This is a genomic window from Zarconia sp. (genome assembly GCF_057467645.1).
Genome location: NZ_JBRJXU010000133.1, coordinates 1 through 43,961 on the forward strand (window position 1 = coordinate 1; position 43,961 = coordinate 43,961).

Genomic DNA, 43,961 nt, shown 5'->3' on the forward strand with positions numbered 1-43,961 from the left:
AGATGGGGAGGACGCGGGGACGCCGGGACAAGGGGACGCCGGGACAAGGGGACAAGGGGACAAGGGGACAAGGGGACAAGGGGACAAGGGGACAAGGGGACAAGGAGACAAGGGAGAGGGGGAAGACGAAGAAGTAGCGTCACAACTAGCCCATTTTCAATTGTCAATTGTCCATTGCCCCAGTCCCAAAGCGCTCGTTGCCCCCAAAGCTACGAGAGGGTCGATCGAAGTTGGAAATCTTCTCGCACGCAGGCATCTCCTAGGGTAATCTGAAGGCTGAAGCGCTCTCCAAAACGACACTTGAACCGGGGCAGTTGAATGAAATTGTCCAGGGCGCGAGAGGGCACTTCCCGCAGGGTTTCCCCCGACCCCGAGAGCAACGCCAGCACGGCATTGTGGGGTAAGTAGGTCTTTGCGGAAGTGGGATAGAGTTGAGCGCGAATGCCCAGGCGCTCGTCATCGACGGGTTCGACGGCTAAGATGAGCATCAAATCTCGATCGGTTTGCCCGGACTCGGATCGATCGCCGATTTGGATAAGTTTTCCCATTTTCAAGGTATCGTCTCGCCCGCCTCCACTGCGTAACCCCATAGCAAAAGCCGGTGATTCTGGGGAGAAGAGAGCATTGAGAGGCTGCCAACCCGCTTCCCAAATCTTCTCGAACCACTCCTCGAGAGTGACGGTGGGTTCTGTCTGCGAGGACTGTTGGGATTGTTGCGCTGGCTGGGTTTGATGTTGTTGATGCTCCTCAAGGTATTGGGGCAAATTGTCTAATGGTTCTAAAGCATCCAGAGGTAGCGTCGAGGTGCTCGTCGAGGTGCTGACTTCGCGGGCGAAACCGAGAACTGTGGCTTCTCTGAGGGAAGCATCGAGATAGACGGCAACATATGCGATGCGATCGCCCCAAACTTGGGGGGGAACTTCCCAGGCAGAAGCATTGGGTAAGACGGGACGGCACTCGATTTTGCCGTAGTTTTTCACCACCAAATCCGCCGTATCGAGCAGTGCTTGCAATGCCGGGTTGCTGCTGTCGCCTTCGGCAATCTCGTATCCTTGGCACTCTAAGTAAAAGCCGACGGCATAGACTGCGAGGGTATTGAGATAAACCTGTTTTCCTTTGCTCGGATTGCCGCAGCGATCGCGACATCGTCTCGCCAGATCGTGAGCGGTCAGGGATAAGTTAACGGCAAACTGTTCGGGTTCGATGGCGTATGTCACGATTAGAGTTCTCCAGTTCGAGTGTGTGTATGCGGTCGCGAAAGCTTTAGGGACAGGGGCAATGGATAATTGACAATTGACAATGGGTCAGTGGCGACGCTCTTCCCACACCCCACACCCCACACCCCATTCCCCATTCCCCATTCCCCAAATCAAGAGGATAAGTACTCGTGAAATTTGGGGGCAAACTTCTGACAGCTTCGGCGAAAGAAACTACTCAGGGTGGGAATTTTGATTTGAAATTGGGCGGAAATATCTTCCCAACTTTGACCGGCGAGGGTCGCTAGGGCGATCGCTTGAAAATTGGCATCGGGTCGATTGCGAATGTGTTCTCGTCGGAAAATGCGATCGGTATCCGTGGCAATCCACTCTCGCATTGTTAAGGAAACATCCGGTGCATCCGGTTGGGGCAGATTCTCCAAATCCGCGAGGGACGGGATTTCCTGATGCTGCGGGGGGCTAAATTCGCGGCGAGCTTCCAAAACCAGTTTATCGAGCCGAAAATTCACCCAAGTCATAAACTTGGCACCCCGATTGGGATCGTACTTGTGAATATTTTGACAAACGTAAACTAACGTTTGGTTGACGGCTTCTTCGTACAACAGTTCGTAGAATCCGGGGGAAAATTTATACCGATGGGGACGGCACAACCGATCGCCCAAACGAATGGCGGTGACTAACTCCTTGAGGGCATATCGCCGCCGTTCGGGGTTGTCTGCCTGTTGAGCATCCAAAGCCAAGCCTCGAAGTCGCGCGTCCGTGAGGACTTTCTTCAGGGCTAAGTTGCGCGCGCTAACGGCCCATTCTCGAATCTGCACCCGATTGCGATCGTATCGATCGATAATTTGCCCCAGCTCGGACTGTAACTGCTCGTGCCATGCCCGATCGATTTCTTGATAAACGCCCCACAGGGGTTGGCCGCGCCAAGGACGGCACATGGGACGCGATCGCAAAATCTCTGCGGCTAAGCGTTCGATGGCCAACTCCCGTTGTTGCGAGTCCGAAGCCTGCGCTTTGGCTTCGATCGCCAGTTGTTCCCATCGCTCGTTCGTGCTTTGCCAAACACCGTTCGTGGCACTTTTTGCAGATAGAGCCGTTGCCATCAATTGTCCCCTTAGCGTCGTACGCGATCTCAGAGCTAAAAACTCGTTCCGTATGGAGTGAGTGTCTCACCCTGATATTTCTCACTCAAGGAATTTCGATCGGAATTATGCGAAGTGTTACATAAGTTTATGTTTGAGAAGAGCGCAGATCGAGAACACACCAAAAATCACTTGGAAGTTCGCTATAAAAAAGGTTTGGGAGGATGAGAACCACGCGGATGCGCGCCTGTGGATGAAAAACGACTCAGGAGGTTTGAACCGGACAGTAATGCGGGACATTTAGTCGGCGCGCCGGAATTGGTCGTAGAAGTGCTATCGCCGGGTCAGAAGAACGAACGGTGCGATCGGGAATCGAAGTTAAAACTATACTCCGTGCAAGGGGTTCTCGAATACTGGATCGTCAATCGCTTCGATCGCACCGTTGCCATTTATCGTCGCGAAAACGCAATTTTAGAACTGGCCGCCACGCTGTACGAGGGTGACGAACTGACCAGTCCGATTTTACCGGGTTTTCGCTGTGTGGTGGGTCAGCTATTTTAAAGGGTGGGGAATGGGGAATGGGGAATGGGGAATGGTTAAGCTTGTATGCTATCTGTCAAGGGGTGTGGGGTGTGGGGTGTGGGGTATCTTACAAGGGAATGCTTTTCACAATTGCCCCGTTCGCGAAGCGTCTCCTTTGGAGAATCTTTGGTCAAGTGTCAACGAGATTTCAAGGGTTTCGCTCCCCCAGCTCCCCCTGCTTCCCCTGCTTCCCCTGCTCAAATCCACCGGAATCTAAAAAACATACACTTGAAAGGTGTGGGGTGTGGGGTGTAGGGAATGGAGCATTGGCAAGAGTTTTGGATGCGCGGGTGTCGCCGGTGTATCCGTCAAGGGTGACGATTGGAGGCTTGACGATACTAAATATGGGGCTTGACAAACAGAGCGCGATTCTCACCTTTCACAAATGGGGAATTGAGATTCCTCGCTCCACCATTCGAGATCGCGAACCCACAGAATAATTAAGAGATCGGCTCATCGGCGCGATCGCCTTTGATGAGTCGTTCCCAATTCACTCACCACTAAATATACTCTTTGATATTGCCCTTCGATCTTGCCAGAGTTTGGGCTTACCAACTCCCACATCCTACAATTACTCAATGTCTGAACCCACAAGACTTGCCAACTCCAGCCTGCTCAACCCATCGCGGACTAACTCCGATAGCAACGACAGCTTAAAAATCACCTTTGCCCCCCTTTCCGTCGAAGAGGTTTACGCCTTAGCCGACGATCCGGGGAACGGGGCGATCGTGTTGATGAGCGGTATGGTTCGCAATAAGACCGACGGTCGAGCCGTTGCTTTTTTAGAGTATCAAGCTTACGAACCGATGGTGGTAGAAGTCTTCAAACAAATTGCCGATCGCATTCGCCAGCAATGGCCCGATGTGAGTCGCATCGCCATTCACCATCGCACGGGTCGCTTGAAAATTGGGGAGATTAGCGTGCTCGTCGCCGTTGGCTGTCCCCATCGGGGCGAAGCCTTTGAAGCCTGCCGCTACGCCATCGATACCCTCAAACACAACGCTCCTATTTGGAAAAAAGAACATTGGGAAGATGGTGCAAGTAGCTGGGTGAGTATTGGTGCGTGTGAGGAAGGACAGTTTTGATGCATTCTCGCGATATTCCACATCAAGATACCCGAGAAATTACAGAAGTTCGAGCGATCGAAACTCAGCTATATTGAGCTTAGCTAGCGACTCTTACTCAATGCCACTTTCTCTCTAAGCCATGGTCGATCGCTCTCCCCCAGACCGAGAACCCCAGCCGCAACCTCTACCAGAGGGGGCAGACTGGCGGGGAAATCTCGATCGAATCTCAAAGGAAATTCCACCGGAATCGACTCTAACGCTGCCACTACAAGTGGCTCGGCAAAAGGCACTGCTCGCAGTGGTCACCAAAATTCGGGAATCCCTCGATTTAGAGAGTATCTTCAAATCCACCGCCACGGAAGTGCGGCACCTACTCGATGCCGATCGGGTTGGGATGTATCGCTTCGATCCCGACTCAGGCTACGAGTACGGACAATTCGTGTCCGAGGATGTGGTGTCGCCATACCGCTCGGCGCTCTCGACCCAAATTCAAGATCGATGTTTCGGTCAAAACCATGCCACCCATTACCAGCACGGTCGAGTTTGGGCGTGCTCGGATATTTACACCCACGGATTGCAAGATTGCCACATCCAACTGCTCGATCGCTTTCAGGTGCGAGCCAATCTCGTTGTCCCGTTATTAGAAGGGAAAGAGCTGTGGGGATTACTTTGCATTCACCAATGTTCCCAACCTCGCCAGTGGTCTGGGAGCGACATCGAGTTCATTCGCCAAATTGCCATTCATCTGGGGGTCGCATTGCAACAAGCGGAATATGTCGTGCAACTCCAAACCCAATCGGACCATCTCGCCCAAGCCGTCGCCCAGGCAGTGGAACGAGAGAAAGCCGTGGCAACCATTATTGACAAAATTCGGCGCTCCCTCGATCTCGATACCATTTTTCGCACCACAACCGATGAAGTTCGGCAACTGGTGAGGGCCGATCGGGTGGCAATCTTCAACTTCAATCCCGATTGGAGCGGTCAGTTTGTCGTCGAATCCGTGGGTGCGGGTTGGAAATCTTTAATCCAAGAGCAGCAGGAAAATCCCCCACTGCGTGACAACATCTCCCAATGCAGTCTCAAAAATTTAGCCAACCCCTTAATTACCGATACCTACTTGCAAGCCACCGAAGGCGGTGAATTGACGCGAGGCTTGGTCTTTCGAGTTTGCCACGATATTTACGCGGGTGGATTTTCCCACTGTTACATCGAAGTGCTCGAACGATTCCAAGCCCGAGCCTATGCGATCGTTGCGATTTACAAAGGCAAAAGCTTATGGGGATTGCTCGCGGCCTATCAAAATACCGGTCCTCGCCATTGGGAAGACACCGAAATCCGCTTTTTGGTGCAGATTAGCGCTCAGCTTGGGGTCGCGATCCAGCAAGCGGAACTCCTAGCGCAGACCCAAAAAGACAAAGCCGAACTGCAAACGGCCCTGACGGCACAATTGGAAAAGCGGGCGGAGGATTCGGCACGGGAAGCTGAACGAGAGCGGGCATTAGCTCAAACGATCGATAAAATTCGCAGATCCCTCGATCTCGATACCATTTTCAAGACAACGACCGATGAAGTGCGGCAAATTCTCAACTGCGATCGGGTGGCGGTCTATCGCTTTTTTGAGGATTGGAGTGGAGAGTTCGTTTTTGAGTCGGTGAAAGAGGGCTGGAGACCGGTCATCGAAGGCCAGATGAAAACTGTCTGGCGAGATACTCACCTGCAAGATACCCAAGGCGGACGCTATCGCGATCGGGAAAACTTTGCCATCAACGATATCTACACCGTCGGTCACTCAGAATGCCATATTGAAATTTTGGAAGCCTTTCAAATCCGGGCTTATGTTATTACCCCCGTATTTGTCGGCGAAACCCTCTGGGGTCTGCTGGCCGCTTACCAAAATACGAACCCCCGCCAATGGGAAAAACGAGAAATCGGTCTGCTCGCTCAGGTGGGGAATCAGTTAGGAGTGGCCGTGCAACAATCGCAACTGTTGGCACAACTCCAAGAAGCCAAAGAACACGCCGATGCGGCAAACCGCGCCAAAAGTGAATTCCTAGCCAACGTCAGCCACGAACTGCGCACGCCGCTCAATGCGATTTTAGGGTTTACCCAACTCCTCGCGCGCGATGACTCCCTACATCAAGGGCATCAGACTTATTTGAGCATTATCGGTCGCAGTGGGGAACATTTGCTGGCCCTGCTCAACGACGTGCTGGAAATGTCGAAAATTGAGGCGGGTCGAGTCGTTCTCAACGAAAATACTTTTCACCTGCATCGTTTCCTCAAAAGTCTCGAAGAAATGCTGCAACTCAAAGCTCAGTCGAAAGGCTTACAGTTGATTTTCGAGATCGACGATCGCGTTCCCGAGTGCGTGCGTGCCGATGAGAGCAAGTTGCGTCAGGTACTCATCAACCTGTTGGGCAATGGAATCAAGTTTACCCGCGTCGGTCGAGTGATATTGCGGGCGATCGCAACTGGCATTCTCCCACCGGGAGCTTCTCCACAAGACGCTCGCCTCAACCCCAAACTCTTTCACATCCGCTTCGAGGTGGAAGACACCGGACCGGGTATCGCCCCCGAAGATTTCGAGACTCTGTTCGAGGCCTTCGTCCAAACGGAAACCGGTCGCAAATCCCAGGAAGGAACGGGGTTGGGTTTGCCCATCAGCCAAAAATTCGTGGAACTGATGGGCGGTAAGATTACCGTTAGCAGTGCGATCGGTCGAGGCTCGATTTTTCAGTTCGAGCTGCCGATGCAGCCGGACCCAAACGGGGAAATTCAAACCGAACCCTCTGCGGGACTTGCGATCGCCATCGTTCCCGACGGAGCGCCCCCTCGGGTGCTGATTGTCGATGATAAGTGGGAAAGTCGACTGATTTTGGTCAATATGCTCTCGTCTCGGGGATTTGAGGTGCGAGAAGCCGAACACGGACGAGAAGCCATCGAAATCTGGCAGAGCTGGAAGCCGGTACTGATTTGGATGGATATGCGAATGCCAGTGATGGATGGTTACGAAGCCACCCGCCAAATTCGAGCCCTCGAAACCGACGAGCAAACGGTCATTATTGCGCTGACGGCCAGTGTTTTAGATAAGCAGCGATCGGTGGTGGCTGCCGCTGGATGCGACGATTTTGTCAGCAAACCCTTTCAAGAATCAGTTATCTTAAACAAAATTGCCGAACATCTCGGCGTGCGTTACATCTATCAGAAACCGATCCCGACACCTGTTGTTGGTTCCCAGACCGAAACCCCGCGCGAAACCATCGAACTTCAAATGAGTCAGATGGGCGATTTATGGATTTCCCAGCTAGAAGCTGCGGCCTTGAGCGCTCGGGAAAAACGTTTGTTCGAGCTCATCGCGCAAATTCCCGAAGACTCCGGGGCACTCGCGAGAGCGTTAACTCAAATGGTGGATTCTCTGGGTTTCGATCGCATCGTCGATTTAACTCAATCCGCGCGCTATGAATGATACTCGCCCCGCCCAGTCGAAAGGAGATCTGTTAGTTGTCGACGATATTCCCCAAAACTTACGCATTCTGTTCGAGATGCTCACCGATCGCGGCTATGAAGTGCGGCGAGTGATTAACGGCAAACAGGCGCTCAATGCCGCGCGAGTCGATCCCCCAGATCTGATTTTGCTCGACATTAAAATGCCGAATATGGACGGATACGAGGTCTGTCGGCGATTGAAGGCTTCTGCGACCACCGCCGATATTCCGGTGATTTTTTTGAGCGCCCTCGACGATACCCTCGATAAGGTCAAAGCGTTTCAGGTCGGGGCAGTTGATTACATTACCAAACCCTTTCAACTCGAAGAAGTCCTCGCCCGCATCGAGACGCAACTGAAGGTGCACCGGATGCAACAGCAGTTGGAAGCCCAAAATGCGGCACTGCGCGCGGCAAAGCAAGCGGCTGAAGTGGCCAACCAAGCCAAAAGCGAATTCTTGGCAACCATGAGTCACGAGATTCGTACCCCCCTCAACGCGACTTTGGGGATGACAGAACTGCTGGCAAGCACTCAATTAGATGCCCAACAGCAAGACTACGTTGCGACGATTCGCAATAGCGGGGAAGCTCTGTTAAGCGTAATTAACGATATCCTCGATCTCTCGAAAATTGAATCGGGTCAACTGACGCTTGAAGAACGTCCGTTTCATCTACGAACTTGCGTGGAGGAAAGCCTCGATCTACTGGCTCCCAAAGCGGCTGGGAAAGGACTGGAGTTAGCGTATGCCATCGATGGCGAAACTCCAGTTTGCATTCTGGGCGATCGCACTCGATTGCGCCAAATTCTGATCAATTTACTCTCTAACGCCGTGAAATTTACGGAAGTTGGAGAGGTGGTGGTTTCGGTGAAGGCGACTCCGGTGGATCGACCGGTGAATGAAAAAGAGAACGAGGAGGGTCCGCTTTGGGAAATTAAATTTGCCGTTCGCGATACGGGAATTGGGATTCCGTCGGAATGTTTCGATCGCTTGTTCCAACGTTTTAGCCAAGTCGATACATCGATGACTCGCCGCTATGGGGGAACGGGACTGGGATTGGTGATTTGTCGGCAATTATGCGAGATGATGGGGGGGAAAATTTGGGTCGAAAGCCAGGTCGAACGAGGGTCGACATTTCACTTTACTCTGGTGGCTCCTGCCGTGGAAGATTCGTCCGCGCCCAATCTTGAGAAAGTTCAACCCCAGTTTGCCAACAAGCGCCTCTTAATTGTGGATGATAACGCCACGCAGCGCCAAACCTTAAGAAAACAACTCCAAACTTGGGGAATCGTCGTCGAGTCAGTCGCGTCGGGCACCGAAGCTTTAGAACAACTTGAGACGACAGCATTATTCGATGCGATCGCCATCGATATGCAGATGCCCCAGATGGATGGTTTGACCTTGATGATGGCTTTGAAGAAGCAACCCCGTTTAGAAAAGTTGCCCGCGATCGTGCTTGTTTCTCGAGACAACTCGGCTGGCCAATGTCAACAGGTTCAGCCTTATGCGAGTGCTTGCTTGACCAAACCCATTCGACAATCTCAACTCTACAGCGTTCTCGATCGCATTTTGACCGGACGCACCTCTTCCGTAGCGTCTCAAGCCAACCCCAATTTTACCGATGTCGCTACCATCGAACATCTACCGTTACGCATCCTACTGGCCGAAGATAATCGGGTCAACCAAAAAGTCGGGTTGCACTTGCTCAAACGCATGGGATATCAAGCAGATGTGGCCAATAACGGATTAGAAGTCCTTGAAGCGTTGCATCGCCAGCCCTACGATTTGATTCTGATGGATGTTCAAATGCCAGAAATGGATGGGTTGAGTGCAACTCGTCAAATTCAAGTAACCACCTGGCAATTTCCCATCCCTCGAATCGTAGCAATGACGGCGAATGCCATGCAAGACGATCGCCAAGCCTGTTTGGCCGCCGGCATGGATGACTTTATCAGCAAACCCATTCGCGTTGACGAATTAGCCCGAGTTTTGAAGAGTTGCTCGATGAGATTAAATCCGGTTGAATAACGATAATTCTGGTGGATGCGAGCATGGGGAGGCAGGGGGAGCAAGGGGAGCAGGGGGAGCAAGGGGAGCAGGGGGAGAATTAGGATATCGTTAAAAAACTCAGCGCTCGTTGCCCTCGAGAGCTACCCACACCCTAAACCCCACACCCTACCCTAACGTCAGTTTTGGATAAGACTATTTCCGGTGAGGGCGGGGAATGGGGAATGGGGAATGGGGAATGGGGATGAAGTACTTTGCTCCCCTGCAACCAGATGTAGCCAGTGCGATCGCTTCGCTCATCAAGAGGCTTGCCAACCGCCCGAATCTCACCCAGAGTCGGCATCCCGTCGACGTCGCGGTCGCAAAACTGACGTTACCCTAGCCAGACACTCTTATCCCAAACTGACGTTAGTTAGAAAAACCGACCGAGTTCGTCGAGCAGGCGGCGCACTTGCGGATCGCCCGGTCGCAAGCGTTGAGCGGCTTCGAGGGATTCGATCGCCTCGGGGTAGCGCTCTAGGGATGCTAAGACCAAACCCCGTAATATCCAAGCAGGGACTAATTCCCCATCGAGTCGTACCGCTTCGTCTAGGGCGCTTAGGGCCGTTTCTGGTTCTCCCAACTCGTAGAGGGCTTTAGCGCGTCCCATCCAGGCCGGGGCAAAATCGGCATTCACCTCTAAAGCGCGATCGTAAGAATCGAGGGCATCCTGGTAGCGGCGCAATTCCTGGGTGAGGAGATTCCCTCGCATGTACCAAATGACGTGGTCGTCGGGCTTGATTTCCAAGGCGCGATCGAAGGAAATTAGCGCCCCTTCAATATCTCCTAAAGTGGAAAGCAGCGCCCCGCGATCGCGCCAAGCCCAGTAAAATTCCGGTTCGATTTGCACGGTGCGATCGAACGCCCCGATCGCACCCCAGGGGTCGTTGAGGGCGTACAATACGTTCCCCCGTTGGTACCAGGCAGGATAAAAATTCCGTTTCAGGCGAATCGCCCGTTCGAATGCCTGCAAAGCCGTGGAAAACTGCCGGGTGCGATAGAGGTGATTGCCCCAGTTCGACCAATCCACCGCATTCTGACTGTCCGGTGGCGGGGCAACGGCTAAAAAGGGTTCGATCGACAGTTGTTCTTCAAATCCGATCGGGCGCGGAGTCGTTGCGGTTACTTGCCAGTTCAGCGCGATGCCCTCCCGATCGACCACTTGCAGCATTTTCGCTGTGGGAATCCCGGCACTAAAGCCCAACTTGACGCGCACCAACCCCCCTAAATCTTCGTCGTAGAGTTCCTGTCCGTCCGCCTGTCCGTGAACGCCGACAACTCGACCCTCTGAGTCGAGTACCGGGCCGCCGCTCATGCCTTTTTCCGTGACATTGGTGTAAAACAGCTTGTAGCCACGATCGACCGGGTTTCGAGTCACCCCCAGAGCAAAATCCCGACCGATAACTTGTCCGGCCGTCAATCGGGTTTGGCGATCGCGGGTCACCCAGCCGTAGGTGAAAACGGGGCGATTGAGTTCGTCTGCCGCGTAGTTCCCCAAGGTGGCGACTCGGTAAGGGCGATCGCTCGTAAATCGCAACAGCGCTAAGTCCACCCCCGGTAACTTCTCGACGGTGCGATAGTCGAGTAAATGCTCGTCGCCGTCTGGGGCAATAATGTAGTACTCGTCTTCGGTGGCAACGACGTGTTTTGCCGTCAGCACCCAGTAAGTATTGCCCTCGCGCGCCACAATAAATCCCGAACCGGGATTTTGTCCGTCGATAGTGACGGAAATTTCTCGGGCGATTTGATGAATTTCTTGGGCGGAATACGCCTGGGCCACTTCAGCTTGAATAACGATCGCTGGTATGCCCAGTAACAGAACCGGAAGTTTGGAAAAAGCGCTCATGGTTCTATGTCTGGTGGGTATTTTGGTTAGGGAGGCAACGAGGGCAACGGGAGCTTGAGAGGCTTGGGAGGCAACGGGAGCTTTGGGGGCTTGAGAGGCAACGGGAGCTAAATTCTCCCTTGTCCCCTTGTCCCCTTGTCTCCCTATCCCTCCTCCCCGCGTCACCGGTTACTCGGCAACGCGAATCGGAAACCCTTAGCGGCTGGCCAATTCCCGAACGTGCTGGTTCAAGTCGATGTAGACCCGAGAACCGCTCTCTTGGAGAGGACCGGCTTGTCCGACGCGCACGTCGAACAATTGCTGGATGGTTTGAGTGGCATCTTGTCCCGGCTTGAGGGTAAACAGCACGTCAGTGCAAGGTCCGCCAATCTCGCCAGAGACGCACACCACGGGCAAGCGATTGACAAACCCAGTGGTAATGTAGTTGAGAATGCCCGCTTCGTAGAACCGATTGAATCGCTCGGTCACCTGCTCGCAACGGGTTTCGGGGTCGTAACCCGAACCGGCGAAGTAGTGGGAAACCCAGCGCACCAACGGCAAAGTTCCCTCTTGCGTGGAAATATAGGTGGTGGGAACGCCGTAGCCATCCGTACCGCAGAAGAAAGAGTCGGGTTCGTTTTGGACGACGGGTTCGACGACGGGATAGGCGGGATACTCCGTAAATTCTTCCGTAAACTCTTCCGTATTTTCGGGTTCGTACGGCACGAATTCTTCGGTCTGGGTTCGCTCGATCTGAACGCAGACGTTTTCGTGGCAATACTCTTCAACGGTGGTTTCCGAGGTGACTCCATCGGTAGAGACGTTAACCTCTTGTGCTAGTGCCGAGCCGGACATTGCCATGGCGGCACCTGTTGCCATAACACCTAAAGTCAAAGCTGAGATCGATCGAGGTAGTTTCATTTGTCTTGATACTCCTTATTAGTTGGCGCTCGAATAATTTTTAGGAGGATTTGTTCCCGGCTTTAAAAAATATATAAATCGGGTATTTATCCTCATTACTATAAGTTTCATTTTTTTATTTTTCAATCCGGAAAAAATCTAAAAAACTTTTTTATATGTTTTACAACAGAACAAAATAAAAATTTTAAAGACAAAATTGTTTATTATCAAATAATTGAAATAATTAATTCGATCGAATCGTTATCGATCGGAGTATTGAAGGTCATATTTTACACGACATCATGTTACACCTCTATTTCTAGGTTTGTTCATGGTTGAGAAACGAGCACTTAGCGATATAAATCAATATATTTCACTGATTTTTTAAGTAAAAATTGCGCTAAATTTTAGTATAATTAATAGTTTTTTGCCAATTAACTTAATTTTGGCTTGAGAAAATAATCGACATTAATTAAATAAGCAAATAGTTCAAAAAAGTATATAAATTCTCGCTCCTGAATTTCAACCAAAAAGACCCCAAAAACAATATATCGAGAACTATCCCGAACGCAGAAAATCGATGTTTGGCGATGACAAAAATCACCTAGAATTATTCGAGTAATCTTTCATCTTTCCTGATTCGTCGGAAATGATGACGAATAGAGAGGTAATGCCTCATCTTCCCTGTAGCCATTCTCACATCTCATTTGAAGAGGCGGGATTCATCAATTGGAAAAATAAAGATTTTATAAAAATTGGACTCAAATTCACTGTTTTAATTTGAACTTACTCCAAACGATAGACTAGATTTTTCCGGGGATATGACTAAATATTTCATGGGACTTTAGCTGCAATTACAGCGGTTTTTATGAAGACAAAAGCTCGGTTTAAATTCCTGAAAATTTTTACATTATTTAGGCTTTTTTTATAAGTTTAATGTTTCTAAAAGCCGTTACAAGTATTACGTACGAGTGTATACATCTCTATCGAGATGTTTGCTATCACGCGCAATCCGAGTTCGCCAATATTTGGAATCAAATAGGCTAAGTAAGGGTTTGAGCCTCTAATTCACATCTAATGTGCGATCGATGCTCAAACCCTTACTTTCCGATCACTTTTTTCAAGCAACACCTGTGTCCGCGCCTAACATGGCGGTTGCTATAATTTTGCGATCGCCGAACTTTTCAAATCGCGTCTTAACCTGGGTCTGCACCCAGTTTAATAACGACGATTCATCGAGAGATAGAATGACACGCAACATCTCGACGTAGGGTTGTTGGGTTGAAGTCCAACGCTCAACCCACACAGCTCGATCGATTATCGATAAGGTTCTCAACGGTATGCTGCTAGTGCCCGGAGGTGGCTTTGAGAGGCATTCATTTGTGACTCAAAACGTTTATCGAAAGATTAGATACAAGACGATTAAATTTGGCAGCCTTAAAATGAGCCGCAAGTCTTGGATCTTGTTTGACATTACGGGTCGTGGGAACCGGTGCGATCGCAACCCAGATTTATATCGTTCCTCCTTCCATTTGCACCATAGGAAGAGTCGATTTTCAGCATCGAGAATGCGTGCAATCGGTCTCCCCAATAGATGCGTACTCGATTAATACGTAAAGTGCGATCGCAACCCGTTATTTTCGTGCAGATGTTGACTTGCGGCCGTTTTCCAACCGGCGAAGGTAGTCCCACCCGCGTTGGGGCCAAACTCGCTTTCGTCCCGTTTTTTGGGCAATCCACTCGGCGACTTTCGGTCCCGACCAGCGACCTCCATCCGGTGCGGGACGTTGCAAGGCCAGGGCCAGTTCCGCTTGTTGTTCCGGTGTCAGCAGAGAGCGAGACGAGGTGCGTCGCGTTTTCGAGCGATTGATCGCCGAATCGGGTCCCTCGTGATTGTAACGCCGGACGATTTGTTTGGCGTAATCGTAATTGAGATCTACCACTTGAGCGGCTTGTTTGATCGTCCAGTCTTGAGCGATCAAATACAAAAGATGCCATCTTCTGGCTTCAGTGGTGTCTTTGACGTGGCGGTAGCGAGATTTGAGCTCGTCAACCGTTAAATGTGGTTTTAAGTGTGCTTTTGGAGGCATACTTCACCCCGAGAATGTGAACGCTTACAACAGGGGAGCGAGAAGAAAACCCACTCCAGGGATGGAAAACTTGGTATTTCCCATCGGTTTCGACCGAACAACTCCTGCTTACCCCAGGAGGTAGTAAGGATTTGCCACACCGTAGTAGGTGTAGTGATGCCTGTCGCCGTAGCCATAGGCACTTCGATAGGAGGCCCGATAGTAAGAGGCCGATTGGTAGCCATAGCTGGGGTAACGGCTACCATGTCCGTATCCCGGGCAGCGAGCGCCATTCACCGTGGCCGCTTCGGCTTCAGATAAATCCGCAAACAGTGATGGATTCGATTGAGGTTCTTGGATCTTGTTCATAATGCCTGTGTGGTAATAAACTAGTCCCAGAGCAATATTTGCTAAAACTAGAGGGTAGCGATTTAGTCGATCGCTTCTCATTCTCTAGAAAGTCGCACCCATAGAAAGTTTGGTTTGTGGACTATGGGTGTGACTCCAGCCCAGGGGCAATCGGGCAGAGCGGTTAGGATGTTACTAGCCCTCTGTCCGAACTGCACCCTTATTGATTGATGGTGACGTCTTCGATCTCTTCTCCAGCAACCACGAGGCGCACGTTCACGTTTTGAGTCACGTTTGTGGTTCCACCGTGGTAGCCGTAGCCGTAGCCGCCACCGTAACCGTGACCGTAACCCACATGGTGAGGACGGTAGTAGTAGTAGTAGCTCGCGCCATTAACGGTGGCAGCTTCCTCGGCGGTCAGTTCGGCAAAGAGATTGCTGTTTTCAGTCATTTGCATGATGTTATTAACTCCATCTAAGTGAGTAGAACGAGTGGCTCTTGCGATTCACTCGCACTTTCACCCATCGATTGGTGAAAGCTATATCCATCTTTCGGGAGAAATGGATAAAATCCGGAGAATTTTCGATCGAAATTTTTAACAGCTTTCTCGATCTAGACTTTATCCCTATAAAGTAAAGCCATTCCCACTTTGTTCGATATATATAAAATTGATTGGTTGAGTCTTTTTTCATACGAACAGCAAATTTTGTTCGCTCTACGAACATAGAACGAACATGTTAAATCGATCGATGTTATCGATTGATTTCGATTGATTAAGATTGAGATAGATGATGCAACCCTTCAGCGTTGGAATTAACCGTTTGGGTTAAGACTCCAAACCACTCAAAGCCAGACACTTGAACTCAGATGTCAGCCTGACCGAGTAGATGACCCTTACAGAAATAATTCTTCTAGTCAATATATCCTATTTCTTCAAAAGAAGTGCTTTCAATTGGGATAAATTTAATAAACGATTGACCATCGAGAGGTCGATGGATACTTGAAGTTTACTTGAAATATTCTACCTCGATCGCACCACTGAGTCCTCTCGACAAAGTAACCGATACAGATTAGTCTGAAGTTGAAATCTATCGATCTCGAGTCGCTTTCCTCAAATATTTTAAATCTTTACACCTGAAAAATCCTTTTCGACTACCCTTCTAAAGTCCTTGCCAAGAGAATAGACTTTTTCTGTTCGCAAGGACTTTCAGGGTTCGTTAAAGATGGTAGTGCACCCGGATCGAGCGAGGAGGATTACGACTGTACCGACTAGCTAACTAAACGCGCGAACCTCATCAAAGGTTCCGAATTAGTAGCAACCGTAGCCGTAGCTGCTGTAGCTGTAGCCGTAGTATACGGGGCGATAGGAACGGCGATAACCACCACCGTAGCCGTAGGAGGAAGGACGGTAGCTGTAACCACCACCGTAGTATCCACCCCAGTAGCCATAGGCCCCGTTGACGCTGGAGGACTCTTCTGCGGTTAATTCGGTAAACAGTTGAGTTTTGTCGTTGGTATTCATCTCAAACTCCTTGTTGGTGAGTGAAATTAGTGAACTAAATGAATCGTGTGATTCGATTGGCTTGGTCCCAATGAATGGGTGCAAGCTCTATCAATTACTTCTTATTTTCTCGCAAAATTCCGGAGATTTTTATAGAAAAAATCACCCAAAAAATTATGTAAAAAAAACAAAAAACACGAATTTACTTCACTGTATAGGTTTGACACACAAAACTTTTTTTTGCTGTTTATTGAGAATATACTTATATCCAATTAGTTTGACTTTAAATATCAAAAACATTTTCTATTTTGTGAAAATATGTATGGAATAAAATTAATTTTTAGGCTGCATTTTTATGCTCAAAAAATTACGTAAACATACAACAAGAAAAATATATTGCTTTGATATTTAATTTCTACTTTATGTATTGCGATTGTTATAGATGGTATTGAAAACGGACATCGGATCGCTTTAAGTTGGGCGAAACCGAGATCGAGCATATTTACATTTTTTCGATGAATCAAAATTAGAAAATATTATCGTTGGGTCTAAACGTAAAACATCATTCAGAGAAGATTAATATCAAATCCGGTTGATTAATCATAATTAAGGGTTGAAGGCAGGGGAGGCTCCAGGAAGCCGGGGGGAAGACTACCCATAAAGTTGGCGTATTATGGTCATTTAACCGGATCTGATATAAGTTCTCATGTTATTTGATATACAGCTCCACATCTCAATCGAAAATTAATTGAGGATTGAAGATGATAGACATTGAGATCTAATATTCAAACGCCGATCCAATATACCGATTCATTTAATTTTTTTTAGTGCGGATATTGTCCGGATAAACGAACTAGAAACGTTTGATAGCGTTTCTCAAATTGATGAGGTACGGAAGATCCTCATCAATCCCCCTTTATAAGGGGAACTTGAGATTTAAAATTAGCCACCCGCAACGAGCTTCAAAATTACTTTAAAAATAACCTCTAAAACCTAGAATACTCTTCAAAAATTAAGGAATACAATAAAACCTCCCTTTTCTTTGTCTGAGAGTCAGATTTAAAAATCTCAGCCTCAGAGTCTAACCGAATCAAAAAAGGGAGGTTATTTCGGATACTCTAGTTAACTAGAATCCGCTTTTAAAGACTAGCAATTTAAACGATTTTGGCAACCATTTTGGGATTAGTAGCAGCCATAGCCGTATCCGCGACGGCGACCGTAGTAAGAACGACGGTAGGGGCGGTAGTAAGACACCGTGCGATAACCGTAGCCGTAGCCATAAGCACCGTTGACGGTTGCAGCTTCTTCTGTGGTTAAATCCGCAAACATTTCGCCCGATCGAGCCGTCGGCATGACCGTTCCTTCGATGGTTGTGGACTTGGGATCTGTAAGTTGCATAGTAGACTCCATATTTGTGTCAAGTAAATCGATCGAATGCGATCGATTTTGAGTCACGAGTTTGAATTGTTTCTAAACCCGTTAATCCATAAATCTTCAATCCCAGAAAAAATCCGGATACTTTAGCAATAAGTTTGTAAAAACGTGATAGCAACACCCATCAAAATTTGCCGTCATGTCGAATCAATTCGGGGCCGATCCCCCCTTCCTTCAGACTGAAGAATTTCTCCCCCCCGTCAATCGCTGGGCAAGCATTGGAGGATTGCTGGTGGTGGGCGTATTGGGGGCTGCGGTGGTTTTATCGGGTCTGATTAAATATGATGTCACTGTCAAAGCCAGCGGCCGCGTTCGTCCCCAATGGGAATCGCAACTCGTCCAAGCCCAAACCGATGGCATCATCAGCAGTATCGAACTGCGAGAACACCAAGAGGTGGAAGCTGGAGACGTTCTCGCCTACCTGGAAACGAGCGCAACGCCCCAGATTCGGACGCTGCAAACCCAGCAGCAGGAACGATTGGCAAATGTCGATATGTATCGCACCCAGTTGGGAGAGGCGGAAGTTCGAGTTGAGAGTTTGCGATCGCAAATTTTGCAAAAATCGGAATGGATCGCGATCGCCGGTTCGACGAGAACCCCCAATGAAGCCAACCCCAACTATACCGTTGCCCTCGCCCTGGAAAAACTCGCGGCATCATCTCCCCAGGAAGCGGAAGATTTGAAAAAACAATGGGAAGATGCCGTCAAAAAACAAACCCAACTCGAACGCCAAGTTCAGTTAGAAGCCACCGCCTTAATCGAAATTGAAAGCCAGATAGAGGCCGGCGCCCTGCCAATTCCCGCCGATGGCACCATCCTCAAACTCAACCTCCAGAGTCCGGGACAGCGAGTTCGCGCCGGGGAAGTGCTTGCCGAAATCGTCCCCGACGAACCCCTCGTGATTCGGGCGCGGGTTGCGGTGAGCGATATTGGCAAGGTGAAGGTGGGGCAATCGGTGCAACTGCGAGTGTCGGCATACCCGTACACCGATTACGGACTTTTGGCCGGAGAAGTGCAAGCCATTGCCCCGGATACCACCGCCCCGAATAACGGCTTGGGTGTTGCGCCCTATTACGAAGTCACCGTCGAACCGGAACGAGCTTATTTGGTGCGAGGGGATGTGGAGTATCCCCTAAAAGCGGGAATGGAGGTGAACGCAGATATCACCACCAATCGGGAAACCGTTTTGCGATCGCTCCTGAGGAGAGCTAGGTTGTGGGTGGATGGGTGAATTTGGAATTCGGAAGGGGAATGGGGAATGGGGTGTGGGGTGTGGAAAACAGAAAATTTTGAGTGGTTCGCCAACATATTCTTTTCCTTGTCTTCCCCCTCTCCCTTGTCTTCCTTGTCCCCCTAGCTCTGTCTCCCATTTCCGAAACTAGGTTCGATCGCGTCGTAGTTTTTTGTAGCAACGAATATTGCCTTAAGAATCCCTATGACAGTACGATCGCTCGGAAATTGGTCGGGGCAGGTTTTGCACGATCGCTATCAGGTTTTGTCCCTGTTGGGCAAGCAAGCCGGACGCATTACGCTGCTTGCCCTGGATTTAGAACATCATCAGCAAGTGGCGATTAAACTCTTGCTCTTCGGTGCCGATGTCAACTGGGAGGATCTCAAACTCTTCGAACGCGAAACCCAAGTCCTGCAAACCCTCTCCCATCCGGCTATTCCCAGGTATCTCGATTCCTTTGAACTGGATTTGCCCCAGGGGAAAGGATTCGCCCTGGTGCAAACCTACATCAACGCCAAATCCCTCGAAGCTCACCTCCAAGCCGGACGCCGTTTCAGCGAAGGGGAAATTCGCCACATCCTCACGGCTATACTCCACATCTTGAGTTACTTGCACCGACGGCAACCTCCAGCCATTCACCGGGATATCAAACCGAGCAATATTCTCCTCGCCGATACCGACGAGAATTCTCCCCCCAACGCTCGAGATGGGGTGTATCTGGTGGATTTCGGTTCCGTCCAAACCCTAGCGAGCAAGCAAGGTCAAACCATTACCGTAGTGGGAACCTACGGCTATATGCCCCCGGAACAGTTTGGTGGCCGGGCGGTTCCGGCTTCGGATATCTATGGGTTGGGAGCAACGGCGATCGCCCTAGCCACGGGAATTCCCCCGGCAGACTTGCCCCAAAACCAGATGAAAATCGATTTTAGCCGCTTCAACCGATTGAGTCCGGGGCTGACGCAATGGATCGAGAAGGCGATCGAACCGAGTCTCGATCGTCGCTTTTCCTCTGCTCAAATGGCGCTTGAAGCCCTGGAAAAGCCCAATTCCCCGATCGAAAAACCCAAAAAATCCCTGACAACTCTGGGGCTGCTGTGGCACGTTGGCTGGCGCAGTTTGGTGATGGGGGGACTCGCCGGAGCTGTTTACGGTGGCATTTATGGTGGCGTAAACGGTCTCGCGCTCGGTGTCTCTAGTAGTTTAATGAATAGCCTTAGTGTTGCGAGCGTCGCGCTCCTCTTTGGGGCAGGATATGGCAGTACGGTGGGTTTATGGGTGGGTGCGGTAAACACCCTCGTGGTGGGATTATTGACTCGTCGGTTCTTCTTTCCCCTCAAAAATGCTCGACGCTATCGACGGGTTTTGAGATTTTCTACGACTGCGGTGGGTACTCTTTCTGGGATTATCGGCTTTTTTGTCCCCACTTTCTTCCTATTATCCGCAAATCGTGCATCGCACATCGCGCTCGGGTTGTTTTTTAATGTCGTTCCTGCGATCGTCCTGGGTTTATCGATGGGTGCGATTAGTAAACCGATCGCTCGGTGGTACGAAGGGAGAACGGGCAATTCAGAAGGGCAAAATTTGCAATTGAAGGGGGAGAGACGATGATGGAAGTCATTGGCGATCGCTACCAAATCCAGAAGCAACTGGGCAAGCAAACGGGACGACAAACCTTTCTGGCAACGGATTTACACACTCAAGAACGGGTGGTTATCAAGGTTTTGTCCATGGGAATCGATTTTGAATGGCAGGAACTGAAGCTGTTCGAGCGGGAAGCCCAAACCCTCAAAACCCTGAATCATCCCTCGATTCCTAAATACTTAGATTATCTAGAATGGGACGATCGATTTGCCCTGGTACAAACCTACGTGGAGGGCAAAACCCTCGAAGAACACCTCAAAGCCGGACGCACCTTTAGCGAAGGGGAGGTTCGGAAACTGGCAAAATCTCTGCTGGAAATTCTCGTTTACTTGCACCAACTCGAACCGGCGACAATTCACCGGGATATCAAACCGAGCAATATTCTCCTGGGCGATCGATCGGGAAACAGCGTCGGACAAGTTCATTTGGTGGATTTCGGCGCGGTGGCTCATTTGGTGGCCCGGGAAGGGGGTACGATGACCGTGGTGGGAACTTACGGCTATATGCCTCCCGAGCAGTTTGGCGGACGGGTGGTTCCGGCTTCGGATTTGTACAGTTTGGGGGCAACGTTAATTTACGTGGCGACGGGATTGCATCCGACGGAACTGCCGCAACGGGATTTGCGTTTGGAATTCGATCGAGTGGTGGATCTCGATCGCCCCTTTGCCGACTGGCTGGCATGGTTGACGGAACCGAGCTTGGAACAGCGCCCCCAATCGGCACGAGAAGCCCTACAAGCTCTGGAAAATCCTCCCCCTCGTCCCCGATGTGAAGAACAAAAACAACTTGCTCCCGTTGCCTCCAAACCCGCCGACAGCGAGGCAATCCTCAACAAAACTCGAGATCGCTTTGAAGTCTGTTTACCTCCGAAAGGGATTGGGTTTGGCGCGATCGCCCTGCTGACGCTATTCTCCCCGGTGGCAATGTATGCCTTTTTTGTCCCCAGTTTGATACTGAAACTGTTGTTGGGGGGACTGGCGGTATGGCTGATGCAGATTTGGATCTTTTATAACTACCGCGAGATGCGATTGTATCTGGACGCGCATCAGGTTGCTCTGACACAGCGGCTGTTTGGGCGAACTCTCAAGCGGTGGCAGCATTTCCGAAAGGGGGAAGGCGATCGTGTTACAACCCAATCGCGATCGTCCCTGAGTCCGGAGGAGATCGGACTCGCATATCGCCACCACGAAGGGCAATCGTACCTCTATCTCCAAATCCGTCGGAGTACCTACAAACTGGCCAATACCCGCCGGTTTAGCAAAGCGGAAATTGAATGGTTGAAGCTCGAGTTGCTCGATTGGCTGCGGCGATCTAGCAGTCGCCATATCAATTAGGATACTCGTGACGGTGGGCTTCGGAGGCAGAGGGAGCAGGGGAGGCTGGGGGAGAAAGACCCTAGCAAAAATGCAGAAGTGTCCTAACGATCTCGCCTGGGGGATAGACTTATGAAATCGCTGTCCTTGGCCACCCTACAAGAGCTTAAGATTTACCGAGCGCGCCATGTGCAACTTCATTCTTCAAAATCCTCTCGCACGGGGAGAAGGGGGAAGGAGAAAAGGGGGATGTTTCGACTCGTTCACCATATTTCGACCCGTTCACCATGTGGCGAGCACTTAAAGTTGCACACCGCGTTGATGCTAAATTATCGCGATCGAACTCAAATATTAACCGAATTAGAAATAACGCGATAGTACATGAAAGCCACACCGTTATCGTAAATTTTAGATTGCATCAGTTCGAGTTTCGTTTGGGCGATCGCGCCTGAAAATAACGGGACTCCCGTCCCCATTAAAAATGGATTGATTTTGAGAATAATTTCATCAATTAAGTTTTCCGAAAACAGCGTTGTGGCTAAATTTGCACCACCGCACAGGTAAATATCTTTTCCCGTTTTTTGCTTCAGATTACGAACGAATTCACCGATATTTTCTGAAACGAGGGTGACGCGGGGGTCGGGACTTTGCGCCATCGTTCTGGAAAAAACGACACTCTCCATCATCGGATACGGATCGGTTTTTCCCTCTTTTAGCCCGACTTCATAGGTTTTACGTCCCATCAAAACGGTATCGAATTGCTGTAGGGATTCCAGGTAATCTCGAACGGGTTCGCCATCGAAGCAAAACCCATCAAACGAGCCATCCTCGTGGGCGATAAAACCATCGACGCTACAGGCAACGTAATATTTCAGTTGACGCATAAAAAAGCTCTCCCGATCGCGTTCCTATGCTAGCAAACGGATAGGGAGATGGGGAGATGATATGGCGCGACGGAAGCGGTGTTAGGTGTAGGGTGTGGGGAAAATTCATCTCCCTTGTCTCCCTTGTCTCCCCCCTCTCCCTTGTCTCCTTCTCCCCCTACTTTCCCTAAGATTCGCGATTCAGCGCTCTTTCCACTTGCTTGAACTCTTGCTCTAAGCGAGTTTTGAGTTTCTTGGAGAGGGGGCGGTTGCCGTAGGAATTGTAGTAGCCGGCGAGGGCATCTAGTGCGGTTTGCATCGTGGTAAACGAAGGCCGTCCGGTGACGTTTTCATCCCGACGATAGCGAGCGATGAATTCGTAAATGGTGTTCTTAGCGGTGGCTTGCGCTTTGGCCTTTTCGGGGGTTCCTTCCGGTAGCTCGATGGCGGTGCGTAAGTTATTAATCACGGTGAGAGAATCTTGGTTGTAGTTGCCCGTAATCGCAGCGGAAGAGGAGGAGCAGCCCCCCAAACCGATGGCAACCACTAAAACTAGAGCCAACACGGAGGACAAAAATCGTTTCATGGATTTGGAATCGCTAAACTGCAAAAATGTTAAGGAATTTTAAAATCCTATCTCGAATTGGGATCGCTCGAATAGAGGGGATCGGGTTAAGGCGTGGCAGATAGGGCGCGATCGTCTTGCAGGCTGGTGAAGAAACCATCCCAGTCCTGACCTGCTTTTCCTGGGGTTGCGGCTTCTTTTACCTCGAAGGTGACGTTGCGCGCCTGGGGATTTTCGATCGCCCGCACGCACAGTTCGGCGATATCTTCCCGCGAACACTTGCCTTTAATCGTATCGCCGCGATCGGCCATTAACGCTTTGCCCCCCGGTTCTTCCGTTAAAGCGCAGGGACGGACGATGGTATAGGGAACGCCACTGGCGCGGACGCTATCTTCCCCTCGCAGCTTCCAGGTGAGGATGCCGCCGAGTTGGTCGTTCATCCGCACTGCTGGGGGTTCTTCGTCTAAGTTCAATCCCGGTTTTCCCGGACGAGTCACGCCAGCGGAACTCACCATCACAAACTGAGGTAGGCTATTTCCGCCGTAAGCGGCGATCGATTCGATTTCCAGCCGGAAAGAACCGGGACTGAAGACGGGGTTGAGTTCGCCGTCGTACTCAAACTTGCTCAGCATCAGTTGGAAGGCTCGAATATTGCTCGTATCCACCGGGGCGTGGTCTTTCAGGGTTTTGGCGCGGAAGGTGGCGATCAGATCGGCGAAGGGAATGCGGATGCTGGTGGAGATGTTGTAGACGGTATCGAAGGAGTAGCAATAGCCGATGCCGTCCCATTTATCGCTATCCCGGAGAATGAATTTGTAGCGGTTGCCATCCCCTTTAATTCGCAGTTCGATCCCTTCGTAGCCCGATAAATTCAGGGGAATATCCAGGTTGCGGGTGCGAACGGAGGCAAACCCCCCGGAGTTGGCAGTGGAGACGTTGCCGCTAAATAATGCCGCGCCGTACACGGGTTGGATGCCGCTTTCGCTGACACCACCCATCACCACATCGTCGATCGCCCCCCAGAGTTCGTCAATGGGGCGATCGGGTTGGGTGAAATCGAAGATAGATCGTTTGTTGGGGGCGTTTTTGAGATATTTCGCTGCCCCCGTCACCAGATTTTCGACGCCGCGATACTCGATATATTCCGGGGTTCCCACCACTTCCGGCATATAGAATTTGATGCCTTGGTAGTATTTCTCGCGAGTGGGGGTGTCCCCTTCCACCGGTTGGACGCGGGTTCCGGTGCAGCAAATCACCGATCGAATATTGTTAAATACTGCCGGGGTGAGGGTTTCGGGGAGGGTAATATCGGCTTCAATTAGTTCGACGTTGTTACCCAAGACTTCTTTACCCCGTTTGGCATCGCGAACGATCGCCCGGACGGTATAGCCCCGTTCTAAAAGGCGGCGTACCACCCGTTTGCCCACGCCTCCCGTCGCCCCGGCAACGAGGACGACACCGGTTTGGGGTTTTTCTTCGATCGAGGTCATCGCACCTCCTCCCAAGAGCTTCTGGAGCCACTTACAGCTTCCCACAAAGGGGATGATGCCGAAATACCCCAGGGTTTTGGCAAATCGGCCGGCATCCCATTTCTCGCGTTGGGTCATCGCTCAAATCCTCAAGTTTTGCAACGGTTTGTAACTAAATTGTAAAAAATATTTGCAATTTGCGGTTTCTTTGTGGCGGTGGCGATCGCCCCTTGACGGCAAAACTGCGAATCAAAATCGCTAACATAGACCTATCGAGCGCCAGCCTGTGAGAGATTCGCCAAAAAATGACCGAACAATTCAAACACGCCCTGCTGCCAGAAACCACCCACGACGAACTTGCCCGTCAGCACTTTGTCATGAGTTTGAAATCCCACATTATGGGGAAGATCGCGCCGGGTAACAAAGCCGTTTACGATCGCGTCGCCAAACCCGAGTTTGAGGCAAAATACCAGCGATCGCCCGAAACCCGCTACGAAGTTCGGGAAGTGATGGCAAAACAGCCCTACTATCGGTGGTGGGGGGCGCTGCAACGGATGCAGCAGGAGATGATGTGGGCATCGGTGGCATCCAGCGTCGATCGTCAGCATACCCAATTGGGCGATCGCACCCAAACCCTCGATAAGTCCGTGGGGTCTTTAACCCTCGACCCCGAATTGCCGATTCCCGCGTACCAAACTGCCGTCGATATTCACTGTATGCCCGGTGGATATGGGGGAGAAGATACCGACGAAGATATGACTGCTGGGGCAATTTACGATCGCGGAACGTACCTCTACGGCCGGGGTTGGCTGGGACCGCTGAACGACGATGTGGGCGCGTCGATGGTGGAAAATTACCTCAAGGCAAACTATCCGGATTTTCAGCCCCGGAAAATTATCGATTTGGGCTGTTCCGTGGGCCACAGTACCCTGCCCTACGCAGATGGATACCCGGATGCAGAAGTGTGGGCGATCGATTTATCGGCCCCCATGTTGCGTTACGCCCACGCTAGGGCACAAGCGTTGGGTAAACCGGTCCATTTTGCCCAAGGCAACGCCGAACGCACCCAATTCCCCGATGCATCCTTCGATTTAGTGGTGTCTCACATCTTCCTGCACGAGATTCCCGTCTGCGCCATTCGCAACGTGCTGCGGGAGTGCTATCGCCTGCTGGCCCCCGGAGGCATCGTCATCCACGCCGAAGCCCTTCTCTACAAGCATTTGGATGTGTTCCGCGAGTTTCTATACGATTGGCAAACTGCGAATAATAACGAACCCTTCTGGAGTGGGATGCGGGATTTGGACTTGCGGCAGGAATTCATCGATGCTGGGTTTGATGCAGAGGGGGCGATCGAAACTTTCGTGCCGAATGGGGTTTGGAAATCGAAAATGACCAATTCCGATCAGAAGGCTGGATTGAATCAGCGGGGAACTTGGTTTGCGGTGTGCGGGAAGAAAATTAAAAATTAAAAATGCAAAATTAAAAAATCTTGGAGTACGAGGAAGAATTGTAGGGTGGGTCGCTAAATCCCCCGATCGTTCGAGCGTTTTCAGACGATAAGCTGCCCACCTTGCCCAACTTCAAAAGAGCATCCGTATCTAAATCCTGATGCGAGATTAAAAATCAAATTGGAATTTTGATTGAATATGGCGAAAAACGTAAAAGGAAAACGACCGATTTACCTCGATGGTTCGCAAACAGATAAATTATTGGAAATTGTGATGGCGTTGGTGGGAGAGGTTTCGGTTTTGCGCGATCGACTCGATACGATCGAGCGGTTGGTTGAAGCAAAAGGTATTCTCTCTCGGGAAGAGATTGAAGCCTATCAACCAGATGATGTTGTTTTTCGAGAACGGGAAGAATGGCGATCGCAGTATTTAGAACGAGTGTTGCAAGCGATTGAAAAACAATGAACAATTAATAATGAACAATGAACAATTAATAATTGACTAATCAATTTTATGACGATTGAAGGAGCAACGGCAGGTAAAATAATTGCTTCACTGGCAGGGAAGGTGACACCTTTTCTTGTTGAGAAAGTTCGCAGTCAAGTTAATCCCAATGAAATTGAGGAGGCGCGAAAAATTGGTGTTGAAACTGCGAACGAACGAGAAGAAGGTTTAGCCGTATCCGAGCAACTATTTCGTCGTTGTTCTCGAGACTACGTTTTGGGAACTTTTTTAGTCAAATTTCTCCAGGAAAATACCGACGAACTTCAGAAGCCGCTAAATAACCAAGGGGAGCCAAATGTCAAGTATTTGGTCGAACGTTTTAAACGCCTTGCAACAGAGGATCGACATATCGATCTCGAAGGATGCGAAAACCGAATCGAACCGTGGCTAAAAGAATTCTTGCGCGGGTATGTTGAAGAAACCAAAGCCGGTTCGCGGATGCGGGTGGCGCGGGAGGATTATTTACAACAACTGGCAAATTACTACGATGATGTGAAATTTGCTGGGATTCGGGTGGCGGGACAGGAAACGGATAAATCGGAAAAGTTAGTCAATATTTTCGTGATGCCGGAGGTGGAGGAAGAGGGGAGAAATGGTGGCAGCGATCGCCTCGATTTTGCCCTAGAAGCGGCAAGAGAATCCACAACCGATCGCCAATCGGAATTACTGCGAGAACAGCGGTTTTTAGCTCAGAGAGAACGCAGCGGTAGGAAATTTTCAGCGGCGCAGTTGTTATCGCAAACTCAAGCCAAAAATGTGGTAGTTTTAGGCGAGCCGGGAGCGGGAAAAACGACGCTGCTGAGTTATTTTGCCGTGGTACTCGCCGAGCCGGATTCGATCGAAACATCGGAAGAAAATACGATCGCATCTCTGCATTCCCAAGATTACTTGCCCATCTTAATTCGGATTCGGGATTGGGCGCGAAACCTCGATCGCAGTTTGCCGGAATACCTGCACCACTTCGCCGAAAACACCCTCCACACCCAAACCCTGCCGGAAGGCTTTTTCGAGCGCTGGCTGGAGGCGGGACGGGCGCTGATTTTGCTCGATGGGTTGGATGAAGTAACCCAAGAAGCCCAGCGATACGAAGTGGTGCGGCGAATCGAGAATTTTTTGGGGCGTTATCCCGAGAATGGCAATCGGGCGATCGTTACATCTCGTCCTGCGGGGTACAAGCGAGACTTTTTCCGCACCGAGGCGTTTCCCCACTACTGGCTGCAACCTTTTGGGGACGATCGCATCGAAACCTTCATCCATGCCTGGTACGAGAATCGCATCGCCGACAGCGCCGAAGCCCAACGCCGCCAGCAGAGTCTCCAGAACGCCCTCAACCGGAACGATCGCATCAAAAACCTGGCGCGCAATCCCCTGCTGCTGACGATTATCGCCCTAATTCACCGCTACGAAGCTCACCTGCCCAAACAGCGCCACAAATTATACGATCGGGCGGTGGAAACCCTGCTGGTGAATTGGGATGCCTACAAATCCTGGGAGGGAGATGGAGATACGAACAACCACCTTTGCCAGCACCTGGAACCCGACGACTGGCGGCGCTTGATGGCGCAGGTTGCTTACTGGATTCATACTTGCGGAAGTACTGAGGATACAGCTGGGGGAACCCTCATCGATAAGGACGAGTTAATCGATTTTTTGGCCGATGCGATTCGCGGGTTAAAGTCGATCGAGCGCTACAAAGCCAAAGCCGAGGCAAAGCGGTTTCTCGATTTCGTGCGCGAACGAACGGGACTGCTGAACGAACAGGGACAGGACTGCTACGCCTTTGTCCACAAGACGTTTCAGGAGTACCTAACGGCGGAGGAAATCGACTATCAAGCTGATAACGAGGGGGAGTTCGACATCGTTCTCAACTGTATCGGCGATCGTCTCCACGATCCTCACTGGCGAGAGGTGCTGCTGTTACTCATCGCCCAGCAAAAGCCGAAGAAAGCAGCGAAGGCAATCCGTCGGATGTTGGAACGGGGAAGCGAATATGAGGAGTGGTTGCATCGGGATTTGCTATTTGCAGGGTGGTGTCTGGCGGAAGATGTTAAGGGATTGAACGGTGCGGATGCTGGGTTATGTGAGGAGGTATTGCAGGGTTTGGTGGGGTTGGAAGTGAGGGATTGGAAGAAACTGGGCGGACAAGTTCAGACCCAGGTATTTGAGGTTCTGTGCAGTTTGGAAGAAACGGCATTCGAGGAAAAGGCACTGGCGTTGCTGAAAGAAGCGAAGATTATGGAAGGGCAATTGCTGAGGTATCGATCGGCTTTAGGAGAACAGGATGCAGTTGTTGAGATATATCTCCAATTTCTCAAGGATGAGGATTCGTCGGTGCGTTTCTCCATTGCCGAGGTACTGGGAGAGTTGGGAGTGGCATCGGATGAGGTGGTGGATGCGCTCGTTCAATCTCTGAAGGATGAGAATTCGTTGGTGCGTGAGAATGCAGCCAGGGTGCTGGGAGAGTTGGGAGTGGCATCGGATGAGGTGGTGGATGCGCTCGTTCAATCTCTGAAGGATGAGGATTGGTGGGTGCGTTTGTATGCAGCCAGGGCGCTGGGAGGGTTGAACGTGGAATTGGAGAAGGTGGTGGATGCGCTTGTTCAATCTCTGAGGGATGAGGATTCGTCGGTGCGTCGGGATGCAGCCAGGGCGCTAGGAGGGTTGAAGGTTGCATCGGAGGAGGTGGTGGATGCGCTTCTCCAATCTCTGAGGGATGAGGATTCGTCGGTGTGTCGGGATGCAGCCAGGGCGCTGGGAGGGTTGAACGTGGCATCGGAGGAGGTGGTGGATGTGCTTCTCCAATCTCTGAAGGATGAGGATTTGTCGGTGCGTTGGAGTGCAGCCTGGGCGCTCGCAAAGTTGAAAGTGGAATCGGAGGAGGTGGTGGATGCGCTTCTCCAATCTCTGAAGGATGAGGATTCGTCGGTGCGTAGTAATGCAGCCGAGGCGCTAGGAAGGTTGAAGGTGGCATCGGATGAGGTGGTGAATGCGCTTCTCCAATCTCTAAGGGATGAGCATTGGTGGGTGCGTTTGTATGCAGCCGAGGTGCTGAGAGGGTTGGAGGTGGCATCGGAGGAGGTGGTGGATGCGCTTGTTCAATCTCTGAAGGATGAGGCTTCGTGGGTGCGTTTCTCCGTTGCCAAGGCGTTGGGTCAGCTAGGCAAGCAATCTGATACTGTCTTCCCTACGGTTGTCGCCTGGATCGAGGAACACCAAGATTGCAAATATCTGGGCAGTGGCATTGATACCCTGTGGTATTTGGTGAAATGAATTCGGAATTCGGAATTCGGAACCACGATATCTTGTAGGGGCAAAGCATTCGGCAAGAAACTTTTTGGTTAAACCTACCCACAAACGCCCGAATGCTATAGCCTGCGGCATGGCTGCGCTAACGCCCTTCTTCCCGTCTGTTAGATACGCAAAGTCCGATTTCGTTCATCCGCGATACTGGTGGGTGGCAGACATCAGGAAGGGCGAAGCATTTGGATATACAAGATTTCATTTGATTCGTTCGATATCGCCCAAATGCTTTGCCCCTACGAGATTGACAATGATTACGATCGGCACTCAGGTGCGATCGTCGGAATTTTCCAAAAACTCTCCTAAGTACAAACGCACGAACTCGTCAGCAGCCGCCCGATTCATCTCTTGCAGCGCTTTAGCAATCTCAGCGATGGTATCCCCGCTGGGATCGGTTCGTTCGTGAAACCAGCGAAATACCACAGAAGGTTTCGCCCCTAATGCAACTGCCAGTTTATTTTGGCTGATGTTGTGATTTTCTAAGACTCGTCTGAGGGCTAATCCTGCTTTTCCCATGCCCTCGATCGTGACAGAGAATCTTGCGGGCGTAAATATTTGCAGATCTGCGAATGTCCGATACACTAAAAGTATTCGCAGATCTGCGAATATTTTTCCTCATCAAATTTCTGTAATCCTATGTTTCAAAGCAATTCCAACGAACCCAACCCCGCGACTCCCGCAGAAGTGCGATCGAGCGGCGATCGAGAAGCCGTCAAAATTATGGTGGTGGGTTCGCCACCCGCCGTCACCAAAATCATCCACACCCTCTATCGCCTCGGGTTTGCGGCAGTCACCGCCTGGAGTCCTCCCATCCCCACAGCCATTCCCGGCGAAGTGATGCGAGTTTTAGTCCGTCGAGTCAGCGTTGATGGCAATTCACAATTGAGTCAGTAGGTCAGAATTGAGCAACACGAGTCAATCGTCGAACCCACCCCCTGCCCCTCCCAAGAGGGGAGTATTAGATAAACATTTTCCAGATTTTTTCCCAATATTAATGCGATCGTTCCCCTCTTGGGAGGGGTTAGGGTTTTACTCAATGAAAACTTGTAGGGGCAATCCCCCTGTGGTAGCCCCCATCCGGTCGGGGTAGGCACGGGGGCACTACCCCTACAAGCAATTATCATCAACGGCTGCCGAAAATTTCGCACAACTCCACCACCTTCGTTTGCAGCGTCATCCTGTCATCCCCACTCCGCTTGAGGCCGAATTCCAGTTCCAGCAACACCGGCAGCGCCTGGGTCAATTGTTCCAAGCGCACGCCACCCACCTCCTGACGCAGAAAATAAATCCGTTTGGGATTCTCCACCCCAGCCATCCGGGCAATATTGCGTTCGTCCGATTCCCCCGATGCGATCGCCAATTTCACCCACAACCAGGTGCGAAACATCCCTACCAACGTCGCCACGATTCTCAACGCCGGTTCGTTGCGATCGAGCAAATCTCCCACCAATCCCAACGCCACCCCCACTTCCCCCCGACGAATCGCCGTCGCCAGTTTCAGACTATTTTGGGTACTCGCCGTCACCAATCGATCCACCGCTTTCCCGTCGATGGGCTGCGAACTTTCCCCTCGATACAGTTGCAGCTTCTGCAATTCCCCATACAGCCTGCGGGTATCGTTACCAATCGCTTCCGCCAGCCGTTCGGTTGCCTCTCCCGTCAGCGCCACCCCCATCTCCCGCGCCATCTGCCGTACCCTCCCCGCCAGTAAATCCGTCTTCCACGGGGGAATCGGGGAAAATTCCTTAAACTCTTGGGCCGCTTTTTTCAGTAACCGGGTGGATTTGAGGCGGCCGTCGGGCTTTTTGCGACTGGTGAGTAGCAATACCGACTCCGGCGGCAGTGCTGTCGCCGTCCGTTCCAACTCCGCGAGTACTTCCGCCGAACATTGCTGGCACAGGGCACTATCCACCAGCCAAACCAGCCGTCCGCCTCCCCCAAACGGCGGTGTCATCGTTTGATTCAATCCATCGATCGCCCCATTTGCCCGATCGGGCCCAATTTTGTCAAAATTAAACGAACCCCACGCCGGATCGAGAATGCGATCGCGCAACGCCGTCACCGCCCGATCCATCGCAAAATCATCTTCTCCCCAGTAGACGTATATCGGCATGGTTTTTTGGTTGGAGTGTGGGGGGTTTGGAGGCAGGGGAGGCAGAGGGGGCACAGAGGGCAAAGAAAATTCATCGTACGCAGTGGGAGCATCTTGCTCCCGTTTCCCCCAATTCTCCCCATTCCCTATTCCCTATTCCCCATTCCCTATTCTGAATTCTGTAACCGTGTATTCTGTTTGCAACAAGCCACCCCAATTACAATAGAGAGATGACTCAATAAAAGGGTGAAACATTGGACGATACCTATCAAGCTTATCTCAAGCGAGTGGCGCGGATGACCCTACCGGAAGCCAATTCCGTGCAGTTGCAGTATATTCAAGACTCCCCGAAATTTGCCGTTGGGTCTGACGGGGTCGCCAAAGCCGTATCGTTTCCCGGCTACAGCGTCATCACTCCCCCCTGGCAAGACGACGGCGGCAACGATGAATTTTATCAAGATATCGCCGCCTGCCAGGAAAAATTGCTCGCCAAACTCGAACCCAATTTGCTTGCCCCCCTGCCGCAGAAGAGTTTTCACTTGACTTTAGCGGATTTAATTTGGGATAGCGCCTATCAGGATGCAGCGGGAAATCCTGAGTTTGAGGCGAAGCTGCGCCATTGCATCGGCAAGACGTTCCAGGAGTGCGAACCCGAACTCATCCACGGTACGCCCATTCGCTGGCAACTGTTGGGACTGATTGTCATGACGCGGGCGATCGCCATTTGTTTGGCCCCCAAAGACGAAGCTTCCTACGATGCGATCGTGCGCTTGCGTCGCGCCATCTATCAAAATGCCGACATCATCGGCTTGGGCATCGAACAACAGTATCACTTCACAGCCCACGTCACCTTGGGATATTTCGGCCGAGTTCCCGAAGATTTAGATCGCGATCGCACCCTCGAAGTCATTTCCGAGTTAAACCAACAGTGGATCGATACCTCCTGCGAACTGCGGGTACATCGCGCCGAACTCCGCAAATTCGAGGATATGACCGACTATCGCCGCGCATCGGACTGGCCCGTATTGGAACTGTAGAAATGACGCGGTGACGCGGGGATGGGGAGAGGGAGAAGATTTTCGCAACTGACTCATTGTCCATTGTCCATTGTCCATTGTCCATTCTCTTCCCATGACCGATATCCGCAAACTCATCAATCGCATCGCTTCCCAAGAAGAACAGCTCAAATCCACCAGTTTCCTTGCCCCCTGTACCCCCCGAAGCCGCGTTCGCACCCGCGTCGCCGGACTCGTCCGTACCTTTACACCGCAACCGGCGAATTTTGAGGGATGGGGCATTTTTCAACCTCGAAACGATCGAGATGCGGCACTCGTCGAAGAAGCGGACTTCATTCAGATTTCCGAGTATTTACAGCAGTTCCCGGCGGTGCGGTTGTGGCTGGCGTACCGGCTGCGGGGTCAAACCTGGCTGGCTTATCCCGCCAACGAATCCGACGTTCGCCAGCGCACTGGAGTCGCCAAACCCGTGCCGATTTACCTGGTTGGCGAGGGGGAAGCCTTTGAAAGTGCGATCGCTCGCTGGGATGGCAGGAATTGGTGGTTTGAGGAAATCGATCGTCGCATCGATCCGACGATTCCCGAACGACTGCGAGCAGAATTGAAAGCCGTCACCCTACCGGAAGCCTTGAACTTCAAGGGAATGACCCCGGAAATGAAAACCACCTACGATTTGGTGTTTGGCCGCCTCTGGACTCCCGAGAAGCAGCAGCAACAAGACGAACGGCGGTTGCGCGAGGCCCTAGGAGTCGGTGGCGGCCAGTTGCAGGAATTTCGCGATCGCGAGGATTTTTGGCTGGTGGAGTGGACGACAGGGGACGGCGAACGTCACACCAGTGCCATCTCCAAAGCCGATTTAACGGTGATGAGTGCGGGAATTTGCTTGAGTGGAGAAGATCGCAACTTCGACCTACAATCTCTGGTGGGTGTGGTGGAAGATCGCGACGAAGAAGAGGATTGGTAAACCTGTCTGAAAACTTATCAAAACGGGTCTGGCAAAGGTCAGTCGTAGGGTGGGCAGTGTTCCTGTGGGGTACAAAATTTGACACGGGTTCGAGAACGGTCCACTCACTTCCACGATCTTGAAGAATAATGCGATAAATCCAGGAGAAAACATAGTCATGACCTCAACTTCGATCGAATCAAAGTTTGTCAGCTTATCCGGTGCAGAAATTCATTATTTGGAAGTTGGAGAAAAAACTGCAAACAACACGGTTTTGTTACTCCACGGTGCCCGTTTTAGCGCCCAAACTTGGCAGGATATCGGCACGCTACAATTCTTAGCCGATCGCGACTGTCGTGCGGTTGCGCTAGACTTACCCGGCTACGGTCGATCTCAAAAAATTACAGGCGATCGAGTGACGTTTTTGCTCGACCTTATCGATCGTCTTACCCTCGATCGACCCATCGTCATTTCTCCGTCGATGAGCGGTCAGTACAGTCTACCTTTTATTACCCAACATTCTCATCAACTTAGGGGATTCGTTGCCGTCGCACCAGTTGGGATCGATCGGTACCAAAAACAGTTGCAAGGTATCTCCCTCCCTACCCTCGCGATTTGGGGAAGTAACGATCGCGTCATACCGGTATCGCAAGCGGATACGCTACTTCAAACAATGCCAAATGGAACTAAGGTTCTGTTACCCAATGCCGGTCATCCTTGTTATCTAAAAGCCACAGCCCTGTTTCATCAGCATTTGATGCAGTTCGTGCAAGGTATTTGAGCAGCCTTAGAATTCAAGAGCAACTAAAATATAGAAAAGATGATAAAGACTCTAAGTTTATTTACACCTAGAGTCTTTGGCGATAATTGTTTAATTTTAACATCCCCCAAATCGGTCAATATTTTTCATCCCAAAAGGTGAGTTCGATTATTTTTTGTTTGGTTAACCTAAGCATAGATGCTCTAAAGATAAATAAAGAGGTCGCCTAAAAGAGTAAGGATTGACTTTTCAAATGCTTACGGTCGCTTTCAAATTTGTTGTTGAACGGTTTCTTCATTAGGTTTCGCTCGAACTGAATCTCCAAACAACCTCATCGGCTTCTATTTAAGTCAATGGGGGCTGCGCTCGAAACTCAAAGTCAGTTCGTTCCTATCTAATCCGCAATACAAATTAGGTGTGAATTGAGTGTTTTTTTGATTTGAGATTTAGTTTGTCACAATAATTGAGGGAATTGGAATAAATTTTTCATTGAAGCAAGCACGAATTATATAGAGTTATCAAGTTCGTTGGGTGATGAAAGTTGCCCGGTATCGTTACCATCACTCTACGACTGAAATCACTCAAGGCTGACACTCGAATCGAGATAAAAATCGAGCGTCACTCAATTCACTCAATGTAGATAGCAGTAATCCTTCTCGATTTTGATTTTCTACAGAAATCGTTAAAGCACCGTCAATATCGAGAATTGAATTTTTGAAGAAATGAGCATCTTAAAACAGAAGAGATTCTATCCCTGAAGAATCATTGCTTATCTTCATTCGATTCCTCTATCATTTGACTGGAGAGTACCTAATGCTAATTTTAAAGCCCGATCGCGTACAATCTTGTATTGTCACTCGCTGCCGAAAAGGTAAAGAGCAAAAGCTGACTGGTTTAATTTACCAGGCACAACTCTTTGTTCTGTGTAAATCCTATACCAAAGACCGCAAAAAAGAAGCCATTTGGTGGTTTAGAAAAAAATTTTTAGAACGGGACGAGCCTCTATCTTCTTTTATTCTAGATGAACCCAACTGTTGGAGTATTTGGTACCACGACGATAGCCTCACATATCTCGGTCGTTGCCATGTCAATCGCGTTCTATTATCTTGTCTCGATCCTCGACAAATTATCGAGCAAATGAAAATTGACCCAGAACTCTATCTCAAAGATCGCCGTTATAATTTTCGGACCTATTCACAGTGTTTTTTTGGACGAGATGCAGTCTCGTGGATGATGAAATCCTTAAGTTTAAGCCGAGAAGAAGCCATCGAACTCGGACAGCTCTTAATTGAAAAAGAATGGATTTATCACGTTACCCACGAACATCCGTTCCGGGATGAATACTTGCTCTATCAATTTTACGAGTAAGTCGCACGATCGAACTCTTGATGTTTAGCTTAATAATTCCCACTTTAACGAGTTCGATATTAATTTTTATTCCCTGAAAGTACAATCGAGTCTTCGCTTGATAATCTTGGAAAAGCTAAAAATTCTAAAATTTTAGCGAAGAGGATGTAAAAGTTGTCGTTAGCTCGAATGATTCACCTAATGGCGGACAGCTGAGATCTAAATTCTCACTTTATCTTAAATTTTACGATCGTCGAACAAATATTTTTTCACAGTCATCGAAGCAAATGATAAAATATTTTAAAGCTTTAGCTTTGTCTACGGCTTTAAAATGTTAACTTTATCTCCCCATTAGTTATTCTCTTAACTGCCCATTGGAGATTATCTATGCTGATTTTAAATGCAGAAGAAGTTCGGTACTGTCAAGTGACCCGACAAGTGAAGGGGCAAATCGAAAAGTTACCGGGAATCATTTACCAAGCCCAACTTTTTTCAAAATGTAAATCCTATAGCAAAGCGCAAAAACAAGCCGCGATCGAGTGGACTCGAAAAAAAATTATCGAAACCCAAGAGCAAATCTTGTTTTCAATTGTTGAAGAACCCCAAGCATTTAGTATCTGGCGGCAAGATTCTCGCTTGCAATATGCAGGAGATAAACCTCAGCAATCCAATCGTTTAGTCGATCGGGTCAATTTTCAAAACCTCGCCCATCAAATGCGTCAGAATGGGGGCGTTGAGGTTCGCGATCGCCGCTACAATCTGAAAACCTATCCCAGTTGTTTTGTCGGTCGAGAAGCGGTGTCGTGGATGATGCAACACTTGAAGATTTCTCACGAAGATGCACTCGAACTCGGACAGCGATTAATTGATGATAAATGGATACATCACGTCACTTACGAACATCCTTTTCGGGATGAGTATCTTTTTTATCGCTTCGATATCGATGAGTAAGAGTAATATTGATGAGTCATCCCATCCCACATTCCGCCTCATCATCAAAAAGCCGGCTAACCTCAAATTGAAGTTAACCGGCTTCGGGGTAAAAATGTATTAGGCTGATACGATCGGAGCGGCGGGATTTGAACCCACGACCCCCACTACCCCAAAGTGGTGCGCTACCAAGCTGCGCTACGCCCCGACGCAGAATTTAATAATAACATACTGTCGGGCGATCGCAACCCATGCCAAAACAATCAAAACGCAAATCCCACGATCGAACTCCTCAAACCCGCGATACCATTGCGCTCCCATCGGTGTTGCGCATCTCTCAGCAGCACCTGGAGTTGCTGTCGGTATGTCCTCGCAAGTTTCAACGAGTCTTTCTCGATCGCCTCAACACGCCGCTGAGTCCAGAACGCCAAGAATCCCTCGCGGCGGGAAGTCGGTTTCATTTATTGATGCAGCAGCGAGAACTCGGTTTACCCATCGAAGCCATTGTCGATGCCGACGAGCAACTTACCCGATGGCTAAATGATTTTATTGCGGCTGCACCGGATGTGTTCCTCCCGGACTTAACTCAACCGGAAACGGTGTTTCGCCAAGCAGAACACGATCGCATGCTGAGTTACTTGGGGTTTGTCCTCGGCGGACGTTACGATTTGCTCGTCGGCGACCCCCAACAGGCACAAATCTTCGACTGGAAAACCTATCCCCGTCCCCAAAATCCCACCTGGCTGGCCGGGCATTGGCAAACTCGACTCTATCCCTACCTGCTCGCCGAAACTAGTGACTACGAACCGGAACAAATTTCGATGACTTATTGGTTCGTGGGGTCTGGGGGTCGGCAATCGGAAGTCCCCGAATCCCAATGCCATCATTTTCCCTACAGCCGCACCCAACACCAGCAAACCCACCGGGAGTTAACCCGCCTTTTGGGGTTACTGCGCAACTGGTTGCAAGATTACCAACAAGGCAAATCCTTTCCTGCAACCCGCGATTCCCAGAGTTCGTGTGAGGGTTGTCAGTTCGCATCCGATGAGGCATCCTCCTCCACCCATCTCGATGGAGAACCCACGGCGACGGATTTGATGAATGTTAGCGAGATTCCCGAAATTCAACTGTAACGGCGATCGAGCGTGAAAGTATAGACGAAGATGGCAACAACGTTTTTGGCGGTTGTCTGTCACGGAATTGGCTCGATCGAACGATGCATATTTGCGCTGAGTTATTCCTATTCATTCAATAGATACCACCAACAAGCTCAGCCTATAATTGCTTAAATCAAAAAAGCTTATAGTTCAAAACTAAAAATATAAGCTATGATTAATTTATCAAAAAAAGCGATGAGAAAAAGCAATCGAAAAAAACTCTAGAAAGCAACTCTCATCCCCACAAAATCGGGCGTGCGATAACTCTCGTTGCCACCCGATCGAAAATCACCGATTCGATGCGATCGCGATCGCACAAATTCATTGAGTTTTCGTCAAACGTTATAGGTAGATTGCAAATGATTACGCAATCGAATGGAGGTTTTATGTCTGGAATTAATCGTCCGTCTAGCCCGAAAATCAATATCTTACACTGCCTTCTGGATGTGCTGTTACAGCCCTTGCGCCAGTGGCTCGATTCCCTCGAAACCCGCGATGCGAACGTTGCGAAATGGGTTTGCAAGCTGATTCCCGCTCAATGTCCCTTCGAGCGAGATTTTCAATTTATGGGTCGTACTCTCTTCCATATTCCCCCCTTGTGCAAACTCAATCCCTTCTACGAACAATTCGTCGGTTTGCGCTTTCGAGCCTTATGTTTTTTAGCCGATGAATGCGGCGAAGATATTTCAGCTTATTGTTAGAAGTATAGTTCCATCGAACTCAAAACAATATTTGCATCAAGCGTCACTTACTCTCTCTACAAATATTTGACATTTAAGCGATCGCTTCACCATTTATTCAAGTACTTTACGGGTGCCAATAGCCATCAATGAGTTGTTTCAAAGTTCGATCGTTTACGGGAATCACTTCTACATCGCAATCGGTCGTGAGGTGCGTCAGTAACGGTCTAGCTGCCTGAGAGATTCTAGTCAAAATTTCAGTCGATCGGACTTCGTTGACCACATCGAAGGTTTCTAATTCGTGAATTGCATCAAATATGCACTCGATCGCGACTTCCTGTTTCTCGTATCTCGGCTCATCTAATATCTGTAGAGAATACCAATTTAAGGAAACAGCTCATTTGTCAAGGGTTCGATCGCGAGGATGGCATGGTAAATCAAAAGATGACTCTAGAGAGGTCGTCAGCATCTTTCCCCCGACGCCCCCGAAGCCTCCCCTACCTGCGAATCCTAAACAGCGCAGCCAATCCCCGATAACCGTCGCGCGCTCAACTCGGCGGCCAATGCGATCGCCGATTTCATGCTCGTGGCATCGGCAATTCCCCGACCTGCAATATCGAACGCCGTACCGTGGTCTGGAGAGGTGCGAATAAACGGCAAACCGATGGTGGTATTCACCGCCCGATCGAATGCCATCAGCTTCACCGGAATCAATCCCTGATCGTGATACATCGCCAAATACCCATCAGCCGTGCCATTAATTAAGTTGGCTTTCTCTTGGGGCGCGTACCAAGCCTGACCCGGTTTCACCCACAGGGTATCCGGCGGTACGGGACCGTCGAGTTGCAGGGTGGGACGGCGCTTGCGTTCGGCAGTCAACCAAGGAATCAGCCAATCTCGCTCTTCGGTTCCCAGCTGACCTTCCTCGCCGCTGTGGGGGTTGAGACCCGAAATGACAATCCGAGGTCGATCGATTCCAAAGTCTTGTTGCAAGCATTCTACGAATAAATCCAGCTTCCGCGCCAGCAAGTCCGGTGTCAGCGTGCCGGGAACTTGAGAGAGGGGAATATGAGTTGTGGCGAGTAACGTCCGCAGCATCCAGCCATTGTGGGGAGAACGAGCGGCAAATAACATCCCAAATCGATCGACTCCCGCTCGTTCGGCTAAGACTTCTGTTTGACCGGGATACTCGAAACCGGCTGCTTTCCACAACGACTTAGCAATGGGGGCCGTGACGATGCCGTGAAATTCTCCGGCGAGGGTGCGATCGATCGCCGCTGTTAAATAGGCAAAACTCGCACCCCCACTGGCGGCATTTCCCCGACCCCATTCAATCTCGCCCATTTCTGTCGGAACTTCTAAGATCTCGAGGGTATCGGGATCGGCGAGGGGAGTGTTGGCGTTGAGTCGATCGTAAGTTTTGAGCAAGATAGCTCGCGATCCCACCACCGTAATTTTGCAGCGATCGAAGACGGCGCGATCGCCCAGGGCTTTTAACACGACCTCCGGTCCGATTCCCGCCGGATCGCCCAAAGTAATCGCCAAACGAGGGTACATTGTCATTTATACTGAAATGATTAGATTTGTAAACAGAGACAAATAAATGGCCGGAGAAATTTTTAATACCGCAGTTTTATGTTTCAGCCTCATTTTAGTCGGCTTGGGTGTCGGCTTCCTACTGCTCAAAGTGCAAGGCGGCGAACCCGAGTAAACTGAGGCAATGTTTTGGGATTAATCTTTGGAGTTAATCTTCGGGATTAATCCTCGGGCTCGTCGAGATGCTCGGCGACTTCCCGGTACAGGTTTAAAATATGAGTGTCTTTTAAGAAGTAATAGACATTACGGCCGAGCTTTCGATATCCCACCAAACGAGCAGCGCGTAGAGTCCGCAACTGGTGAGAGACTGCCGATTCGCTCATCTCGACCGCAGCAGCAATTTCGCACACGCACAGTTCTTGCACCGCCAATGCCGAGACGATCCGCAAGCGATTGGGATCGGAGAGGCTGCTAAAAAACTCAGCCATTCGCTGGGATTTTTCGACACCGAGCAGCTTCGGTTGCAGTTGACCGACACTGTCGGGGTCGACGGAATGTCGAGTGGTACATAGAGGTGCTTTTATTGTCGGTTCGGTCGTCTGTGGAGCTGTTTCGAGGTCAGTCACGATTATTTGAGGAAATCAGTTCGGATAGGCGAATACGTTCTAATGTACCGGAGAGTTCGGACCCCTGCAGAGATGGGGCCGATGTAAGTTTGCGCAGATCGCGTCGAACCGGGTTTTTCTCCTAAGGCAATTCTCTCATCGATCGCCATCGAGTAGAGACAAGGTGTATCTTATCTGTTAATATTTTATCAAACGTTAAGAATTGTCACGCAACTCTCATTTACAACGGATTTTCTGTTGCGGTCAGAAGCACGCTCGTGCCAATGCCGACGAGAGGGTGATTGTTAGGTTAACCAACGAAAGCAAAAGTTTTTCGGAACGTTAAGCCGATCGTTTGCGAACCGATATCGATCGAAGTGCGACAGGTCGATAATTGCGACCCAGCCGCTAAAATTGGTTGGTTTCTCGAATGAGAAGCGATGGTTCTAGACGCGAACGGGAGTATGTGTGGCAGGTGTGTCGCGGTTTGTCATCCGGGTGAGAGTTTAGAGCGGTTCGTCGTTTCCGACAGGCAGTTGCAAGCAGTTTGTCGGAATAATGGCAAACGGCCAATAGACTCTTGTCAGAGCATCCCTCAACCGAATAAATAAACCCCAATCTATAGAAAACCTACTCATAAATTGTTAAGGAGAACATCCCGCTCTCCCAACTTCAAGGGATATCGGGAGTCGTAGAGATATCGAATGAGCCTATTAATCGTCGGTGCTACTGGCACACTGGGAAGACAAATCGCTCGCCGTGCCCTAGATGAAGGGTACGAGGTGCGCTGTCTCGTCCGTAATTTCAATCGAGCCTCTTTTCTGCGGGAGTGGGGAGCGGAGTTAGTCCGAGCTAATTTGTGCTATCCCGATACTCTCCCCCCTTGTCTGGAAGGAATTAGTACCGTCATTGATGCATCCACTGCAAGGCTGACGGATTCTTTGAGCATCAAACAAGTGGATTGGGACGGCAAGGTTGCTCTCATCCAAGCCTGTGCGGCTGCGGGAATCGAGCGCTACGTATTCTGCTCGATCTTAGATGCCGAAAAGTATCCTCAAGTGCCCCTGATGCACATCAAGCACTGTACCGAGTTATTTTTAGCCGAATCCGGACTCAACTACACCACCTTAAAATTGAGTGGGTTCATGCAAGGCTTAATCGGTCAGTACGCCATCCCCATCTTGGACGAGCAAACCGTATGGATGACCGGAAAAACCGCTCCGGTAGCCTACATGAATACCCAAGATATCGCCAAATTTGCCGTGCGCGCCCTGTCGGTGCCCGAAACCGAAAACAAGACCTTCCCCGTGGTGGGGTCTCGCGCCTGGAGTGGCGATGAAATCATCGGTCTGTGCGAGCAGAAATCCGGTAAAACCGCCAAAGTGACCCGAGCGCCTCTAGCCCTGCTGCGAGCCGTACGGAAAATCACCCAATTTTTCCAGTGGAGTTGGAACGTGGCAGATCGCCTCGCCTTTGCCGAGGTGATGGCATCGGGTAATCCCCTGACTGCATCCATGGATGAGGTATACCCGGTATTCGGACTTGACGAGAAAGAGACCACCACCCTGGAATCTTACCTGCAAGAGTATTACGATCGCATTACCAAGAAGCTCAAAGAGATAGAATACGAGCAAGCGAAAGCTAAAGAGCGCAAAAAAGCTAGACAGAGGACTCCATTCAAGTCTTAAGTCTCCCGCTCGACTCAATTTTGTCCCACTAGTTGGATCGATCGCGTGCCTAAAGCCGGCATTATCTACAACGACATCAAACCCGTTGCTTGTCGCGTCGCCCAGGAGGTCAAAGACAAGCTCGTATCCCGAGGCTGGGAAGTTTTAGTCGCCACCGGAGTGGGTGGAATGCTCGGGTACTCCAAACCCGATAGTATTGTCTGCCATACTCCCCTCGACGGTTTAGTGCCCCCCGGCTTTACGGCCGATATGGAGTTTGGCATTGTCCTGGGAGGAGACGGCACGGTTTTGGCGGCCTTTCGACAGGTTGCCCCCATCGGTTTGCCCCTGTTGAGCGTGAATACCGGTCATATGGGTTTTTTGACCGAAACCTATCTGGCGCAGTTAGATTCGGCGATCGATGCGGCGATCGCCGGCAAGTATCAAATCGAAGAGCGCTCCATGTCCGTCGTCCGGTTGATGCGCGAAGACACGGTGATGTGGGAAGCCCTGTGTTTGAACGAAATGGTGCTGCATCGGGAACCCCTGACGAGTATGTGTCACTTTGAAGTAGCCATCGGTCGTCACGCACCGGTGGATATTGCCGCTGATGGGGTGATTATCTCCACGCCGACGGGTTCGACAGCTTACTCCCTGTCTGCTGGGGGGTCGGTGGTTACCCCTGACGTTCCAGTGCTGCAACTGATGCCCATTTGTCCCCATTCCCTGGCGTCTCGGGCGCTCATTTTTTCCGATCGCGAACCGGTAACGGTGTTTCCAGCCCACCCCAACCGGATGGTGATGGTTGTTGACGGCAACGCCGGGTGTTACGTGTTGCCCGAAGATCGAGTCGAGTTGGAGCGATCGGCTTATAACGCTCGTTTCATCCGCCTCAACGACCCCGAATTCTTCCGCGTCCTGCGGGAAAAACTGGGCTGGGGACTACCCCATATTGCCAAACCGACATCGGTGGAGTTGCCCTAGGGATTGAGGGCTTCGGGGAGAGAATGGACAATTGATAATTGACAATGGGTGCGTTGCTACACCCTACACCCCACACCCCACACCCCACACCCTCCCCTCGCCGGAAACTGTCTTATCGAGGGCCTAACTACCTACTTACCTACTGCTGTCGCCAGCGACGGGTAAACTCGACCATCGTTTGGTTGGAGGCTTGGTCTTGGAGCCATTCTAAAGCTGCTCGTTGGTGGGGCAGACCTTTGTAATATTTGGCAACGTTCACCAGAGACAGCGTCTTTGTCGGTCTGGGGGACGGGGATGGTGATGGTAATGGAGACGGCGACGGGAATGGTGATGGTGATGGAGACGGGGATGGCGATG

39 protein-coding genes and 1 tRNA gene are annotated in these 43,961 nt (G+C 50.4%); 22 read left to right on the top strand and 18 right to left on the bottom strand.

The features are described from left to right. Positions 1 to 209: 209 nt before the first annotated feature. On the bottom strand, positions 210 to 1,217 hold the full coding sequence (locus AC2215_RS20430; protein ID WP_486811853.1) for a DUF1822 family protein: 1,008 nt from the start codon (positions 1,215 to 1,217) through the stop codon (positions 210 to 212). Between the two features lie 152 nt (positions 1,218 to 1,369). Beyond that, a complete protein-coding gene (locus AC2215_RS20435; protein WP_486811854.1) occupies positions 1,370 to 2,320 on the bottom strand; it encodes a hypothetical protein in 951 nt (316 codons plus the stop codon). 228 nt (positions 2,321 to 2,548) lie between these two features. Here AC2215_RS20435 and AC2215_RS20440 point away from each other — a divergent pair, with 228 nt between their 5' ends. From AC2215_RS20440 to AC2215_RS20460, 5 genes are all read left to right on the top strand, one after another. Further along, a complete protein-coding gene (locus tag AC2215_RS20440) occupies positions 2,549 to 2,860 on the top strand; it encodes a Uma2 family endonuclease (protein ID WP_486811855.1) in 312 nt (103 codons plus the stop codon). A gap of 599 nt (positions 2,861 to 3,459) precedes the next feature. After that, complete coding sequence (locus AC2215_RS20445) at positions 3,460 to 3,966, top strand: molybdenum cofactor biosynthesis protein MoaE (protein WP_486811856.1); 507 nt, start codon at positions 3,460 to 3,462, stop codon at positions 3,964 to 3,966. A gap of 121 nt (positions 3,967 to 4,087) precedes the next feature. Then, positions 4,088 to 7,414: a GAF domain-containing protein gene (locus AC2215_RS20450; RefSeq protein ID WP_486811857.1), complete on the top strand. Its 3,327-nt coding sequence runs from the start codon at positions 4,088 to 4,090 to the stop codon at positions 7,412 to 7,414. After that, positions 7,407 to 9,458 (top strand): response regulator, encoded by a 2,052-nt coding sequence (locus tag AC2215_RS20455; protein ID WP_486811858.1) that lies wholly within the window; start codon positions 7,407 to 7,409, stop codon positions 9,456 to 9,458. Before AC2215_RS20450 ends, AC2215_RS20455 begins: the two co-directional genes overlap by 8 nt. 223 nt (positions 9,459 to 9,681) lie before the next feature. Further along, positions 9,682 to 9,819, top strand: coding sequence for a hypothetical protein (locus AC2215_RS20460; RefSeq protein WP_486811859.1), 138 nt, complete (start codon positions 9,682 to 9,684; stop codon positions 9,817 to 9,819). A gap of 30 nt (positions 9,820 to 9,849) precedes the next feature. On the opposite strand, the gene AC2215_RS20465 is transcribed toward AC2215_RS20460, so the two are convergent. From AC2215_RS20465 to AC2215_RS20495, 7 genes are all read right to left on the bottom strand, one after another. Beyond that, a complete protein-coding gene (locus AC2215_RS20465) occupies positions 9,850 to 11,322 on the bottom strand; it encodes a tetratricopeptide repeat protein (protein ID WP_486811860.1) in 1,473 nt (490 codons plus the stop codon). 195 nt (positions 11,323 to 11,517) lie between these two features. Then, positions 11,518 to 12,222 carry a COP23 domain-containing protein gene (locus AC2215_RS20470; RefSeq protein WP_486811861.1) on the bottom strand — a complete coding sequence of 235 codons (705 nt, stop codon included), beginning with the start codon at positions 12,220 to 12,222 and terminating at the stop codon, positions 11,518 to 11,520. A 1,613-nt stretch (positions 12,223 to 13,835) separates the two neighbouring features. Further along, on the bottom strand, positions 13,836 to 14,291 hold the full coding sequence (locus AC2215_RS20475) for a helix-turn-helix domain-containing protein (RefSeq protein ID WP_486811862.1): 456 nt from the start codon (positions 14,289 to 14,291) through the stop codon (positions 13,836 to 13,838). 108 nt (positions 14,292 to 14,399) lie between these two features. Continuing rightward, positions 14,400 to 14,639 carry a hypothetical protein gene (locus AC2215_RS20480; protein ID WP_486811863.1) on the bottom strand — a complete coding sequence of 80 codons (240 nt, stop codon included), beginning with the start codon at positions 14,637 to 14,639 and terminating at the stop codon, positions 14,400 to 14,402. Between the two features lie 199 nt (positions 14,640 to 14,838). Next, a complete protein-coding gene (locus AC2215_RS20485; RefSeq protein WP_486811864.1) occupies positions 14,839 to 15,075 on the bottom strand; it encodes a hypothetical protein in 237 nt (78 codons plus the stop codon). Between the two features lie 852 nt (positions 15,076 to 15,927). Then, positions 15,928 to 16,140 (bottom strand): hypothetical protein, encoded by a 213-nt coding sequence (locus AC2215_RS20490; RefSeq protein WP_486811865.1) that lies wholly within the window; start codon positions 16,138 to 16,140, stop codon positions 15,928 to 15,930. Positions 16,141 to 17,301: 1,161 nt separating this feature from the next. Then, positions 17,302 to 17,517 carry a hypothetical protein gene (locus AC2215_RS20495; protein ID WP_486811866.1) on the bottom strand — a complete coding sequence of 72 codons (216 nt, stop codon included), beginning with the start codon at positions 17,515 to 17,517 and terminating at the stop codon, positions 17,302 to 17,304. A 175-nt stretch (positions 17,518 to 17,692) separates the two neighbouring features. Between AC2215_RS20495 and AC2215_RS20500 the strand changes: the two genes are divergently transcribed. The 3 genes from AC2215_RS20500 to AC2215_RS20510 all read left to right on the top strand — a co-directional run bounded on the left by AC2215_RS20500 (position 17,693) and on the right by AC2215_RS20510 (position 21,759). Then, positions 17,693 to 18,784 carry a beta-barrel domain-containing protein gene (locus tag AC2215_RS20500; protein WP_486811867.1) on the top strand — a complete coding sequence of 364 codons (1,092 nt, stop codon included), beginning with the start codon at positions 17,693 to 17,695 and terminating at the stop codon, positions 18,782 to 18,784. A 204-nt stretch (positions 18,785 to 18,988) separates the two neighbouring features. Beyond that, positions 18,989 to 20,392, top strand: a complete 1,404-nt coding sequence (locus AC2215_RS20505) for a serine/threonine protein kinase (protein ID WP_486811868.1) — start codon at positions 18,989 to 18,991, stop codon at positions 20,390 to 20,392. Continuing rightward, positions 20,389 to 21,759, top strand: a complete 1,371-nt coding sequence (locus tag AC2215_RS20510) for a serine/threonine protein kinase (RefSeq protein WP_486811869.1) — start codon at positions 20,389 to 20,391, stop codon at positions 21,757 to 21,759. The genes AC2215_RS20505 and AC2215_RS20510 overlap by 4 nt, the downstream gene beginning before the upstream one ends. A gap of 323 nt (positions 21,760 to 22,082) precedes the next feature. On the opposite strand, the gene AC2215_RS20515 is transcribed toward AC2215_RS20510, so the two are convergent. The 3 genes from AC2215_RS20515 to AC2215_RS20525 form a co-directional block, all read right to left on the bottom strand. Then, positions 22,083 to 22,622, bottom strand: coding sequence for a dihydrofolate reductase family protein (locus AC2215_RS20515; protein WP_486811870.1), 540 nt, complete (start codon positions 22,620 to 22,622; stop codon positions 22,083 to 22,085). Positions 22,623 to 22,788: 166 nt separating this feature from the next. Further along, positions 22,789 to 23,187 (bottom strand): photosystem II protein Psb27, encoded by a 399-nt coding sequence (gene psb27 / locus AC2215_RS20520; protein ID WP_486811871.1) that lies wholly within the window; start codon positions 23,185 to 23,187, stop codon positions 22,789 to 22,791. An 86-nt stretch (positions 23,188 to 23,273) separates the two neighbouring features. Beyond that, positions 23,274 to 24,773, bottom strand: coding sequence for a CIA30 family protein (locus AC2215_RS20525; RefSeq protein WP_486811872.1), 1,500 nt, complete (start codon positions 24,771 to 24,773; stop codon positions 23,274 to 23,276). Positions 24,774 to 24,940: 167 nt separating this feature from the next. On the opposite strand from AC2215_RS20525, the gene AC2215_RS20530 reads away from it, so the two are divergent. The 3 genes from AC2215_RS20530 (at position 24,941) to AC2215_RS20540 (ending at position 29,857) form a co-directional block, all read left to right on the top strand. Beyond that, positions 24,941 to 26,104, top strand: coding sequence for a class I SAM-dependent methyltransferase (locus AC2215_RS20530; RefSeq protein ID WP_486811873.1), 1,164 nt, complete (start codon positions 24,941 to 24,943; stop codon positions 26,102 to 26,104). 177 nt (positions 26,105 to 26,281) lie between these two features. Further along, complete coding sequence (locus tag AC2215_RS20535; protein ID WP_486811874.1) at positions 26,282 to 26,548, top strand: hypothetical protein; 267 nt, start codon at positions 26,282 to 26,284, stop codon at positions 26,546 to 26,548. Between the two features lie 48 nt (positions 26,549 to 26,596). Further along, on the top strand, positions 26,597 to 29,857 hold the full coding sequence (locus AC2215_RS20540; protein ID WP_486811875.1) for an NACHT domain-containing protein: 3,261 nt from the start codon (positions 26,597 to 26,599) through the stop codon (positions 29,855 to 29,857). Between the two features lie 297 nt (positions 29,858 to 30,154). Here AC2215_RS20540 and AC2215_RS20545 read toward each other — a convergent pair whose 3' ends face one another. Further along, the gene (locus tag AC2215_RS20545) at positions 30,155 to 30,403 is read right to left on the bottom strand and encodes a helix-turn-helix domain-containing protein (RefSeq protein WP_486811876.1); all 249 of its coding nucleotides are present in this window, start codon (positions 30,401 to 30,403) and stop codon (positions 30,155 to 30,157) included. 120 nt (positions 30,404 to 30,523) lie between these two features. On the opposite strand from AC2215_RS20545, the gene AC2215_RS20550 reads away from it, so the two are divergent. Then, on the top strand, positions 30,524 to 30,781 hold the full coding sequence (locus AC2215_RS20550; protein WP_486811877.1) for a hypothetical protein: 258 nt from the start codon (positions 30,524 to 30,526) through the stop codon (positions 30,779 to 30,781). 229 nt (positions 30,782 to 31,010) lie between these two features. Here AC2215_RS20550 and holA read toward each other — a convergent pair whose 3' ends face one another. Continuing rightward, positions 31,011 to 32,000, bottom strand: a complete 990-nt coding sequence (gene holA, locus AC2215_RS20555) for a DNA polymerase III subunit delta (protein WP_486811878.1) — start codon at positions 31,998 to 32,000, stop codon at positions 31,011 to 31,013. 233 nt (positions 32,001 to 32,233) lie between these two features. On the opposite strand from holA, the gene AC2215_RS20560 reads away from it, so the two are divergent. From AC2215_RS20560 to AC2215_RS20580, 5 genes are all read left to right on the top strand, one after another. After that, positions 32,234 to 33,016 carry a DUF1868 domain-containing protein gene (locus AC2215_RS20560; RefSeq protein WP_486811879.1) on the top strand — a complete coding sequence of 261 codons (783 nt, stop codon included), beginning with the start codon at positions 32,234 to 32,236 and terminating at the stop codon, positions 33,014 to 33,016. 94 nt (positions 33,017 to 33,110) lie between these two features. Further along, entirely contained in the window at positions 33,111 to 33,959 is an 849-nt protein-coding gene (locus tag AC2215_RS20565) for a hypothetical protein (RefSeq protein WP_486811880.1), read from the top strand. Positions 33,960 to 34,116: 157 nt separating this feature from the next. After that, positions 34,117 to 34,719 carry an alpha/beta fold hydrolase gene (locus tag AC2215_RS20570; RefSeq protein WP_486811881.1) on the top strand — a complete coding sequence of 201 codons (603 nt, stop codon included), beginning with the start codon at positions 34,117 to 34,119 and terminating at the stop codon, positions 34,717 to 34,719. Positions 34,720 to 35,511: 792 nt separating this feature from the next. Continuing rightward, entirely contained in the window at positions 35,512 to 36,066 is a 555-nt protein-coding gene (locus tag AC2215_RS20575; RefSeq protein ID WP_486811882.1) for a hypothetical protein, read from the top strand. A gap of 366 nt (positions 36,067 to 36,432) precedes the next feature. Next, on the top strand, positions 36,433 to 36,996 hold the full coding sequence (locus AC2215_RS20580) for a hypothetical protein (protein WP_486811883.1): 564 nt from the start codon (positions 36,433 to 36,435) through the stop codon (positions 36,994 to 36,996). Between the two features lie 113 nt (positions 36,997 to 37,109). Here AC2215_RS20580 and AC2215_RS20585 read toward each other — a convergent pair. Then, positions 37,110 to 37,183: transfer RNA gene (locus tag AC2215_RS20585), tRNA-Pro, on the bottom strand. 43 nt (positions 37,184 to 37,226) lie between these two features. Here AC2215_RS20585 and AC2215_RS20590 point away from each other — a divergent pair. Next, complete coding sequence (locus AC2215_RS20590; RefSeq protein ID WP_486811884.1) at positions 37,227 to 38,108, top strand: PD-(D/E)XK nuclease family protein; 882 nt, start codon at positions 37,227 to 37,229, stop codon at positions 38,106 to 38,108. Positions 38,109 to 38,518: 410 nt separating this feature from the next. Beyond that, on the top strand, positions 38,519 to 38,833 hold the full coding sequence (locus AC2215_RS20595; protein WP_486811885.1) for a Mo-dependent nitrogenase C-terminal domain-containing protein: 315 nt from the start codon (positions 38,519 to 38,521) through the stop codon (positions 38,831 to 38,833). Between the two features lie 106 nt (positions 38,834 to 38,939). On the opposite strand, the gene AC2215_RS20600 is transcribed toward AC2215_RS20595, so the two are convergent. Together AC2215_RS20600 and pdxA are read right to left on the bottom strand one after the other, a co-directional pair. Beyond that, positions 38,940 to 39,065 carry a hypothetical protein gene (locus tag AC2215_RS20600; RefSeq protein ID WP_486811886.1) on the bottom strand — a complete coding sequence of 42 codons (126 nt, stop codon included), beginning with the start codon at positions 39,063 to 39,065 and terminating at the stop codon, positions 38,940 to 38,942. Between the two features lie 257 nt (positions 39,066 to 39,322). Further along, the gene (pdxA, locus tag AC2215_RS20605; protein WP_486811890.1) at positions 39,323 to 40,369 is read right to left on the bottom strand and encodes a 4-hydroxythreonine-4-phosphate dehydrogenase PdxA; all 1,047 of its coding nucleotides are present in this window, start codon (positions 40,367 to 40,369) and stop codon (positions 39,323 to 39,325) included. A 46-nt stretch (positions 40,370 to 40,415) separates the two neighbouring features. On the opposite strand from pdxA, the gene petM reads away from it, so the two are divergent. Further along, positions 40,416 to 40,523, top strand: coding sequence for a cytochrome b6-f complex subunit PetM (gene petM, locus AC2215_RS20610; RefSeq protein WP_486811887.1), 108 nt, complete (start codon positions 40,416 to 40,418; stop codon positions 40,521 to 40,523). A gap of 46 nt (positions 40,524 to 40,569) precedes the next feature. Here petM and AC2215_RS20615 read toward each other — a convergent pair whose 3' ends face one another. Next, complete coding sequence (locus AC2215_RS20615) at positions 40,570 to 40,875, bottom strand: ArsR/SmtB family transcription factor (protein WP_486811891.1); 306 nt, start codon at positions 40,873 to 40,875, stop codon at positions 40,570 to 40,572. 782 nt (positions 40,876 to 41,657) lie between these two features. On the opposite strand from AC2215_RS20615, the gene AC2215_RS20620 reads away from it, so the two are divergent. Beyond that, on the top strand, positions 41,658 to 42,641 hold the full coding sequence (locus AC2215_RS20620; RefSeq protein ID WP_486811888.1) for an SDR family oxidoreductase: 984 nt from the start codon (positions 41,658 to 41,660) through the stop codon (positions 42,639 to 42,641). 45 nt (positions 42,642 to 42,686) lie between these two features. Then, a complete protein-coding gene (locus AC2215_RS20625; protein ID WP_486811889.1) occupies positions 42,687 to 43,604 on the top strand; it encodes an NAD(+) kinase in 918 nt (305 codons plus the stop codon). The last annotated feature ends 357 nt before the right edge of the window (positions 43,605 to 43,961 follow it).

Coding starts and splice junctions, on each gene's coding strand:
- AC2215_RS20595 (WP_486811885.1), top strand. CDS start 38,519: ATGTCTGGAATTAATCGTCCGTCTAGCCCGAAAATCAATATCTTACAC.
- AC2215_RS20570 (WP_486811881.1), top strand. CDS start 34,117: ATGACCTCAACTTCGATCGAATCAAAGTTTGTCAGCTTATCCGGTGCA.
- AC2215_RS20510 (WP_486811869.1), top strand. CDS start 20,389: ATGATGGAAGTCATTGGCGATCGCTACCAAATCCAGAAGCAACTGGGC.
- holA (WP_486811878.1), bottom strand. CDS start 32,000: ATGCCGATATACGTCTACTGGGGAGAAGATGATTTTGCGATGGATCGG.
- AC2215_RS20480 (WP_486811863.1), bottom strand. CDS start 14,639: ATGAACAAGATCCAAGAACCTCAATCGAATCCATCACTGTTTGCGGAT.
- petM (WP_486811887.1), top strand. CDS start 40,416: ATGGCCGGAGAAATTTTTAATACCGCAGTTTTATGTTTCAGCCTCATT.
- AC2215_RS20535 (WP_486811874.1), top strand. CDS start 26,282: ATGGCGAAAAACGTAAAAGGAAAACGACCGATTTACCTCGATGGTTCG.
- AC2215_RS20475 (WP_486811862.1), bottom strand. CDS start 14,291: ATGCCTCCAAAAGCACACTTAAAACCACATTTAACGGTTGACGAGCTC.
- AC2215_RS20465 (WP_486811860.1), bottom strand. CDS start 11,322: ATGAGCGCTTTTTCCAAACTTCCGGTTCTGTTACTGGGCATACCAGCG.
- AC2215_RS20550 (WP_486811877.1), top strand. CDS start 30,524: ATGTTTCAAAGCAATTCCAACGAACCCAACCCCGCGACTCCCGCAGAA.
- AC2215_RS20545 (WP_486811876.1), bottom strand. CDS start 30,403: ATGGGAAAAGCAGGATTAGCCCTCAGACGAGTCTTAGAAAATCACAAC.
- AC2215_RS20495 (WP_486811866.1), bottom strand. CDS start 17,517: ATGCAACTTACAGATCCCAAGTCCACAACCATCGAAGGAACGGTCATG.
- AC2215_RS20470 (WP_486811861.1), bottom strand. CDS start 12,222: ATGAAACTACCTCGATCGATCTCAGCTTTGACTTTAGGTGTTATGGCA.
- AC2215_RS20575 (WP_486811882.1), top strand. CDS start 35,512: ATGCTAATTTTAAAGCCCGATCGCGTACAATCTTGTATTGTCACTCGC.
- pdxA (WP_486811890.1), bottom strand. CDS start 40,369: ATGTACCCTCGTTTGGCGATTACTTTGGGCGATCCGGCGGGAATCGGA.
- AC2215_RS20515 (WP_486811870.1), bottom strand. CDS start 22,622: ATGCGTCAACTGAAATATTACGTTGCCTGTAGCGTCGATGGTTTTATC.
- AC2215_RS20460 (WP_486811859.1), top strand. CDS start 9,682: ATGAAGTACTTTGCTCCCCTGCAACCAGATGTAGCCAGTGCGATCGCT.
- AC2215_RS20565 (WP_486811880.1), top strand. CDS start 33,111: ATGACCGATATCCGCAAACTCATCAATCGCATCGCTTCCCAAGAAGAA.
- AC2215_RS20505 (WP_486811868.1), top strand. CDS start 18,989: ATGACAGTACGATCGCTCGGAAATTGGTCGGGGCAGGTTTTGCACGAT.
- AC2215_RS20590 (WP_486811884.1), top strand. CDS start 37,227: ATGCCAAAACAATCAAAACGCAAATCCCACGATCGAACTCCTCAAACC.
- AC2215_RS20485 (WP_486811864.1), bottom strand. CDS start 15,075: ATGCAAATGACTGAAAACAGCAATCTCTTTGCCGAACTGACCGCCGAG.
- AC2215_RS20620 (WP_486811888.1), top strand. CDS start 41,658: ATGAGCCTATTAATCGTCGGTGCTACTGGCACACTGGGAAGACAAATC.
- AC2215_RS20445 (WP_486811856.1), top strand. CDS start 3,460: ATGTCTGAACCCACAAGACTTGCCAACTCCAGCCTGCTCAACCCATCG.
- AC2215_RS20455 (WP_486811858.1), top strand. CDS start 7,407: ATGAATGATACTCGCCCCGCCCAGTCGAAAGGAGATCTGTTAGTTGTC.
- AC2215_RS20580 (WP_486811883.1), top strand. CDS start 36,433: ATGCTGATTTTAAATGCAGAAGAAGTTCGGTACTGTCAAGTGACCCGA.
- AC2215_RS20490 (WP_486811865.1), bottom strand. CDS start 16,140: ATGAATACCAACGACAAAACTCAACTGTTTACCGAATTAACCGCAGAA.
- AC2215_RS20540 (WP_486811875.1), top strand. CDS start 26,597: ATGACGATTGAAGGAGCAACGGCAGGTAAAATAATTGCTTCACTGGCA.
- AC2215_RS20530 (WP_486811873.1), top strand. CDS start 24,941: ATGACCGAACAATTCAAACACGCCCTGCTGCCAGAAACCACCCACGAC.
- psb27 (WP_486811871.1), bottom strand. CDS start 23,187: ATGAAACGATTTTTGTCCTCCGTGTTGGCTCTAGTTTTAGTGGTTGCC.
- AC2215_RS20435 (WP_486811854.1), bottom strand. CDS start 2,320: ATGGCAACGGCTCTATCTGCAAAAAGTGCCACGAACGGTGTTTGGCAA.
- AC2215_RS20525 (WP_486811872.1), bottom strand. CDS start 24,773: ATGACCCAACGCGAGAAATGGGATGCCGGCCGATTTGCCAAAACCCTG.
- AC2215_RS20450 (WP_486811857.1), top strand. CDS start 4,088: ATGGTCGATCGCTCTCCCCCAGACCGAGAACCCCAGCCGCAACCTCTA.
- AC2215_RS20500 (WP_486811867.1), top strand. CDS start 17,693: ATGTCGAATCAATTCGGGGCCGATCCCCCCTTCCTTCAGACTGAAGAA.